The following is a 56,317-nucleotide window of genomic DNA, read 5'->3' as shown; positions in this document are numbered from 1 at the left end:
GGCGCCGCGCCCGGCACTCCAGGAGCTCACCATGCCTCGTGACGTCGCGTTGCTCGACGCCTACATTCCCGCGATCGTGCTGCTCTTCATTCTGGGCGCCGCGATCACCTGGGTGCTCGACTCGCTGCTCGCCCGCACGGGCCTGTACCGCGTGGTGTGGCACCCCTCGCTCTTCCGCGTGAGCCTGCTCGTGATCGTGAGCTGCGCGCTCGGACTCGCTGTTTATCGTTGATATCGCCCGATACCGACGGATACCGCTCGCTATCGTTGAACCGTTGAACCGGATTCGAAGAATCATGACACTCCGAAACATCATTGGCTTCATCGCCACGGCCCTCATCTTCGTCGTCGCCATCGCGGCCGGGCGCGTGCTCTGGGTCCACTACATGGACGAGCCGTGGACGCGCGACGGCCGCGTGCGCGCCGACGTGGTCAACATCGCCCCCGACGTCTCGGGCGCCGTGGTCGAGCTGCCCGTGCAGGACAACCAGTTCGTGCACAAGGGCGACCTGCTCATGCAGATCGATCCGTCGCACTACCAGATCGCCGTGGAGCAGGCACAGGCCGCCGTGGCCGCGCGCAAGGCCGAGCTCACCATGCGCCTCGACGACGCGAAGCGCCGCGCCGACATGGACAGCCTCGTCGTCTCGCAGGAGAGCCGCGAAAACGCCTCGCACACCGCGAACTCGGCCGAGGCGCAGTACGAACAGGCACTCGCCGCGCTCGACGCCGCGAAGCTCAACCTCGAACGCACGCGCGTGATCTCGCCCGTGGACGGCTACGTGACCAACCTGCAGGTGTTCAAGGGCGACTACGCGACCAGCGGCCAGGCGAAGCTCGCCGTGGTGGACAGCCATTCGTTCTGGGTCTACGGCTACTTCGAGGAAACCAGGCTGCCGCGCGTGAAGGTCGGCGACAAGGCCGAGATCAAGCTGATGAGCGGCGGCACGCTGGAGGGCCACGTGGAAAGCATTTCGCGCGGCATCTACGACCGCGACAATCCGCAAAGCCGCGAGCTCCTCGCCGATGTGAACCCCACCTTCAACTGGGTGCGCCTCGCGCAGCGCGTGCCGGTGCGCATCCATATCGACAAGGTGCCCGACGACATGATCCTCTCCGCCGGCACGACCTGCACGGTGGTCGTGAAGCCCGGGGCCTGAGCGGCCCGCACGCCTCCCCGGCAAGACGACGGCGCGCAGCCGTGGCGCAAAGCGCGGCATCATGGAGAACCCGCGTTGTCCGCGTCCATTGCGCTGCACTATGCTGCGGGATCCGGCCCCACGCGGCCGGCTGCCAGGGAGGAACGTCTTCATGAGCCGTTACCGCGACTTTCACCGCGCATCGATCGACCACCCCGAGGACTTCTGGCGCCGCGAGGCCGCACGCATCCACTGGGAAACACCGTTCGACACCGTGCTCTACCGCTCGAACCCGCCGTTCGCGCGCTGGTTCTGCGGCGGTCGCACGAACCTGTGCTTCAACGCGGTGGACCGCCATCTCGCCTCGCGTGCCGCGCAGAACGCGCTCGTCTATGTCTCGACCGAAACCGGCATCGAACGCCGCTACACCTACGCCGACCTCCATGCCGAAGTGAACCGCATGGCCGCCGTGATGCAGTCGCTGGGCGTCACGCGTGGCGCGCGCGTGCTGATCTATCTGCCGATGATTCCCGAGGCCGTGTTCGCGATGCTCGCCTGCGCGCGGCTCGGCGCGATCCATTCGGTGGTGTTCGGCGGCTTCGCGGCGCCATCGCTCGCAGCACGCATCGACGATGCGAAGCCGGCACTGATCGTCGCCGCCGACGCCGGCGCGCGCGGCGGCAAGGTGATCGACTACGCGCCGCTCGTGGACGAAGCGATGGCGCGTGCCCGGCACGCGCCGCCGCACGTGCTGCTGATCGACCGGCAACTCGCGCCCGCCCGCCTGAAAGCGCCCTACATCGTCGATTACGAGCCGCTGCGCGAGCAGCACTACGAAGCGCACGTGCCCTGCGTGTGGCTCGAATCGAACGAGCCCTCGTACATCCTCTACACCTCGGGCACGACCGGCAAGCCCAAGGGCGTGCAGCGCGACGTGGGCGGCTACGCCGTGGCGCTCGCCGCCTCGATGGAATACATCTTCGAAGGCCGCGCGGGCGACACGATGTTTACGGCCTCGGATATCGGCTGGGTGGTGGGCCACAGCTACATCATCTATGCGCCGCTCCTCGCGGGCATGACGACCGTGATGTACGAGGGCACGCCCATCCGGCCCGACGGCGGCATCTGGTGGCGCCTCGTCGAACAGTGGCGCATCAACCTGATGTTCACCGCGCCGACCGCGATCCGCGTGCTCAAGAAGCAGGACCCGGCGCTGCTGCGCTCGGCCGATCTGTCCAGCCTGCGCACGCTGTTCCTCGCGGGCGAGCCGCTCGACGAACCCACGGCCACGTGGATCTCAGAGGCGCTCGCCAAGCCCGTGGTCGACAACTACTGGCAGACCGAAACCGGCTGGCCGATGCTCGCGATCCAGCACGGCGTGGAAGCGCTGCCGCAGAAGCTCGGCTCGCCCGGCGTGCCGGTGTACGGCTACGACCTGAAGCTGCGCAACGAACAGACGGGCGAGCTGTGCGCGGCGGGTGAAAAAGGCGTGATCACGCTCGGCTACCCGCTGCCGCCGGGCTGCATGCAAACCGTGTGGGGCGACGACGCGCGCTTCGTGAAAACCTACTGGGAGAGCGTGCCGGGCCACACGGTGTATTCGACCTTCGACTGGGGCGTGCAGGACGCCGACGGCTACGTGACGATCCTCGGCCGCACCGACGACGTCATCAACGTCGCGGGCCACCGGCTCGGCACGCGCGAGATCGAAGAGGCGATCTCCTCGCATGCGGCGGTCGCGGAAGTGGCCGTGGTGGGCGTCAACGACGCGGTGAAGGGCCAGGCCGCGCTGGCGTTCGTCGTGCTGCGCGACGCGGGGGCCGCCGCCGATCCGCAGGCAGCACAGACGCTCGAAGCGGCGATTGCCGCGACCGTGGACCGCCAGCTCGGCGCAATCGCGCGGCCGGCGCGCGTGCATTTCGTCGGGCTCCTGCCGAAAACGCGCTCGGGCAAGCTGCTGCGGCGCGCGATTGCAGCGCTCGCCGAAGGGCGCGACCCGGGCGATCTGCCGACGATCGAGGATCCGTCGGCGCTCCAGCAAGTGCGCGACGCGGTGGCCGGAGCGGCTTAGCGGACAGCGGCTTAGTGGATTAACGGCTTAACGCGCCGCCGCGGCGTAAGCGGCGAGAAAACGCTTGAGCACGCCGCTCGAATACGTGCCGGCGATATCGGTAAGGAAGGTAGTGAACGACGTGCTTGCGTGTTCGTCGGCGGTATCGGAAATGGTGCGCACCACGGCGCACGGCAAGCCGTATTCGTGACACACCTGGGCGATGGCCGCGCCCTCCATCTCCACGGCCAGGGCGTCCGGCAGCGCGGCGCGCAAGGCACCCACGGCCTGCGCGCTCGCCACGAACTGATCGCCGCTGATCACGAGACCGCGATGCACGCCCGGCAGATGCCCGGTCTGAAAACGCCCGGCCAGCGCCGCGCCTTCTTCCGCGACGAACCGCTCGCAGGCGTCGGCGAGCGCCACGGAAAGCGCCGGGTCGGCGTCGAAGCGCGCGCGGTCGAGCAGAGGAATCTCGAAGCGGGGAAAGAGCGGCTCGGCATTCATATCGTGCTGAAGCAGCGTCTCGCCCACCACGATGTCGCCCACCCGCACCGCCGGCCCGACACCGCCCGCCACGCCGGTGAACACGAGCGCCTTCACGTCGAATGCATGGATCAGCGCGCTCGCCGTGGCGGCCGCCGCTACTTTGCCGATGCGCGCAAGCGTCACGACGCACGGCACGCCGTGCACGGTACCCACGTGATAGTCGCGCTGACCCAAAGTGCGGGTGACGACGCCGGATTCGGCGCGCATCGTCGCGAGCAGGTCGCCCAGTTCCTCAGGCAGCGCGGCGAGCACGCCGAGCGCACGCGTAGGATTCATCGTTCGATTTTTCCGTGAAGGTTGCAGAAGCAGGTTTCAAAGAACACAAAAACTGCGAACGCTGCGAAGGCCGCGCTCACTCCACCGCTTGCAGCTTGGCCACCGCGAGCGCCAGCCACTTTTCGCCGTGGCGCTTGAAGCGCACCTGGGCCTTCGCATCGGCGCCGCTGCCTTCGAGCGCCGTGACCGTGCCCTCGCCGAACTTCGTGTGGAATACCTGCTGCCCCACGCGAAAGCCCGCGTCGGCGGCCCGCTGCTCGTTCGCGAACGACGGCAGCGGCGCCGTGTCGGGAACATAGGCGTCGCGCCCGCCCGAACTCCTGCCGCCCTCGCCGCCCGAGCCCGAGCGCGCGAACCAGTCGCGGCCCCAGCCCGCGTTATCGGAGCGGCCGCCCCAGCGCGCGCCCGCCTCGACCTTCGGCGTGAGCCACTTGAGCGTTTCCTGCGGCAGTTCGTCGAAAAAGCGCGAGCGCACGTTGTAACGCGTCTGGCCATGCAACAGGCGGCTCTGCGCGAACGACAGATAGAGCCGCTCCTTCGCGCGCGTGATCGCCACGTACATCAGACGCCGCTCTTCCTCGAGGCCGTCGGCCTCCATCGCGCTGTTCTCGTGCGGGAACAGGCCCTCTTCGAGCCCGGTGATGAACACCGCCGTGAATTCGAGACCCTTGGCGGCATGCACCGTCATGAGCTGCACGGCGTCCTGACCCGCCTGCGCCTGGTTGTCGCCCGCCTCGAGCGACGCGTGCGAGAGGAAACCCGCCAGCGGCGTCATCACATCGGGATTCTGCGCCGGGTCCGTGATCGCGGGCGCGTCGAGCACCTGCACTTCGCCGTCGTCGGAGACGATCTCCAACGCGGCCGAGGCGCCCCGGCGCAGCGGAATCGAACGTGCGGGCGTGTCGAGGCCATAACCCTCCTCGCTCACGAACGCCGTGGCCGCGTTGACGAGTTCCTGCAAGTTCTCGAGCCGGTCCTGGCCTTCGCGCTCGTTCTGGTAGAAGTCGGCGAGACCGCTCATGCGCACCGTGTACTCCACCGTCTCGGGCAGGCTCAGCTGCGCCGTTTCCGCGCGCATCTTCGCGACCAGGTTCGCGAACGACGCGAGGCTCGAACCGGCCTTGCCCGTCACGTAGGGAATCGCGGCCGCCATCGAGCAGTTGTAAAGACGCGCCGCGTCGGCCAGTTGCTCGATCGAGCGCGCGCCGATGCCGCGCGTCGGGAAGTTCACGACGCGCGCGAGAGCGGTGTCGTCGTTCGGGTTGTCGATGAGGCGCAGATACGCGAGCGCGTGCTTCACTTCCTGGCGCTCGAAGAAGCGCAGGCCGCCATACACCTTGTACGGCACGCCCGCATTCACGAGCGTGTGCTCGATGGTGCGCGACTGCGCGTTGCTGCGATAGAGCACCGCGATCTCGTTGCGCGCGAGGCCCTGATTGATGAGCGCGCGAATCTCCTCGATGATCCAGCCCGCCTCCTGCGAATCGGTGGCGGCTTCGTAGACGCGCACCGGCTCGCCGTGGCCCGCGTCGGTGCGCAGGTTCTTGCCGAGGCGGCGCGAGTTGTGCGCGATCAGATGGTTGGCCGCATCGAGAATATGGCCGTGCGAGCGGTAGTTCTGCTCGAGCTTGATCATGTGCTTCACGCGGAACTCGTTCTCGAAGTCGCGCATGTTGCCCACGTTCGCGCCGCGGAACGCGTAGATCGACTGGTCGTCGTCGCCCACGGCGAAGATCGCGTTGTTCGCGCCCGCCAGCAGCTTGAGCCAGGCGTACTGCAGCTTGTTGGTGTCCTGGAACTCGTCGACGAGGATGTCGCGAAAGCGCGCCTGATAGTGCGCGCGCAGCGGCAGATTGTGCGCGAGCAGCTCATAGCAGCGCAGCAGCAGCTCCGCGAAATCGACCACGCCCTCGCGCTGGCATTGCTGGTCGTAGGCCTCGTAGAGTTCGACGAACTTGCGGTTGAAGTCGTCGGTCACGTCCACGTCCTTCGGCCGCAGGCCCTGCTCCTTCGCGTTGTTGATGAAGTACTGCAGGTTCTTCGGCGGATACTTCTCGTCGTCGACGTTCAGGCCCTTCATCAGCCGCTTGAGCGCCGAAAGCTGGTCGGCCGTGTCGAGAATCTGGAAGGTCTGCGGCAAGCCCGCGTCGCGGTAATGCGCGCGCAGCATGCGGTTGCACAGGCCGTGGAAGGTGCCGATCCACATGCCGCGCGTGTCGATGGGCAGGAGCGCCTGCAGGCGCCCCACCATTTCGCGCGCGGCCTTGTTCGTGAAGGTCACGGCGAGGATCGTCATCGGCGAGGCGAGGCCCTGCTGGATCAGCCACGCGATGCGCGTGATCAGCACGCGCGTCTTGCCGCTGCCGGCCCCGGCCAGAATGAGCGCCGGTTCGTTCGGCAACGTGACGGCGGCGTGTTGTTCGGGGTTCAGGTTCGCGAGCAGGTCGGGCATGGGGTGCGCAGGTATCAGGGAGGCAAGATGCGCGCAGCAAGGCGCGCCGGTGCGGGACCGACCGTCATTATAAGTCGCCCCTCACCGCCCTGCCGCCCGCGGCCGGAGACAATCTGCCGCCGGCCCCAGACGCGAGGCGCCCACGGCTTCGGGCACAACGCGCCTGCGGCGCAGGCGCGAAAATCCGCCGCCCGGCCGGCCCTGCCCCTCTGCTGGCGCGGTGCCATGGGCACTTCCCCTTATAATTGATGGTTTCCGCATCCATTTTTTCGGCAGATTCCACCCATGAGCGACAGCACGCTAGCGAAAAGCTTCGAGCCCCAGACGATCGAGGCCCACTGGGGCCCCGAATGGGAGCGCCGCGGCTACGCCGCGGCGACCTTCACGCCCGGCCGCAACAACTTCTCGATCCAGCTGCCGCCGCCCAACGTCACGGGCACGCTGCACATGGGCCATGCGTTCAACCAGACGATCATGGACGGCCTCGCGCGCTATCACCGCATGCTCGGCGACAACACACTGTGGGTCCCCGGCACTGACCACGCGGGCATCGCCACGCAGATCGTGGTGGAGCGCCAGCTCGACGCCCAGAAGATTTCGCGCCACGACCTCGGCCGCGAGCAGTTCGTCGAGCGCGTCTGGGAGTGGAAGCAGAAATCGGGCTCGACCATCACGAACCAGGTCCGGCGCCTCGGCGCCTCGATCGACTGGTCGCGCGAGTACTTCACGATGGACGACAAGATGTCGGCCGCCGTGCGCGACGTGTTCGTGCGCCTCTACGAACAGGGCCTCATCTACCGCGGCAAGCGCCTCGTGAACTGGGATCCAGTGCTGCTCACCGCCGTCTCGGACCTGGAAGTGGCGAGCGAAGAGGAAGCGGGCCATTTGTGGCACCTGCGCTACCCGCTCGCGGACGGCTCGGGCCATCTGACGGTCGCCACCACGCGCCCGGAAACCATGCTCGGCGACACGGCCGTGATGGTCCACCCCGAAGACGAGCGCTATGCGCACCTGATCGGCAAGAGGGTGAAGCTGCCGCTCACCGACCGCGAAATCCCCGTGATCGCCGACGAATACGTGGACCGCGAGTTCGGCACGGGCGTCGTGAAGGTCACGCCCGCGCACGACTTCAACGACTACCAGGTGGGCCAGCGCCACGGCCTGCCGATGATCGAGATCCTCACGCTCGACGCGAAGATCAACGACAACGCGCCCGAGAAGTATCGCGGCCTCGACCGCTTCGAGGCCCGCAAGCAGGTGGTGGCCGACTTCGAGGCGGCGGGCCTGCTCGAATCGGTGCAACCGCACAAGCTGATGGTGCCGCGCGGCGACCGCACGGGCGTGGTGATCGAGCCGATGCTGACCGACCAGTGGTTCGTCGCGATGAGCAAGCCGGCGCCCGAGGGCACGTTCAACCCGGGCAAGTCGATCGCCGAAACCGCGCTCGACGTGGTGCGCAGCGGCGAGATCAAGTTCGTGCCGGAGAACTGGACCACCACCTACTACCAGTGGCTCGAGAACATCCAGGACTGGTGCATCTCGCGCCAGCTCTGGTGGGGCCACCAGATCCCGGCGTGGTACGGCGAAAACGGCGAGATCTTCGTCGCGAAGAGCGAGGAAGAGGCGCGCGCGAAGGCCGACGCCCAGGGTTATCAAGGCTCGCTCAGGCGCGACGAAGACGTGCTCGACACGTGGTTCTCCTCCGCGATGGTGCCGTTCTCGTCGCTCGGCTGGCCGCAGGAGACGCCCGAGCTGAAGGCGTTCCTGCCCTCCTCCGTGCTGGTGACGGGCTTCGACATCATCTTCTTCTGGGTGGCGCGCATGGTCATGATGACCACGCACTTCACCGGCAAGGTGCCGTTCGGCACCGTGTACGTGCACGGGCTCGTGCGCGACGCCGAAGGCCAGAAGATGTCGAAGAGCAAGGGCAACACGCTCGACCCGATCGACATCGTCGACGGTATCGACCTCGAAGCGCTCGTCGCCAAGCGCACCACGGGCCTCATGAACCCGAAGCAGGCCGCCAGCATCGAGAAGAAGACGCGCAAGGAATTTCCGGACGGCATCGCGTCGTTCGGCACCGATGCGCTGCGCTTCACGATGGCCTCGATGGCCACGCTCGGGCGCAACGTGAACTTCGACCTCGCGCGCTGCGAGGGCTACCGCAACTTCTGCAACAAGCTCTGGAACGCCACGCGCTTCGTGCTGATGAACTGCGAAGGCCACGACTGCGGCTTCGGCAAGCCCGAGCTGTGCGGCGCGGGCGACTGCGGCCCCGGCGGCTATCTCGACTTCTCGCAGGCCGACCGCTGGATCGTCTCGCTCCTGCAGCGCGTGGAAGCCGAAGTCGCGAAGGGTTTCGCCGACTATCGCTTCGACAATGTGGCCAATGCCCTGTACAAGTTCGTTTGGGACGAATACTGTGACTGGTATCTGGAACTCGCGAAGGTGCAGATCCAGACGGGCACGCCCGAGCAGCAGCGCGCCACGCGCCGCACGCTCCTGCGCGTGCTGGAGACGGTGCTGCGCCTCGCGCACCCGGTGATTCCGTTCATCACCGAAGCGCTGTGGCAAAAGGTGGCGCCACTTGCCGACAAGTATCCGCAAGGCGCGGCCGAGGGCGAGGCATCGATCATGATGCAGCCTTACCCGGTGGCCGAGCCGAAGAAGATCGACGAAGCCGCCGAACAGTGGACCGCCGACCTGAAGGCCGTGATCGATGCATGCCGCAACCTGCGCGGCGAGATGAATCTCTCGCCCGCCACGAAGGTGCCGCTGCTCGTGACGGGCAACGGCGAACGCCTCGCGAGCTTCGCGCCGTATGCGCAGGCGCTCGCGCGCCTCTCGGAGGTCCAGATCATCGCCGACGAGGCCGCGCTCGACGCCGCTTCGGCAGGCGCGCCGGTTGCTATCGTTGGAACGGACAAGCTCGTGCTGAAGGTGGAGATCGACGTGGCCGCCGAGCGCGAGCGGCTCGGCAAGGAAATCGCCCGCCTCACGAACGAAGTGACGAAGTGCGATGCCAAGCTGGGAAATGAAAGTTTTGTTGCAAAAGCGCCGCCGGCCGTGGTTGAACAGGAGCAAAAAAGGCTGGCAGAATTCCGGGCCACGCTGGAGAAGCTGACTGCCCAGCTGGCGCGGCTGCCTGCCTGATTCGCAACTGGCTGGCAACCGCGTAAAAGCGAGGGGCAGCCGGAAGCTGAGGGGCGATCCGGCCACAGAACAGGACCAGGACTAAAGACATGCTAAAAGTTACAAAGGCGGTATTTCCGGTAGCGGGCCTCGGCACGCGCTTCCTTCCCGCCACCAAGGCGAGCCCGAAGGAGATGCTGCCGATCGTCGACAAGCCGCTGATCCAGTACGCCGTCGAGGAAGCCGTGGCGGCCGGGATCACCGAGATGATCTTCGTGACCGGGCGCAGCAAGCGCGCGATCGAGGACCATTTCGACAAGTCCTACGAGATCGAGGCGGAGCTCGAGGCGCGCGGCAAGGCCAAGCTGCTGGAACTGGTCCGCAACATCAAGCCGAGCCACGTCGACTGCTTCTACGTGCGCCAGCCCGAAGCGCTGGGTCTCGGCCACGCCGTGCTGTGCGCCGAAAAGCTCGTGGGCGACAACCCGTTCGCCGTGATTCTCGCGGACGATCTGCTCTACGGCACGCCGCCCGTCATGCAGCAGATGGTGGAGGTGTTCGACCACTACCATAGCTCGGTGCTCGGCGTGGAAGAGATTCCGCCTTCGGAAACGCGCTCGTACGGCATCGTCGACGGCAAGGAGTGGGAAGACTCGATCGTCAAGCTTTCCGGCATCGTCGAAAAGCCGGCGCCCGAAGTCGCACCGTCGAACCTCGGCGTGGTGGGCCGCTACGTGCTCAAGCCGCGGATCTTCGACCACCTGCGCTCGATCAAGCCCGGCGCGGGCGGCGAGCTGCAACTGACCGATGCGATCCAGTCGCTCCTCGCCGACGAGCAGGTGCTGGCGTACAAGTACCACGGCACGCGCTTCGACTGCGGCAGCAAGCTGGGCTACCTGAAGGCGACCGTGGAGTTCGCGCTGCGCCACCCCGAGGTGGCCGCCGAATTCGCCGACTATCTGCACACGCGCAAGCCGACGATGGAAGGCTGAGCGCCCCTGGCGCTGCAAGCAAAATGGCCCGCATACGCGGGCCATTTTTCTGTGCCGGCCACCTTTCGCGAAAGCCGCCTGCACCAGACAGCGGCGGCCGGGCGCCGGATTTCAGCGCCGGCGCATCAGAAACACGAACGTCTTGTCCTGTTGCGTGCTCTCGACGATCTCGTTGCCGGTCTGCTTCGCGAACGCGGCAAAATCGCGCTGCGAGCCGGGGTCGGTGGCGAGGACCTTGAGAATCTGGCCGCTTTCCATATCGGCGAGCGCCTTCTTGGCGCGCAGGATCGGCAGCGGGCAGTTCAGCCCGCGCGCATCCACTTCCTTGTGAACCTGAATCTGCATCGGGGTTGGATCCTTCGGGGGAGGCGCCATACGCGGCGCTAGCGACAAGCGCTAATTCTACCGCAGGCGCGCGTGGCGCTCAGAGCGCCGCCCCGAAGGCCCGGCCATGCTCCACGCTCACAGCGTGACGGCCTGCCCCGTCTGCAACGACTGGCGCAGCGCCTGGCCGATGCGCGTGGCCTCCAGCGCGTCTTCCAGCGTCGCACCCTGCGCGGCGGCCGCACTGCGGCCCTGCCCCTCCTTGCGCTCGCGCACCGCCGACACGAACGCGTGCGCCTCCACGAGGAACGCCTCTTCGAAACGATCGAAGAAGGTGGGCGTGCATTCGCTGCGCACGCCGTGCGCGTCGTAGATCTCGACGCGGTTCGTGCGCGGGATATGCCCGATGGCGAGCGCGCCGGCCGTGCCGATCACCTCGCTCGACGTATCGTTGCCGTGCGCCATCGTGCGCGACGCATAAAACATGGCAAGGCCGCCGCCTTCGAACTCGCAGATCGCCACGCCGTTGTCCACGTCGCCCGCCGCGTGCAGGCCCTCGTGCAGCGCGATGGTGCCGCTCGCATAGACGCGCGTGGCGCGCGGCTTGCCGAGGAGCCAGCGCGCCACGTCGATGTCGTGCACCGTGCAGTCGAGGAAAATGCCGCCCGAGGTGGGCGCGAAACGCACGAAGAAGCCTTCGGGATCGTTGAGATCGCAGGTCTGCGAGCGCACGAGGAACGGCCGGCCGATCGCGCCCGCGCGCACCTTCGCCCAGGCGTCCTGATAGCTCGGATCGAAGCGCCGCATGAAGCCGATCGTGACCTGCTGGCCGTCGTAGCGCCGCGCCTCGGCCACCACGCGTTCGCATTCGGCCACGTCGAGCGAGAGCGGTTTCTCGCAGAACACGTGCTTGCCCGCGTGCAGCGCTTCGACGATCTGCTGCGCATGCAGCGCCGAGGGCGTGACGAGCCAGACGGCGTCGAGCGTGTCGTCGGCCAGCATCGCGGCGTAGTCCGCGTAAAGCCGTGCCGCGGGCAAGGCCTCGCGCGCCCACGCGAGATCGTCTTCGAGCGGGCTGCACGCCGCGGCGAGCGTGGCGCCCGGCACGCGAAAGGCCAGGTTCTGCGCGTGCCGCCGCCCCAGCCGCCCAAGTCCCGCCACGCCCACGCGCAACGGCCGAGCGTGCTGCCCGGGGTGTTCTGCTGCCTGCATCCTGCCTCTCCTCCAGTGTCCTGCTTCACGTCCGCTTCACGTCTGCTTCACGTCTGCGTCACGGCTGCCTCACACCTTCCTCACGCCCGAACGGACCGCACGAGCGGTCCTTCACCGGACTGCGCAGGTGCCCGCGCCGCTCTTGACCTCTGCCGCCGTGGCTCGCCTTTGCGGTTAACCGCCCACCTTCACCACACGCCCTTCGCGCCAGGACAGCGCCGCCGCCTCGGCAAGCTCGAGCGCCTTCAGCCCGTCCGCCACCGTCGTGCGCACCGGCGTGCCGTTCGTCACCGCGTCGTGGAAGTGCGCCATCTCGCTCGCATAGGCGGCGCGGTAACGCTCGAGGAAAAACGCCTCGGGCACGTCCTGCGACACCGCCTTCTTCGACCATGCCACTACTTCCGTAGGCTTCATGTTGCCGGCCTGCAGCATGCCCTCGCTGCCGAGAATCTCGAAACGCTGGTCGTAGCCGTAGGCCGCGCGCCGCGCCGTATTGATCTGGCACAGGCGCCCGCGCTTCGTGCGGATCGTCACCGCGGTCGAATCGATATCGCCCGCTTCGGCAATCGCCGGATCGGAGAGGCAACTGCCCGTGGCGTGCACCGTATCGGCTTCGTCGGCGAGTATCCAGCGGAAGATGTCGAAGTCGTGGATCAGCATGTCCTTGAAGATGCCGCCCGAGTGCTTGATGTACTCGACCGGCGGCGCGCCCGGATCGCGGCTCGTCACCACCAGCATCTCCGGCGTGCCGATCTCGCCCGCATCGAGACGCGCCTTGAGCGCCGCGAAGGTGGGATCGTAGCGGCGCTGAAAGCCGATCATCGCCACCACACCCGCGCGCGCTACCGCGTCGGCGCACAGGCGCGCCCGCTCGACGGTGAGATCGACGGGCTTTTCGCAGAAGATGTGCTTGCCCGCCGCCGCCGATTTCAGGATCAGTTCGGAGTGCGTATCGGTACTCGAACAGATCACGGTCGCGCCGATCGATGCATCGCCGAAAGCGCCGTCCACGTCGGCCACCTGCGCGCCGTGCTGCGCGGCCAGCGCCGCGGCGGCTTCGCGGTTCACGTCGATCACGTACTTGAGGCGCACGCCGGGCTGCCGCGCGAGATTCGCCGCGTGTATGCGCCCGATGCGGCCCGCGCCGAATACGGCTACGTCCAGCGTCTTGCCTGCTTGTTCAGTCATCGTATCCTCCAGTGTCGGTCGATTCTTCGACGTTCAGTTCGAGCCGGTACGCAAGCGCGATGAAAAGCGCCTGGCACAGGCAGAAAGTGCTCGTGAGCGAGCGGAACGCGAACGCGCTCCCCTCCTTCACGTAAAGCAGCGCGTTCGCGTGGCGCGCGAGCGGCGAAAGCTGGCTGTCGGTGATGACGAGGGTTTTCGCATGGTGCTGCTGCGCGACGCGCAGGCAGTACTGCGTTTCCTTGCCATACGGCGCGAAGCTGATGGCGATCACCACGTCGCCCTTCTTCACGCTGCGGATCTGCTCGTGATACATGCCGCCGAGACCGGAGACGAGATGCACGCGCTTTCTCGTGTGCTGCAGCGCGTAGACGATGTAACTCGCCACCGGGAACGAGCGCCGCACGCCGATCACATAGATGTTGTCGGCGGCTTCGAGCATCTTCACGGCTTCGTCGAACTGCGCGTCGTCGAGGCCCGCTTCGAGCTCGTCGAGGCCGCTGCGGCACGCGCCGATGAATTCGCGCGCTACCGCCCCGCCCAGATCCGGGCTCGCCTTGCCTTCCTTCTCGTCGATCAGTTGCCGGATGCGCTGCTGATAGCTCGTCGCCGACGCCCCCTGTCCCGCATAGGCCTGGCGGAACACCGCCTGCAGGTCCGAAAAGCCGGAGAAGCCGAAGCGCTGCGCGAAGCGCACCACGGCGGACGGATGCACGCCGCAGCTCGCCGCGATGTCGCTCGTGCGGTCCATCATCACGCTCGCGCGGTTCTGCTCGATGTAGGTGGCGACGCTCTTCAACTGCCGCGGCAGCGCCTCGTAATCGTGCGCGATGCGCTGCATCAATTCCTCGACGCCCGGTGCGGCGTCGGTTGTCTCGTCCGTCATGGTCGTTTTTCCTTGCTCCTTGCCGCAATGCCGCAAAACCCTTGCCGGGCGGGGCTCTCACGACATGTCGACGCTGCCGATTATAGGAAGCCCCGCACACAAATGGAACAGATTTTCCATTTTTATTTGCAATGAAATTTCTGTTGCATCCTGTCTGCCGATCGCCTAATCTTGTCGATGAGCGGGACGGCATGGACTCGCGAAGCCGTCCGGTTCATCCCTAAAAACGAAAGACCGAGAAAGGTGGAGACAATGACTCAACGCAAGGGCAAGGCAAGGTTTGCGCGGCTCGCCGCGGCGCTCGCACTCGCAACAGGCCTCGCCGCCGCAGGCACGCCGGCGGCCCAGGCGGCCGACGCGCACTTCGTGCTGATCAGCCACGCGCCGGATTCGGATTCGTGGTGGAACACGATCAAGAACGCGATCAAACAGGCCGACGAAGACTTCAACGTCGAAACCGACTACCGCAATCCCCCCAACGGCGACATCGCCGACATGGCGCGCCTGATCGAGCAGGCCGCCGCGCGCAACTACGACGGCGTGATCACGACCATCGCCGACTTCGACGTGCTCAAGAGCTCCATCAAGAAGGTCACGGACAAGCACATTCCGCTCGTGACCATCAACTCCGGCACCGAAGAGCAGAGCCAGCAGCTGGGCGCGATCATGCACGTGGGCCAGCCCGAATACGTGGCGGGCCACGCCGCCGGCGAAAAAGCCAAGGCCGCGGGCGTGAAGTCGTTCCTGTGCGTGAACCACATCGCCACCAACACCGTCTCGTTCGAACGCTGCCGCGGCTTTGCCGACGCCATCGGCGTGGACTACAAGACCTCGACGATCGACTCGGGCCAGGACCCGACGGAAATCCAGTCGAAGGTGAGCGCCTATCTGCGCAACCACCCGAACACGGGCGCGATCCTCACGCTCGGTCCGGTGCCGGCGGCAGCGTCGCTCAAGGCCGTCCAGCAGATGGGCCTCGCGGGCAAGATCTACTTCTGCACCTTCGACTTCTCCGACGACATCGCCAAGGCGATCCAGGCCGGCACGATCCAGTTCGCCATCGACCAGCAGCCGTATCTGCAGGGCTATATCCCGGTGGCCGTGCTCGCGATCGTGAAGAAGGAGCACACCACGGACCCCGTGAAGATCCGCCAGATCCTGCAGGCCAATCCGAAGTTCCAGCAGCGCCTCGAAACCTATGGCCTGCAGCCGTCGTACGGTCCGCGTGACATCCGCTCGGGCCCGGGCTTCATCACGAAGGAGAACATCGACAAGGTCATCAAGTACGCGGGTCAGTACCGTTGATCGCTGAGTGATCGCTTAACGATCACTGAGTACTCGCATCGATGTAAAGCAGCACGGTTTTTCGTCAGCCACGCGCGGCGACGGTTCGCCCCTCGCGATATCCGCTTCGCCTTTCGCTCACCGCGCCGCGCGCTCTTTCACCGGTACGCCGCCACTGCGCCCCCTGCCCCGTTGCGACATGCAGCCGGGCGGCGTACCGGGCATCGGACATTGCAAGGGATCCGGGCAAGCGCCAAGGCACTTGCCGGAATCCACCGTTCTACGTGGGACCGGAGTAAGCGCTAAAGCGCCAACTCCGGTCGACAAAGGAGACATCATGGGTGTAGCCGGCAAACACTTCCCCTCGCATTCCCAGGACGGCAGCGCGCAGGACGGCGCGACGCCGCCCCCGGCGGGGACCGGCGCCGCGGACGAACGCGTGCGCCGCGAATCCTGGTTCGGCCATCTGCTCGGCCGGCCCGAATTCGCCGCGATTTCCGGCACCGTGCTCATCTTCGCCGTGTTCGCCATCGGCGCGGGCGGCTCGGGCATGTTCGATCTCGACGGCGTGATGAACTGGTCGCAGGTCGCCGCCTACCTGGGCATCCTCTCGGTCGGCGCGTGCCTGCTCATGATCGCCGGCGAGTTCGACCTCTCCATCGGTTCGATGATCGGCTTCGCCGGGATGATGGTCGCCATTCCGACCATGTACTTCCACTGGCCCATCGCGCTCTCGATCCTGTTCGCGTTCGCGGGCTGCACCGCGCTCGGCGCGCTCAACGGCTATCTCGTGATGCGCACGCGCCTGCCCTCGTTCATCGTGACGCTCGCGTTCATGTTCATCCTGCGCGGCCTCACGCTCGCGCTCTCGATCATGTTCGCCGATCGCACCATCGTCTCCGGCGTGGGCGACGTCGCCAAGGACGACTACCTGACCAACCTGCTCTTTCACGGCACCGCGTTCAAGGGCCTCTTCGTGGCGCTCGCCCACATGGGCATCGGCAAGATGCTCGACAACGGCCAGCCGCTCGTGCCGGGCGTACCGAAAGTGATCCTCTGGTGGTTCGTGCTCACCGCCATCGGCGCCTTCGTGCTCGCCAAGACCCGCTACGGCAACTGGATCCTCGCCGTGGGCGGCGACGCCAACGCCGCCAAGAACGTGGGCGTGCCGGTCAAGCGCATCAAGATCTCGCTCTTCATGCTCACCGCGTTCTGCTCGTGCCTGTTCGCCGTGCTGCAGGTGTGCGACATCGGCTCGGCCGCCGCCGACCGCGGTCTGCAGAAGGAGTTCGAAGCGATCATCGCCGCGGTGATCGGCGGCACGCTGCTCACGGGCGGCTACGGCTCGGTGATCGGCGCTGCATTCGGCGCGCTGATCTTCGGCGTCGTGCAGATCGGCATCACCTACACGAACATCGACTCGGACTGGTTCCGCGTGTTCCTCGGCATGATGCTGCTCATGGCCGTGCTCTTCAATCACTATGTGCGCCGCCGCGTCGCGCAGTCGTAATCCGGAGGCTCCCATGTCCGATACCCCCAACGCAGCGTCCCCCGATACCATCCTCGCGCTCGAAGACGTCAGCAAGTACTTCGGCAAGGTCATCGCGCTCAACGGCGTGACACTACGCCTGAAGCGCGGCGAAGTGCACTGCCTGCTCGGCGACAACGGCGCCGGTAAATCGACGCTCATCAAGACGCTCGCGGGCGTGCACCAGCCCACCTCGGGCCAGTACCTCGTCGACGGCAAGCCGGTGCGGTTCGAGTCGCCCAAGGACGCGCTCGATCTCGGCATCGCCACCGTCTATCAGGATCTCGCGCTCGTGCCGCTGCTCTCGGTGGCGCGCAACTTCTTCATGGGCCGCGAGCCGCAGAAGAAACTCTTCGGGTTCCTCAACGTAATGGATCTCGATTCGAGCGCGCAGATCGCAAAGGACCGGCTTGCCGAAATGGGCATTCACGTGCGCGACCCGCACCAGGCCATCGGCACGATGTCGGGCGGCGAGCGCCAGTGTCTCGCCATCGCCCGCGCGATCCACTTCGGCGCCCGCGTGCTGATCCTCGACGAGCCCACGGCCGCGCTCGGCGTGAAGCAAAGCTTCAACGTGCTCAAGCTGATTCACGCCGCGCGCGCGAAAGGCATCTCGGTGATCTTCATCACCCACAACGTCCACCACGCCTACCCCATCGGCGACTCGTTCACGCTGCTCAATCGCGGCCGCTCGCTCGGCACCTATACGAAAGAGACCATCAGCAAGAACGAAGTGCTCGACATGATGGCGGGCGGCGCGGAGATGCAGAAGATGATCGCGGAACTCGACGGCGCCACCATCTGAGCGCGGCACGACGGCACGAATTCAACAGGAATGCATATGGCAATCACCCGTTCAACCGCCACGCCGGCCGAAAGCGGCCCGGGCCCGGGCCGCTTCGCGCCCGGCAAGACGCGCGACATCATCTGCCTCGGCCGCCTCGGCGTGGATCTCTACGCGCAGCAGGTGGGCGCGCGTCTGGAAGACGTCTCGACCTTCGCGAAGTACCTGGGCGGATCGTCGGCGAACATCGCGTTCGGCTGCGCGCGGCTCGGCCTCAAGTCGGCCATGCTCACGCGCGTGGGCGACGACCACATGGGCCGCTTTCTGCTGGAAACGCTCGCGAAGGAAGGCTGCGACACGAGCCACGTGCGCGTGGACCACGAACGCCTGACCGCGCTCGTGCTGCTCGGCATCAAGGACCGCGACACGTTCCCGCTGATCTTCTATCGCGAGGACTGCGCCGACATGGCCGTCGATGCGCGCGACTTCGACGAGGCATTCATCGCTTCTTCCAGGGCGCTCCTCATCACCGGCACGCACTTTTCGACCGAGCAGGTGAACCGGACAAGCCTCACCGCGCTCGACTACGCGCGCCGCAACAATGTGCGCACCGTGCTCGACATCGATTACCGGCCCGTGCTGTGGGGCCTCACCGGCAAGGCCGACGGCGAGACGCGCTTCGTCGCGAGCGAGGGCGTTTCCGCGCACCTGCAGCGCATCCTGCCGCTCTTCGATCTCGTGATCGGCACGGAAGAGGAGTTCCGCATCGCGGGCGGCAAGGAGTCGCTCATCGACGCGCTCGCACGCGTGCGCGAGGTGACGGATGCCACGCTGCTCGTCAAGCGCGGGCCGCTCGGCTGCCAGATCGTCGAGGGCGCCGTGCCCGCCTCGCTCGAGGCGCTGCCGATGCAGCGCGGCGTGGAGGTGGACGTGCTCAACGTGCTCGGCGCCGGCGACGCGTTTGCCTCGGGCTTTCTCTCGGGCTGGCTGCGCGATGCGCCGCTCGACGACTGCGCGAGCGCCGCGAACGCGTGCGGCGCGCTCGTCGTGTCGCGCCACGGCTGCGCGCCGGCCATGCCGACACCTGCCGAGCTCGACTACTTCCTGCGCGAAGCCGCCGCCGACCCGGTGCGCATGCGCCGCCCCGACCGCGACGCGACGCTTGCGCGCCTGCATCGCGTAACGCCCGCGCGCACGCCGCGCGACGAAGTGCTGGGCTTCGCCTTCGACCATCGCAACCAGTTCTTCGACCTCGCGCAGCAGACCGGCGCAGACGAGGCGCGCATTTCGAAGCTGAAGAATCTTTTCGTCGAAGCGGTCGCGCAGACCGAGCGCGCGCTCGACCTGCAAGGCCGCATCGGCGTGCTGATCGACGACCGCTACGGCCAGGATGCGCTCAATGCCGCGACTGGGCGCGGCTGGTGGATCGGCCGGCCGGTAGAGCTGCCCGGATCGAATCCGCTCGTCTTCGACCACGGCCGCTCGATCGGCACGACGCTCGCCGCCTGGCCCATCGGCCATACGGTGAAATGCCTCGTGCAGTTCCATCCCGACGATCCCGTCGAGCAGCGCATCGAACAGGAGTCCCAACTTCGTGCGCTCTACGACGCCGTGCAGGTAAGCGGCCACGAGTTGCTGCTCGAAGTGATTCCGCCGAAGCGCGACGGCGTACCGAACGCGCCCGACACCCTCTATCGCGCACTCAAGCGCCTCTACAACATCGGCCTCTACCCCGAGTGGTGGAAGCTCGAACCGGTGGATGCCGCGCAGTGGCAAGCCATCGACGCGCTGATCGCCGAACGCGACCCGCACTGTCGCGGCGTGGTGCTGCTCGGTCTTTCCGCGCCGGTGGACCAGCTGGTGGAGGGCTTCCGGCTCGCCGCGCAATCGGCCACGTGCCGTGGCTTTACCGTGGGCCGCACGATCTTCTACGAGCCGAGCCTCGCATGGCTTGCCGGCGAAATCGGCGACGACGCACTGATCGCCCGCGTGCGCGGCACCTTCGAAACGCTGATCGCCGCGTGGCGTTCGAGCCGCGCGGGCGCGCAATCCGGCGCCCCGGCCGCGGCGCTCACGCGCGAGGAGAAAGCAGCATGAACCAGCGCATTGTTCCCGTCGCGCAGGAGAGCCACCCGGAGAGTCACCCGGGCCACGTGGGCGCCCAGCACGCCGCGCCCGGCCCCACCGTGCGCCTGACCGCCGCGCAGGCGCTCGTGCGCTATCTCGCCGCGCAGCGCGTGGCCTGCGAAGACGGCTCGGGCCGCACCGAGCCGCTCTTCGGCGGCGTATTCGCGATCTTCGGCCACGGCAACGTGGCCGGTCTCGGCGAGGCGCTCTATCACTGGCGCCACGAACTGCCGACGCTGCGCGCGCACAACGAGCAGGCGATGGCGCACAGCGCGATCGCCTACGCGAAGGCGCATTTCCGCCGCCGCATGATGGCCGTGACCACTTCGATCGGCCCGGGCGCGACGAACCTCGTCACCGCCGCGGCGCTCGCGCATGTCAACCGGCTGCCGCTCCTGCTGCTCCCCGGCGACATCTTCGTCTCGCGCGAGCCCGACCCGGTGCTGCAACAGATCGAGGACCTGCACGACGGCGGCCTCTCCGCGAACGACGCACTCAAGCCCGTGTCGCGCTATTTCGACCGCATCGTGCATCCCGCGCAACTGCTTACCGCCCTGCCGCGCGCGCTGCGCGTGCTCACCGATGCGGCGCTGTGCGGCCCCGTCACGCTGGCACTGCCGCAGGACGTGCAGGCCACCGCCTGGGACTATCCGGCGAGTTTCTTCACGCCGCGTCTCGTGTCTTTCCATGCGCCCGCCCCGGTGCAAGCCGAGATCGACGCCGCGCTCGCGCAGCTCACGCGCGCGAAGCGGCCCTTGATCGTCGCGGGCGGCGGCGTACTGTATTCGCGCGCCTCGGAAGCCTTGCAGGCGCTCGCTGCGGCCCGCGGCATTCCGGTCGCGGAGACCCAGGCAGGCAAAGGCGCGCTCGCATGGGACGACCCGCTCAACGTGGGCGCGCTTGGCGTGACGGGCTCGCCCGCCGCGAACGCGCTCGCGCACGAAGCCGACTGCATCCTCGCGGTCGGCACGCGGCTGCAGGACTTCACCACCGGCTCGAATTCGCTCTTCCAGCATGCGCACGTGATCGGCGTGAACGCCAACGGCTTCGACGCGCTCAAGCACAACGCCCTCACGGTGCAGGCCGACGCCCGTCTCGCCGTCTCGGCGCTCGGCGAGGAGCTCGCCGACTGGTGCGCCGAGGCCGACTGGACCGCGCGCGCCCTCTTGCAGGCCACCGAATGGCGCGAGCGGGTCCAGCAACTCACGCATTCGCCGCAAGAGCGCAATACCCTGCCCTACGACGCCGATGTGATCGGCGCCGTGCAGCGTTCGTCGAGCCGCTCGCCCACCGACGACATCGTGGTCTGCGCGGCCGGCACGCTGCCCGCCGAACTGCACAAGCTCTGGCGCGCGGGACGGCCAGGCGCATATCACGTCGAGTACGGCTATTCGTGCATGGGCTACGAGATCGCGGGAGGCCTGGGCGCGAAGCTCGCGCGGCCCGAACGCGAAGTGATCGTGATGGTGGGCGACGGCAGCTATCTGATGATGAACAGCGAGATCGCCACGTCGGTGATGCTCGGCGCGAAGCTCATCATCGTCGTGCTCGACAACCGCGGCTATGGCTGCATCAACCGCTTGCAGCAGGCCTGCGGCGGCGCCCCGTTCAACAACCTCTTCGACGACTGCGCGCAGGGGCCGCTGGGCGCCCCGCGCATCGACTTCGCCTCGCATGCGCGCTCGCTCGGCGCGCAGGCGGAGCATGTCGCGAACGTCGCCGAACTCGAAGCGGCCATGCAGCGCGCGCGGGCCGCCACGCGCACCTACCTCATCAGCATCGACACCGACCCCGCCCGCACGACCGAAGACGGCGGCTGGTGGTGGGAAGTGGCGGTGCCCGAGGTGTCCGCCCGCACGGCCGTGCGCGAAGCGCGCGAACACTACGACGAGCGTCTCGCGCAGCGCATCCGCCGCGAAGAACCGACAACGAACGCGGACGACGACGCGCAGGACGGCGGCCAGTGAAGATGGCAACCGCAATGGCACATGCAATGGCAACAGCAAAACCGGTCAAGCTTGAGGAGCGCATATGAGCGCATTTGACGTACGCATCGGCATCAATCCGCTTTCGTGGATGAACGACGACCTGCCTTCGCTCGGCGGCGAAACCCCGCTCGAAGTCGCGCTGACCGAGGGCCGCGAGATCGGCTACGAAGGCTTCGAGCTCGGCAACAAGTTCCCGCGCGAGCCGCAGGCGCTCAAGGCCCTGCTCGCGCAATACGATCTCTCGCTCGTCTCCGGCTGGTACTCGGGCATGCTCGCGCAGCGCAGCGTCGAAGCAGAGATGGCCGCCGTGGACAAGCACCTCGATCTGCTCGCGCAGAACGGCGCAACGGTGATGGTCTACGGCGAAGTCGCCGATTCGATCCAGGGCGCGCCGCGCCCGCTGTACCAGCGTCCGCGCTTTTTCAGCGAGGCACAGTGGGACGCCTACTCGGCGCGCGTGGACGCGTTCGCGAAGCACACGCTCTCGCGCGGCGTGCGGCTCGCCTATCATCATCACATGGGCGCCTATGTCGAAACGCCGGCCGACGTGGACAAGCTGATGGCGCGCACGAGCGACGCGGTGGGCCTCCTGTTCGACGCGGGCCACATCACCTTCGCAGGCGGCGACCCCGCCGTCGAACTCGACAAGCACATCGCCCGCGTGTGCCACGTGCACTGCAAGGACGTGCGCCCTGCCGTCATCAAGCTCGCGCGCAATCGCAACTGGAGCTTCCTCGACGCGGTGCTCGCCGGCGCGTTCACGGTGCCCGGCGACGGCGCCGTCGATTTCCCGGCCATCATCGAGCGCCTCAAGCGGCACGGCTATCGCGGCTGGCTCGTGGTGGAAGCCGAACAGGATCCCGTGGTCGCGCCTTCGTATGCGTATGCACAGAAGGGCTATCGCACGCTGCGCGCGCTCGTCGACGCGCCGCTGCAGACCGCGGAAAAGGCAACGAAGGAGGCAGCATGACTCTGCTCGTGAAAGCCGCGCGCGAAGGCCAGACCATCGCGCGCGTCACGCCCGCCACGGCGGGCTGGCGTTACGTGGGCTTCGCCGCCTACCGGCTCGCCGAGGGCGACGTTGTTTACGTGCACGAAATAGGCCGCGAAAGCTGCATCGTCGTGCTGTCGGGCGCCGTGGATATCGAAGCCGGCGGCGAGCGGTGGTCGAGCCTCGGCTCGCGCGACAGCGTGTTCGAGGATGCCGCGCCTTACGCGCTCTACCTGCCGCCGGGCGTGCGAGCCACGGTACGCGCGACGCGTGCCGCCGAGGTGGGCGTCGCGACGGCGCCGGCCACGGGCACGCTGCCCGTGCGCCTGATCGAACCGGCGCAGATGAAGCGTTCGACGCGCGGCAAGAACCAGAATACACGCTACGTCTGCGACATTCTTCCGCAAACCGAGCCCGCCGAATCGCTGCTCGTGGTGGAGGTGCGCACGCCCTCAGGGCATTCGTCGAGCTATCCGCCGCACAAGCACGATGCCGACCGGCTGCCGCAGGAAAGCGCGCTGGAAGAGACCTACTATCACCGGCTGAGCCCGCCGCAGGGCTTCGCGTTCCAGCGCGTCTACACCGACGCGCGCGACCTCGACGAAACCCTGGCCGTGGAGGACCACGACGTGGTGAAGGTGCCGCGCGGCTACCACCCGGTGGTGGTGCCCTACGGTTACGACTCGTACTACCTGAACGTGATGGCCGGGCCGCGCCGCGAGTGGCACTTCCATAATGATCCCGCGCACGAGTGGATCATCGAGCGCGACGCGAAGTGAGCGTCCGGTCTTGCGTCCAATGAGAAACGCCGCCCGAAAGGCGGCGTTTGTCGTTCAAGGCGAGTTCATCGCAACATGCAGGCTCAAGCCAGCCGGAACTTCCCGACGAGGCGCTTGAGCGCCTTCGCCTGATCGTCGAGCGACTGCGCCGCGGCCGTCGCCTCTTCCACGAGCGCCGCATTCTGCTGCGTGCCCGCGTCCATCTGCGAGACCGCGCGGCTGATTTCCTCGATGCCCGCGCGCTGCTCGTGCGAGGCCGCCGAAATCTCGCCGATGATGTCGTTCACGCGCTTGACCGCCTTCACCACCTCGTCCATCGTGCGGCCGGCATCCTGCGCGAGCGTCGAACCGTTCGCCACGCGCTCCACCGAAGCGCTGATGAGCGTCTTGATCTCCTTGGCCGCCGTGGCGCTGCGCTGCGCGAGGTTGCGCACTTCGCCCGCCACCACCGAGAAGCCGCGCCCCTCTTCGCCCGCGCGCGCCGCCTCGACGGCCGCGTTGAGCGCGAGAATATTGGTCTGGAACGCAATGCCCTCGATCACGCCGATGATGTCGGCAATGCTCTTCGCGCTGTCGTTGATCTCGTTCATGGTGAGGACCACGCGGCTCACCACGGTGCCGCCCTTCTCCGCGATCTCCGATGCGTTGCCCGCCAGCGTGCTCGCCTGCGCCGCGTTTTCGGCATTCAGGCGCACCGTGGACGTGAGCTGCTCCATGCTGCTCGCCGTGCGCTCGAGCGCCACGGCCTGCTCTTCGGTGCGCTGCGAGAGGTCGAGGTTGCCCGTGGAGATCTCGCCCGATGCGGACGCAATCGCTTCCGCGCTCGCGGCGATTTCGGCCACCGTCGTGGAAAGCCCCTGCTGCATGTCGCGCAGCGCGCCCAGCATGCTCGTGGTGGCGCGCGCATCGACCTTCACCGGCTGCGCGAGGTCGCCCGATGCGATGCGGCTCGCGATCGCCTTGGCGAGCGCCGGCTCGCCGCCCAGTTGCCGCGCGATGCGCCGCACGACCCACTCGCTCACCACGAACGCGAGCACGAAGAGCGCGACCGTTGCCGCGGCGATCATCACGAACGACGACTTGAAGATGAACGACGCCGCCTCGATGGTGGCTTTCGCGGCGGTGCCGCGCTGTTCGACGAGCTGATCGACGAGCGTTTCGAGCTTTTCCGTTTCGACCAGCAGCGACACGTCCTGGGTGCCGACCTGCCAGCTCATCTGCGAGAGATCGAGCGGCTGCGCCTTCACGAGCGTCACGAAATCGCGCAGATGACCGCTCCACGTCGCGGTGGCGGCCGCCAGCTTCTTTTGCAGCGCAAGGCCGTCGGCGCCCGACTGCCCGGCGTATTGCTGAAGCTGATCCATCTCGCGGCCGAGCGCCTGCAGATCGTGGTCGACGTCGTCGCCCAGTTCGTCGCGCTCCCTGGCCGTGGTGGCGGTGAGCAGCATCTTCTGGGCGCGGCTCGCGCGCAGCACGTGGCCGCGCGCCTCTTCGGCCGCGCGGCTCGCCACGTAGCCCTGTTCGTAGATCGATTGCGTCGAGCCGTTCAGGCGGCTGATCTGCGTGAGCGAAAACACGCCCATCGCGAGCGTGCCGATCAGCAAGACCGCGAACGCGACGCGCAGCGTCGCCTTGACCGAAAACGGCTTGCCCGCGCGGCCGCGCGCGGTCTTCTTCGAGGAGGCCCGGGCCGCGCCTGCGGCGCCCGTGTCCTGCGGCATGAAACCGGCTTGCCGGTTGCCCTGCGATACTGCTTTCATGTTTTGACGGTCTCCTGTCGACCCGGGCTGGCGCGTAGGCACCGCCCCGGATCCCACACATTGCTGCTGTCGTTCGACGGACCGGCAGGCATGCCGGTCCGCTACAACCCGGTCAACGGCAGATCCGCCTCCGATCTTTAGCGGCGCTCTGGTGGCGCTGCCGCGTTCCGGCCCCGTAACACCGCGCTTTTTGGGCGCATGCACCGCCGGGTTATACCCGACCAAAATCCGGGGCCAAAAATCCGCAACCCTGAAACGCCCCGTCCTGGCGTGCGTCACCGTGTCCGATTCTCGACAAAAGATGTCCGCACGACTCGCTCAAGACACATTACACTGCGCTCATAACTCCTATACATGTCCATTTCGTGCCGTCGCCGCGCCTTTCCGTGCGGTGCCCGCGCGAACTCTCCTGTGATCGACAATATGGAAACGAGCCTCAACAAAGGTGCCCTGGCGGGCACCGCGCCCGCGGCGTCCGCAACGTCCGGCGCGCAACGCACGGTGTACTCCGTTCTCGGTGCGATCAGCTTTTCGCATCTGCTCAACGACATGATCCAGTCGTTGATTCTCGCGATCTACCCCATGCTCAAGGACAACTTCTCGCTGTCCTTCACGCAGATCGGCCTCATCACGCTCACCTACCAGATCACGGCTTCCCTGCTGCAACCGCTCGTGGGCATCTATACGGACAAAAAGCCCATGCCGTATTCGCTGCCCGTCGGCATGGGTTTCACGCTGTGCGGCCTGCTGCTGATGTCGGTGGCGCCGACCTTCGGCGTGCTGCTCGTCGCGGCCGCGCTGGTGGGCTGCGGCTCGTCGGTGTTTCACCCCGAGTCCTCGCGCGTCGCGCGCATGGCCTCCGGCGGCCGCCACGGCCTCGCCCAGTCGCTCTTCCAGGTGGGCGGCAACGCGGGCTCGTCGCTCGGGCCGCTGCTCGCCGCCGCGATCATCATCCCGCACGGCCAGCGCAGCATCGCCTGGTTCTCGGTCGCGGCGCTCGTCGCCATCGTCGTGCTCACGCAGATCGGCCGCTGGTACAAGGCCCATCCCGGCATGAAGAAAAAGCGCGCCGAGGCGCCGCACGTCACGCTCTCGCGCGCTCGCGTCGCCACGGCGATCAGCATTCTCGTGCTGCTCGTGTTCTCGAAGTACTTCTACCTCGCGAGCATCAACAGCTACTTCACGTTCTATCTGATCGACCGCTTCCATCTGCCCGTGCAGGCCGCCCAGGTGCATCTGTTCGTGTTCCTCGCGGCGGTCGCGGCGGGCACGATCATCGGCGGCCCGGTGGGCGACCGCATCGGCCGCAAGTATGTGATCTGGGGTTCGATCCTGGGCGTGGCGCCGTTCACGCTGCTGCTGCCCTACGCGAACCTGTTCTGGACCGGCGTGCTCACGGTGATCATCGGCGTGGTGCTGGCCTCGGCGTTCTCGGCCATCCTCGTGTATGCCCAGGAACTGATTCCGGGCAAGGTGGGCATGGTCGCGGGGCTTTTCTTCGGTTTCGCGTTCGGCCTGGGCGGCATCGGCGCGGCCGTGCTCGGCCAGCTCGCGGATGCGACGAGCATCGGCTTCGTGTACAAGGTGTGCTCGTTCCTGCCGCTCATCGGCATCCTCACCGTGTTGCTGCCGGACATCGAGGGCAAGCGGGCGAAGAAGGCGGCGGCCTGAGGTTCGCGCAACACACCCGACGCGTCTGACACCTCTGACACGCCTGAACGGCACGACGGCTGGACGCCCGCGAGGGGTCCGGCCGTTTTTCCTTCTGGACATTCGCGCTTTGCCCCGCCGCGACTTCGTACTAGTCTTGATGAGGGACCGCGCAGCACGCCGTGCGGACCTTCTTCGAGACGTCCCGCGCGAGGTCCGCCATGCAATTGTCCACGGTAGCCATCGACAAACCGGAAGCCACCAATTTCATTCTCGGCCAGTCGCATTTCATCAAAACGGTCGAGGACCTGCACGAGGCCATGGTCGGCGCGGTGCCCGGCATCACGTTCGGCCTTGCGTTCTGCGAGGCCTCGGGCAAACGGCTCGTGCGCCGCTCGGGCACCGACGAAGTGCTCGTGAAGATGGCGAGCGACAACGCGCTGCGGATCGCCGCGGGCCACAGCTTCATCGTTTTCCTGGGCGACGGCTTTTTCCCCATCAACATACTCAACACCATCAAGGCGGTGCCCGAGGTCTGCCGCATTTTCTGCGCGACCGCGAACCCCACCCAGGTGCTGATCGCGGAAACGGACCAGGGGCGCGGCATCGTCGGCGTGGTGGACGGTTTTGCCCCGCTTGGCATGGAGACGGAAGACGACGTGCGCTGGCGCCGCGATCTGCTGCGCGCCATCGGCTACAAGGCCTGAGCGCCGATGACTGCGTCCGTCGCAATCGGGGAGCTGCGCGCGGCGCTCGAACGGCAAACCGTGCTCGCGCTCGAACGCGGTGCGCTCCTGCCCATCGAAACCGCGCTTACACATATCGAAGACGGCGGCGTGCGCTTTTCCGTCCGCGTGGCGGAGAATCTCGTGCGCAAGGACGCGGCCACGCGCCCGCGCGATGCACAGCCGCCGCGCGATCCGTTTCTGCCCTACGAAGCCGATCTCTTCGTCGCCGATCTCTCGCCCACGCACGTTGCGCTGCTCAACAAGTTCAACGTGATCGACCGGCACCTCCTGATCGTGACCCGCCGCTTCGAACCGCAGGAGGCCTTGCTCGACGTTGCCGATTTCGCGGCGTTGGTGACGGCGTTGCGAGACATCGACGGACTCGGCTTCTACAACGGCGGAGCGGTAGCGGGCGCGAGCCAACCGCACAAACATCTGCAGATGGTGCCGCTGCCGCTCGACGAGAGCTGGCCGCCGGTGCCGATGGAAGCGCTGCTTGACCATGCGCGGGCGGTGGATGGCACGCGAGCCCTCGCGGTGGTGCCGGGTCTGAAGTTCCGGCATGCCTTTGCACGCCTCGACCTCCGTGCCGCTAGTGTGATTGAGGCCGCTCGCACCGCGACGGCGTGCTACCGCACACTGCTCGATGCCGCCGGCGTGAACGCCATCGAAGTGGAAGGCATCGCGCATCAGGGCTCGCCATACAACCTGCTCGTCACGCGCCGATGGATGTTGCTGGTGCCGCGTTCGAAGGAACGCATCGAAGGAATTTCGGTGAATACGCTGGGTTTTGCGGGCTCGTTCTTCGTGCGCGACACGGCGCAACTGCAGACGCTCGCGCAACTCGGCCCGATGAAGGCGCTGGAACACGTTGGCGTGATATCCGGCACATAGTCAGGATAACTTGCCTTTTAGCCGATCCCGAGCCACTCGCGAACGATGCTCTCGTTCTGCGCCAGCGCATCCGGTGGGCCGTCGAACACGATGCGCCCATGCCCCATCACCGCCACACGATCGGCCAGCGCAGGCGCGAGTGTGAGGCGCTGCTCGATCAGCAATACCGCCACGCCACGCTCGCGCAGTGCCGTGAGACAGTCGCCCACGCGGGCAGCCATTTCTGCGGAAAGGCCCTCGGTCGGTTCATCGACGATCAGCAGCTTCGGGCCGTTCATCAATGCGCGTGCGAGCGCGAGCATCTGCTGCTCGCCGCCCGAGAGCACCCCGGCGCGTACCGTGCGACGCTCGGCAAGAACCGGAAACAACGAGCGCACTTCCTCGTGCGATAAACCGTCGCGCTTCGAACGAGACCCCATGCCGAGCCGCAGGTTCTCTTCGACGCTCAATGTGGGAAACGCATCGCGTTGCTCCGCGACATAACCCAGGCCGAGCCGCGCGATCTCGAAGGTGCGCAGCCCCGCGAGACTCGCGCCGGCGAAGCGCCGCTCGCCTTGCGTGCGCACCATCGACATCAGCGCTTTCGCGAAGGTCGATCGCCCCGACCCGTTGCGCCCCGCGAGCGCGACGATCTCACCCTCGCCGACGCGCAGGTCCACGCCGTGCAGCACCTGGCTCGCGCCGTACCACGCGCGCAGGCCGCTCACTTCAAGCAGCCCGCTCATGGCGCGAACCCGCCGAGATACGCCTCGCGCACCGCGCCATCGGCACGAATCTCGGCCGGCGTGCCCGTGGCGATCACGCGGCCCTGAACGAGCACGGAGACGCGGTCGGCCAGACCGAATACGGCGTCCATGTCGTGTTCGATCAGCAGCAGCGTCTTGTCCGCCGTAGTGGCCCGAATCAGCTCGACGGCGCGCGCGGCTTCGGCGCGATTCATGCCCGCCGTGGGCTCGTCGAGCAACAGCGTATGCGCGCCGCCTGCGAGCGCGAGGCCCAGATCGAGCGCGCGCTGGGCCGCATAGCCGAGCGTGACGGCCTCGCACTGCGCCACCGCTTCGAGGCCGATCGCTTCGAGCACCTCGGCCGCGCGTGCCTCGACGCGTCGCGAACGCATCCAGCGCGCCGCGAAACCCGCGCCGCCGCGCTGCGAGGCCAGCACGGCGCAACGCAGATTCTCGATCACGGTGAGGCGTGCGAACACACGCGTTGTCTGGAAGCTGCGCGCGAGGCCGCGCCGGCTCAGCGCGGGCGGAGAAAGACGTGTCGTATCGGCGCCGTCCAGTTCGATGCGGCCTGCGCTCGGCCGGCGTTCGCCCGCGATCAGACTGAAGAGCGTCGATTTACCCGCGCCGTTCGGGCCGATCAGCGCATGGCGTTCGCAGGCCCGCACGGCAAGATCGACACCGCGCAGGATGGGCGTGTCGCCGAAGCGTTTTTCGATCCCGGTCAGGCGCAGTGCGATGCGGTTCATTGCACCTCCTGGCCCGCTTCGTCGAGCGCACGCGCGGCGACGCACGCATGCCGGCCCGCGACCCACGCGAACAACGCCAGCACGACGATGACAGCGGCAAGACACCACGAATAGAAAGGTGTGAGTGCAACGAACCCGGTGCCTGTATCGCCCTCATCAGAAAAGCGCCACGCATAGGCCCATTGAACGGCCAACACGAGTGCAAGCACCGCGCCTGCCGCGGCTCCTGTCCCCGTCAGCCAGACCAGGCGACAGCGCCGCCAGCCGTGCCGCACGAAACGCGTGCGCTGACGCGCAACGAAACCCGCGAGTCCATCGGGCGCCCCCAGCACGACGGCGATAAAAAACAGGCCCACGTACAGCATCCACGCACGCGTGACGCTCGCCACACCCACGCTGAACGCGACCCACACGAGCGCACCGAGCACCGGCCCGAAGAACGACGCCGCGCCGCCCGTCACGGTGGCAATCAGCACGGCGGCCGAGCGCGTCATGCCCACGCTCTCGGCCGCGGCGAGTTCGACGTTGATGAGCGTGAGCGTACCCGCCACGCCCGCGAATGCAGCACTCCAGACGATCATCGCGGCCCGCACGCGCGCGGGCGTTGCACCCATCGACGCGGCGCGCACCGCGTTGTCGCGCACTGCATTCGCCAGGCGTGCAAACGGTGTACGCGAAAGCGCGAAGATCGCGGCCGACGCGAGCACACACCATGCGGCAATCACGCAGTACGCCTCACGATCGGGACCGAAGGTCCAGCCCGCGATGGCCGGACCACTCGCGCGATCGATCGCCACGCCGGCTTCGCCGCCGAACCAGCCCGGCAGCGCCCAGGCGGCCGCGGCCACGAGCTCGCCGAGCCCGAGCGTGATCATCGCGAAGGCCGTGCCCGAACGGCGCGCGGCGACGAGCGCCGTGAGCGCGCCGAAGGCTGCACCGCCCAGACCGCCCGCCAGCGGCAGGAGCGGCAAAGGCAAAACGTGGCGGGTGAAAAGCTGCGCGGCGGCAAGCGCCCCAAGGCCAGCCGGCACGGCGTGGCCAAACGAGAGCAAGCCGGTTTCGCCCAGCAACAGGTTGTACGAGAGCGCGAGGACGATCATCGCCGCAGCCTGGGCGAGACAGGCGAGCAGCCAGCCCTGCGGCACGCCCGTTGCCGATACCGCTGCGCTCACGAGCGGGGGCACGACGAAGAGCGCGACGAGCGCGAGCCACGGCGCGAGTGCAAACAACCGCCGTCGCGGCAGACGGATTGTGTGTGCAGACGGCACGACGCGAGGACGTTTATCGAAGTTCATGCGCGCAAGCGGCCTTCCATCAATCGTCCTCGCCGCGCTGGCCGAAGAGGCCCTGCGGACGCACGGCAAGCATGGCGACGAGCAGCAGATACGGCAGCAGCGGCGCGAACTGCGCGAGCGTCAGCGCGCGCCAGGCGTCGGGCAGCGGCACACCCCAGAGCTCGACGAAGTTGCCCAACGAAACCTCGCTCGAAACAGCGAAGGTCTGCAGCAGCCCCACCACGAGCGACGCCACGAACGCGCCACCCAGCGACCCGAGGCCGCCGATCACGACCACGACGAAGACGATCGAGCCGACCGACTCGGCCATCGCCGGTTCGACGACGAAAAGCGGTGCAGCCACGGCACCCGCCAGCGCGGCGAGCGCCGTGCCGAACGCGAATACCATCGTCTGAACACGGGGCACGTCGTGGCCGAGCGCCTCGACGGCGCGCGCATGCGTGAGCGCGGCGCGCACCACGAGCCCTGTCTGCGAAATGCGCAGCACGGCGTACAGCAGCCCGAGCATGCACGCGGCCACGACGAGCACGAACGCGCGATAACGCGGGAACGCCGCGCCGCCGAGGGTGAAGAGCGGGCCGTCGAGGCGTGCGGGCAGCGGCGCGGCGAGCGGCTGCAAACCCCAGACGAGCTTCACGAGTTCGCCGATCGCCCACGCCGCGCCAAACGTGAGCAGCAAGGCATTGAGCGGTCCGGCCGGCCGCACACGCCGCAGCAGCGCCCATTCGAATACCGCGCCGGCCAGTCCCGCCACGAGCGGCGCGAGCACGAGCGCCCAGCCGAAGCCCAGCCAGATCGCGAAGCTCACGCCCAGGTAGGCGCCGAGCATGTAGAAGCTCGCGTGCGCGAAATTGAGCACGCCGAGCATGCTGAAGATCAGCGTGAGCCCCGCGGACAGCATGAAAAGCAGGAGCCCGTAGCTGAGGCCGTTGAGCACGTCGATGGCGAAGGCCTGCACGCGGGGGTCCCGGTTCTCGATGCGCGAGTCGGTCTGGCGCGGCGGTTCAGCCGCGCGCAGAATCGACCGCGGCGGCCGCTGCGCCCGTCACGACGAGCGGCTCAAGCGCGGCGCGCAGCGCGTCAGGCAGCGCGCTCACGGGGCGGCGCGTGGCACGATCGACGTACACGTGCACGAAATGGCCCTGCGCCGCGGGCGTCTCCTCGCCTTCGCGAAAGAGCCCCACCTCGTAGCGCACGCTCGACGAACCGAGGCGCGCGACGCGCAGCCCGGCATCCACGCGCTCCGGAAACACGAGCGGCGCGAAATAGTTGCACTGCGTCTCGACCACGAGCCCGATCGTCGCGCCCTGCTCGATGTCGAGCGCGCCCGCGCGGATCAGGTACTCGTTCACCACCGTGTCGAAGTAGCTGTAGTAGACGACGTTGTTCACGTGGCCATAGACATCGTTGTCCATCCAGCGCGTGCCGATCGGCAAGAAGTGGCGATAAGCGGCGCGGACGACGGTGACGGGTCGGTTCATCGGCAAGATCCTGGACAGGTGGGGCGAAAGATCGGCGGTTGCGGCGCGGACATTACTGCCCGGGCCGCTCGACGAATTCGAACGGCAGGCCGCGCCGGCGCATCCACTCGCCGAGCGCCTGGCCCGTGCCCGCGCGCCACGGCCGCAACTTCGCGGGCTCGACAAGCCGGTATTCGAGCAGCTCCGGCGAAAGCGCGACCGTGCCCGTGGCCTTGACGTGATACGCGATGATGAGCTCGTTCTTGCGGATGAACTCGTAGACCCCGATGAGCTCGACGCTCTCGGCGCGCAGCGCGGTCTCTTCGAAGACTTCGCGCGCGATGCCTTCTTCCGGCGTTTCGCCGTTTTCGAGAAAGCCGGTGATGAGCGCGAACATGCCCTCGGGCCAGGCGGCGTTGCGCGCGAGCAGCACGCGGCCTTCGTATTCGACGATCGCCGCGACGACCGGCAGCGGATTGTTCCAGTGGACGTAGCCGCACCCGGAATCGGGACAGGCCTGGCGCACGCGGCCGCCTTCGTGGGCGGGATCGGCGCGTTCGGTGAGAGGCGAGGCACAGCGGGGGCAGAACTGGTAATCGCTCATGATGGCGAGGGCGCGCACGGGATAAGAAGCGCGGCCGCGCGGCCCGGCGGGCACGCTCGCGGCGGACGCGAAGCGCTTATTTTAGTGTGCTATCCCGCCGCGCGTGCGGGGCCGCAGAAGGCCGCCGTTCAGGCCACGACTGCTACCTGCGCGCCCTCTCACACCCGCGTGCGCCAGACGAGCCCCAGCGCGCCGGCGACGAGCGTTCCCGCCGCGAGCCACAGCGACGGCGAGAACGAGCCCGTCGCGGCCGCCAGCGGCGCGGCCACGAGCGGCCCGGCAATCTGGCCGATGCCGTAGGCGGCCGTCGCATAACCCATCAGCGCGGCGGCATGCTCGCCGCGCAGCAGACGCGCCTCGCGCATCGCGAACAGCGTGATCGCCGTGAACGGCAAACCGATCAGCACGCTGCCAAACGAGAAGCCCGCCGCATTCGGCCAGACGATCCCAAGAGCGATACCCACCGCCTGGAGCACGTAGCAGCCCGCCAGCATCAGGCGGTTGTCCCAGTGAAACGGCAGCCGCGCCCCGACGAGCGCGCCCACCACCAGCGCCGCGCCGAACATCGGCCAGAACAGGTCGGGCCACGCCGAGCCGGGCAGCGCATGACGCGCGATCACGGGCAGGAAGGTCGCGGTGATGATGTAGCCGAAGCCGGGCACGCCATAGAGCAGAACGAGCCAGAAGGCATCGACGTGGCGCGCGCCGGGTTCGGCGGCAGGCGTGGCAGGCGTATTAGCGTTCGCGGCCCCGCTGGTGGGTGGAGATGCCGGCGCACGCACATCCTCACCGAAGGTTTTCCATACGAGCACGGCCAGCACTGCGCTGACAAGGCCGAAGCCGATCCACCCGGCCCGCGCCCCAAGCCCGCCCGCGGCGCTCACGAGCAGCCCGGTCGCCACGATGCCGAAACCCGGGCCCGTATAGATCACGCCGCCCCATTCGTTCGCGTCCAGTTGCGCGAGGCGCCGCAAGCCCCACTGGGAGGCGAACACGAAGGTCCACGCGCTCACCGCGCCAGCCACGAAACGCACGATGGCCCAGATCCAGAACTGTTGCGTGAGCCCCATCGCGAGGGTCAGCAGCACGGTCGCGGCGAGTCCCGCGCGCACGATCTTCGCGTGCGGGATGCGCAGCGCCACGCAGCTGAGCGCGCCGGCGAAATAACCCGCGTAGTTGAGCGAGGCGAGCCAGCCGCCGTGCCGCAGATCGAGGCCGCCGCCATGCAGCATCAGCGGCAGGAGCGGCGTGAATGCAAAGCGCCCCACGCCCAGCGCCACCGCGAGCGTGACCATGCAGGCCAGCGCGGCGCGGCGGGCGGCGTCGGGGCGGTGCGCGTCCCCGTCCACAGCGGCCGTCATGGCGGCATGCGGTTCGACGCGGGCAACGGCGGGACGGCGGGCGAGATCGTTCATGGCGGCAAACGGGGCAAAAACTGGGGCAAAAGACGGCGCAATGGCAAAGCGGCTCCATTGCATCTTAGGCCGGCGAACCGTTCACGAAAAATGAATTATCATGAATTAATCCATCCCAAGGAGAGAATCATGGATCTGGCGGCGCTCGCGATTTTCCGGGCCGTGGTCCGCGAAAACGGCGTCACGCGCGCGGCGGCGAAGCTCAACCGCGTGCAGTCGAACGTCACGACCCGCATCAAGCAGCTGGAGGAGCAACTGGGCGCCGAGCTTTTCACGCGCGACGGTCGCCGGCTCGTCCTCACGCCCGCGGGCGAGACGCTCCTGCCCTACGCCGAGCGCCTGCTCGCCCTCGCCGACGAAGCGCGCCACGCGGTCAAGGCCGGGCGGCCCACGGGACGGCTGCGTCTCGGCACGATGGAGAGCACGGCGGCGAGCCGCCTGCCCAGCGTACTCGCGCGTTATCACCAAAACTGGCCCGACGTGACGCTCGAACTGGAGACGGGCACCACGGGCCGCCTGATCGAGCGCCTGCGCGAATTCGAGGTGGACGCGGCGCTCATCTCCACGCCGCTCTCGGGAGCACCGGACACCGAAGTCTTCGAATACGTGCCGGTCTATCGCGAAGAACTCGTGATGCTGACCCCGCGCGGGCACCGGCCCATCCGCCAGCCCGGCGACGTCGCGCTTTCGACCCTCGTGGCGTTCGAGCGCGGCTGCGCGTACCGCAGCTATGTCGAGCGCTGGTATCTCGAACATGGCATCCGGCCGACGCGCGTGCTCGAACTGGGCTCGTACCACGCGATCGTCGCGTGCGTGGCCGCGGGTGCGGGCGTGGCCGTCGCGCCGCGCTCGGTGCTGGAACTGCAACGCAACGTCGATGAAATCGCGATGCACTCGCTCGGCGCGCAGGGACTCATCGACACGTTGCTGGTCTGGCGGCGCGGGCACTATTCGCCGGCGCTCGACGCGCTCAAGCATGCGTTGCTGGAGAGCGCCGCGTCTGTCGCGGGCCGCCATACGGCAAGCGGCGCAGCGGCCACCTCAGCCGAAGGCGTGCAGGCAACGGCCTGAACGATACCGGCCGCCCCAAACGAAAAGGGCCGCCCTCGAGGAGCAGCCCTTCGATCGCGGCGCGTGCGGCATGAACACCGCACTGCCGGAACGCGTTGCTTTACAGCTTCGCTTCGACCCAGCCCTTCACGCCCGCGAGCGCGGCCGGCAGGTTGGCCGGCTCCGTGCCGCCCGCCTGCGCCATGTCGGGACGGCCACCGCCCTTGCCGCCCACCTGCTGCGCGACGAAGTTCACGAGCTCGCCGGCCTTGACCTTCTTGCTCGCCTCGGCGGTCACGCCCGCGATCAGGCTGACCTTGCCGCCTTCCACCGCCGCCAGCACGATCGCTGCGCTCTTGAGCTTGTCCTTGAGCTTGTCCACGGTTTCGCGCAGCGTCTTCGCGTCGGCGCCTTCGAGCGTCGCGGCGAGCACCTGCACGCCGTTCACCTCGACCGCCTGGCCCACGAGTTCGTCGCCCTGGCTCGACGCCAGCTTCGACTTGAGCGCGCCCAGTTCCTTCTCGAGCGACTTCACCTGGTCCTGCACCTGCGCGATACGCTGCGTGAGCTCCGAAGGCTGCGCCTTGAGCGCCGCCGCGGCCGCGTTGATGCGCGCATCGAGGTCCTGCACGAAACGCACGGCATTGTCGCCCGTGATCGCTTCCACACGACGGATGCCGGCCGCGACGCCGCCTTCCATCACGATCTTGAAGAGGCCGATGTCGCCGCTGCGCGTGACGTGCGTGCCGCCGCACAGCTCGCGCGAGAAGCCGAGATCGAGCACGCGCACTTCGTCGCCGTACTTCTCGCCGAAGAGCGCCATCGCGCCGCCCTTCACCGCTTCGTCGTAGGACATCACGCGCACGATGCCGGGTGCGTTCGCGAGCACTTCCGCGTTGACGATGGCTTCCACGCGGCGGATTTCGTCGTCGGTCATCGGCGCGTTATGGGCGAAGTCGAAGCGGGTCTTGTCCGCATCGACGAGCGAGCCCTTCTGCTGCACGTGCGCGCCCAGCACTTCGCGCAGCGCCTTGTGCATCAGGTGCGTCGCCGAGTGGTTGCGCGCCGTGCGGGCGCGGCGGATGGCGTCGATTTCCGCCTTCACGACGTCGCCCACCTTGAGCGTGCCCTGCTCGAGCGTACCGTGATGGCCCGCCACGTCGGCCTGAACCTTCAGCGTATCGGCGACGGCAAAGCGCACGCTCGCGTTCGAGATCACGCCCTGGTCGCCCACCTGGCCGCCCGACTCCGCATAAAACGGCGTGTGGTCGAGCACCACCACGGCATCCTGGCCCGTCTGCACTTCGTTGACCGAAACGCCGTCCACGTAGAGCGCGATGACCTTCGCGTCGTCGAACACGATCTCTTCGTAGCCGTGGAACGTGGTCTTCGCGCCCGAGTATTCGAGGCCTTGCGCCATCTTGAACTTGCCCGCCGCGCGAGCCTGCTCGCGCTGACGCGCCATGGCGTCGTCGAAGGCCGGCTCGTCCACCGTCACGTTGCGCTCGCGGCACACGTCGGCCGTCAGGTCGAGCGGAAAGCCGTAGGTGTCGTGCAGCTTGAACGCGAGTTCGCCGTCGAGCGTCTTGCCGCCCTTCGCTTCGAGATCCGCCAGCGCGGCGTCGAGAATCGACATGCCGTGCTCGATGGTTTCGAAGAAGCGCTCTTCTTCCTGGCGCAGCACGTCGGTCACGCGCTGCTCGGCTTCCTTGAGTTCCGGGTAGGCCGCGCCCATTTCGGCCACGAGGTCCGCCACGAGCTTGTGGAAGAACGCCTGACGCTGGCCGAGCTTGTAGCCGTGGCGGATCGCGCGACGCACGATCCGGCGCAGCACGTAGCCGCGGCCTTCGTTGCCGGGAATCACGCCATCGACGATCAGGAACGAGCACGCGCGGATGTGGTCGGCAATGACCTTCAGCGAGTTGTTCGTGAGGTCGGCCGTATGCGTTTCGCGGCCGGCGGCCTGGATGAGCGTCTGGAACAGATCGATCTCGTAGTTGCTGTGCACATGCTGCAGCACGGCGGCGAGACGTTCGAGGCCCATGCCCGTATCCACGCACTGCTTGGGCAGCGGCGTCATGTTGCCCTGGGCGTCGCGGTTGAACTGCATGAACACGAGATTCCAGATCTCGATGAAGCGGTCGCCGTCTTCTTCGGGAGACCCCGGAGGGCCGCCCCACACTTCGGGACCGTGGTCGTAGAACACTTCCGAGCACGGGCCGCAGGGGCCGGTGTCGGCCATCTGCCAGAAGTTGTCCGACGCGTAGCGCGCGCCCTTGTTGTCGCCGATGCGGATGATGCGCTCGGGCGGCACGCCGATTTCCTTAGCCCAGATATCGTAGGCTTCGTCGTCTTCCTGGTAGACCGTGACCGTGAGCTTTTCCGCCGGCAGGTTGTAGACCTTCGTCAGCAGTTCCCAGCAGTAGTGGATCGCGTCGCGCTTGAAGTAGTCGCCGAACGAGAAGTTGCCGAGCATCTCGAAGAACGTGTGGTGACGCGCGGTGTAGCCGACGTTCTCCAGGTCGTTGTGCTTGCCGCCGGCGCGCACGCTGCGCTGCGCGGTGGTCGCGCGCGAATACGGGCGCTTGTCGGTGCCGAGGAACACGTCCTTGAACTGCACCATGCCGGAGTTGGTGAACAGCAGCGTCGGGTCGTTGCCCGGCACGAGGCTCGACGAGCGCACGATCGTGTGGCCCTTCGATTCAAAGAACTTGAGGAATTTCTCGCGGATTTCGGCGGCTTTCATGGCGTGCTTGCGGGCGTCCTGTGCGTGGATCCCGGTTCTCGGGCCGCGTGGCCGGCACGCCGCGCGCGAGGCGCCGGCCTGACGGCCCGGCAGCATCCGGCCGGGTTCGTACTGGTTCGTAGCGGTTTCGATCAGCGACGCGCCGGCCACCGAACGGCCCTTCCGGGCCCGTTCGCGTTGCCGTTGCACGCTGGGGGAATCGGTCGATTATACGGGATCGACGCGGGCTCGCGGCAGCGCGCCCCAAGCAGCGTGCGAAGGCGCGACATCGGGTGCGGTCGGGCGCGGTCGAGCGGAATCACGCGGCGTTTCGCGATGTTCCGCCATGCGAAACATCGTACCGAAAATTCCACTATCGGGCGCGAATCGCTTACCATGCCGGAACGGACCGCGCTCGCGGACCGCCTGATAACGACATGGGACGACACTGTATGGGCGCTCTGAGCCATATCCGCGTACTCGACCTCACCCGCGTGCTCGCAGGGCCGTGGTGCGCGCAGACCCTCGCCGACTTCGGCGCCGACGTGATCAAGGTGGAGCGCCCCGGCGCCGGCGACGACACGCGCCACTGGGGGCCGCCCTACCTGAAGACGCCGGACGGCGCGGATACGGCCGAAGCCGCCTACTACCTCGCGGCCAATCGCAACAAGCGCTCCGTGACCGTGGACATCGCCACGCCCGAGGGGCAGCGCATCGTGCGCGAGCTGGCCGCGCAAAGCGACGTGGTGCTCGAAAACTACAAGGCCGGCCAGTTGAAGAAGTACGGGCTCGACTACGCGTCGCTGCGCGAGGTGAAGCCCGATATCGTCTACTGCTCGGTCACGGGCTTCGGCCAGACCGGGCCGTACGCCTCGCGCGCGGGCTACGACTTCATCGTGCAGGGCATGGGCGGCTTCATGAGCATCACCGGGGAGCGCGACAGCCTGCCGGGCGGCGGTCCGCAGAAAGCGGGCGTCGCCATCGCCGACCTGATGACGGGCATGTACGCGAGCGTCGCCGTGCTCACCGCACTCGCGCACCGCGACCGCACGGGCGTGGGCCAGTACATCGACATGGCGCTCCTCGACGTGCAGGTGGCCATGCTCGCGAACATGAACTCGAACTTCCTCGCGAGCGGCAAGGCGCCTGCGCGCTGGGGCAACGCGCATCCGAACATCGTCCCTTACCAGGCGTTCCAGACGAGCGACAGCTGGATCATCATCGCCGTCGGCAACGACGGGCAATTCCGCAAGTTCGTCGACATGGGCGGCCGGCCCGAGCTGGCCGACGACGTACGCTTCGCGACCAACCCCGAACGCGTGCGCCACCGCGACACGCTCGTGCCGATCCTCGCGGAGATGGTCCGCACGCGCAGCAAGGCCGACTGGATCGCGGCGCTCGAAACGGCAGGCGTGCCGTGCGGGCCCATCAACGATCTGGGCGAGGTGTTCGAGAACGAGCAGGTGCTCGCGCGGGGCTTGCAGGTGGATCTGCCGCACCCTTCGGGCGGCACCGTGAAGCTCGTGCGCAACCCCGTGCGCATGAGCGAGACGCCGCCGCGCGTGGCCAGCCATCCGCCGATGCTGGGCGAGCACACCGAAGCGGTACTGCGCGAGGTGCTGGGTTACGACACGGATCGGGTCGCCGCGTTGCGCGACAAGGGCGTGGTCTAGCGCGGGCTCACGTGCCCGGCTAACCCGCCTGTCACACGATGGCGGCCCTCAAGCCGCCATCAAGCCGCCATCGACTCGAGCCATTCGCGTCCCTCTTCCCAGTCGCCGAGGCCGCTTTCTGCATTGATGTGCCCGCGCGCGCCGATGCCGATCCAGCGGCTGCCCCACGCCCGCGCGCAACGCTCGGAGAACGGCACGCTGCCATAGGGATCGTCGCTGCTCGCCACGACGATGCTCGCAAACGGCAGCGGCACGAGCGGCACCGGGCCGAAGCCGCGCGCTTTGGCGGGAAACTCCGGGCCGTGCGGATCGGGCGGCGCGACGAGCAGCGCCCCGGCCACCTGCGCGAGCCGCTCGGCGCTGGCGTAGCGCGCCACCCAATGCGCCACCGTCAGACAGCCGAGGCTATGCGCCGCCAGCAGCACGCGCGCCCCGCCCGCCGCCGCGGCCTTCGCTACCGCCGATTCGAGCGCCTCGCACCAGGCGTCGCAATCGGCGTGGATCCAGTCCGGCATCTGCACGCGCGTGAAGCGCGCATGCTGTTCTTCCCAGCGCGTCTGCCAGTGCCCCGGCCCGGAATTCAGATAACCCGGCAGCACCAGCACCCGTTGTTCGCTCATCGTCGCCTCTCTCGTGATTCCCTGCGCGGGACCCGTTGTGATTCCCTGCGCGGGACCCGTTGGCCCGCTCCCGCAGCGGCCCTTGCGGCGCGCGAGACGGTCCCTGCATGACGCGCGGCCCCGCCCGCCAGGCGCAAGGGCTGCCGCCCCCCTTTTCGTCAGGTAGAATGATTGTTACCAGTTGGCGCGCGCCGGCGAGATTCCGACCCGATCCCGGCGAAATTCCGATAAAAGCGCGCGCTCTCCAACGATCTTCCCCTTTTCGCATGAATACCGAACGTAAAGACGCCGACCGCACGGACGCGCCTGCGGCATCCAATTTCATCCGCAACATCATCGACGACGACAACCGCTCGGGCAAGTGGGGCCAGCGCGTGGAAACGCGTTTCCCGCCGGAGCCGAACGGCTATCTGCACATCGGCCACGCGAAGAGCATCTGCCTGAACTTCGGCGTCGCGCAGAGCTACGGCGGCGTGTGCCACCTGCGCTTCGACGACACGAACCCGGAGAAGGAAGACGTCGAATACGTCAACTCGATCATCGACGCCGTCACGTGGCTCGGCTTCGAGTGGAAGAAAGACGACAAGGACTACCTCTTCTACGCGAGCGACTACTACGACAAGCTCTACGAGTTCGCCGAGCTTCTGATCCAGCGCGGCCGCGCCTACGTGGACAGCCAGTCGCCCGACGAAATGCGCGCGAACCGCGGCTCGGCCACCGAGCCCGGCAAGAACTCGCCGTTCCGCGACCGCCCGGTGGAGGAAAACCTCGACCTGTTCCGCCGCATGAAGGCCGGCGAATTCGAGGAAGGCGCGCACGTGCTGCGCGCGAAGATCGACATGGCGTCGCCGAACTTCAACATGCGCGATCCGGTGATCTACCGCATCCGCTTCGCGCATCACTACCGCACCGGCGACACATGGTGCGTGTATCCGATGTACGACTACACGCACTGCATTTCGGACGCGCTCGAAAACATCACGCATTCGCTGTGCACGCTCGAGTTCGAAGACCACCGCCCGCTCTACGACTGGGTGCTGGCCGAACTCGCCGACGCCGGCGTGTTCTCGCGCCCGCTGCCGCAACAGATCGAATTCTCGCGCCTGAACCTCACCTATGCGATCACGAGCAAGCGCAAGCTACTGCAGCTCGTGACCGAAAACCACGTGGACGGCTGGGACGATCCGCGCATGCCCACCATCGTCGGCGTGCGCCGCCGCGGCTTCACGCCCGAAGCGATCCAGCTCTTCTGCGAGCGCATCGGCGTGACCAAGGTCGATTCGTGGATCGACATGAGCGTGTTCGAAGGCGCGCTGCGCGACGACCTCGACGCCAAGGCCCCGCGCACGGTCGCCGTGCTCGACCCGGTGAAGCTCATCATCGACAACTATCCGGAAGGCCAGACCGAAGACTGCACGGCGCCCGTGCATCCGCATCATCCGGAGCGCGGCGTGCGCACGTTTCCGATCTCGCGCGAACTGTGGATCGAGCGCGAGGACTTCAACGAAACGCCGCCGAAGGGCTATTTCCGCCTGTTCCCGGGCAACAAGGTGCGCCTGCGCTACGGCTACGTGATCGAGTGCACGGGCGCGGACAAGGACGAGAACGGCAACGTGATCGCCGTGCACTGCAACTACTTCCCGGACAGCAAATCGGGCACCGAAGGCGCGAACAACTACAAGGTGAAGGGCAACATTCACTGGGTGAGCGCCGCGCAGGCCTACCCCGCCGAAGTGCGCCTCTACGACCGCCTCTTCCGCGAAGAGCAGCCCGATGCCGGCGGCCGCGACTTCCTCGAGGCGCTCAACCCGGATTCGAAGCGCGTGGTGCAGGCGTATCTCGAACCGGGCGCGCGCGACGCGGCAGCGGAAGACCGCTATCAGTTCGAACGCCACGGCTACTTTGTGGCCGACCGCTACGATTCGAAGCCGGGCAAGCCGGTGTTCAACCGTATCGTCGGACTGCGCGACAGCTGGGGCAAGTAACCCGGCATGCGCCAGTGCGCTGTCGGCGTTCGGTCGGCGCCGGATGCAAAAAGCCCGTACTTCGCAGTACGGGCTTTTTTTCGCGCTTTTTTCTCGCTTTTTCGCGCCTGCACCGGCCTCAAAGCCTGCGATGCAGTTCCGCCAGCGAAAGCGTGGTATCGAAGAGCCTCGTGAGGCTCCGGCTCGCGTAGCGCGCAACGTCGCCGGGCGCGACCCATAGCCAGGCATCCATTTCGGGAATCATCACGCCGTCTTCGCGGCGCGGAAAGAGCGACGTGCAGCGGCAACGCGAGAGATCGAGCTCGTCGGGCAACGCCCGTGCCGCGAACAGATGCAGATCCTTGTCCCGCCGATAGGCGAAGCGCCCGAGATCCATGAGCCGCGATGCGTCGATGACGATGGCTGTCTCCTCCACCATCTCGCGCAGCGCGCTTTCGCTCTCGGTCTCGCCGGGCTCGCCCTGCCCCTTCGGGATGTCCCAGTGGTTCGTGCCTGTCGCATGCGCGAGCAGCACGCGTCCGTCCGGATCGAGCAGGACGGTGCCGCACGACACGATCTTGCCACTCACGCTGTCGCGCTCAGTGCTTCTTCTGGTAGACCCAGGCGCCCGAGCCCTGGCGGCAGAAGACCGGCAGCAAGCTCATGGTCTGCTGCTTCGCGGTGACCACCACCTGCATCGTACGGCAGGTATTGTCGCCGTCCTTGTCCGTTTTGGTCGGCGTGATCGTCGCTTCGATCTGCACGCTGTTGCGCAGGCCCTCGTTGGTCCAGGTCGTGCTCTGGCCGTCCTGCTTCTGGTCTACGGCTTCGCGCACGGCCTTGGTCAGCGAGTCGTAGTCGGCCTGCTTCATGTAGGAAGCCGGCGTGTCGTGCAGAAAACCGAGATTGGCCGCATGAGCGGCATTCGTACCCACGGTCAGCAGCAGCGCCGCACCGAGGCCGGAAAGCATACGGGTGATCTTCGACATCGCACTTCTCCTTGGCGGTCTGACGTTGCCCGGGAGGATAGCATGTACCCCATTTTTCCCACGCGACACTGAGCAAACGACCATACCGTTTCAGACAAACGCGCACGTCATTTCGGACAAGTCCTGTACCCGCGCGCGGCCACGCTCTCTATTCTGGAGGCACTCGATATCCACGCTGTTTCTCATCCTTTTCCGACATGACCTACTCCATCGCCCTACAGGCGTTCGCCTTCGTACTCGCCCTCATCTGCATTGGTCTCATGGCCGTCGTCGCCCACTACCTCCCCGCTCCGAGCGGCGTCGTGCGAGTGCCCCGCGCCGTGCGCATCCGCGTGCCCAGCTCGCGCTGGCCCGAACGGCTGCTGCACGGGGGCGTGGTCTGCCTGCTCGTATCGTTCGTCGCCCTCGCCATCACCTGCTTCATGATCGCAAACGCCTGACGCATGCCGTCGCATGCCGTCAATGAGCCGGGGGCTGCCAGCCGTCGGTCAGCGTATCCAGAAACGCCAGCACATCCTTGATCTCCGCCTCGCTGAACACCGGCGCATCGCCGGGCTTGCGGTCGAACGGCGGATCCGTGTTCAGGTTCGCCCAGTAGCGGCGCGGCAAGTCGTCGAACTTGCGCACCTTGCCGTTCACCACGGGATAAAACTCTTCGGGATTCGTATCGCGGCGCGCGTAGAAGCGCAGCACGTCCGTGAGCGAGCGATACACGCCATTGTGGAAAAACGCCTTCTTCAATGCGACGTTGCGTAGCGTCGGCGTGCGGAAGAGTCCGCAGAATTCGTCGCGATGGTTCAGATCGGTCCGCTCGGGACCGCACGCACCCAGATCGTAAAAACGCGGATCGCGATTAATGGCAAGCGCCCGGTTGCGCGGCACGCCAACCGCAATCAGGCCGAAGTCCGAGAACTGCGGCGGCGAACCATCTCGCGCGCGCTGGCTGATGTGACAGCTCGCGCAATTGCCCCTCTTCTCGTCGTTGAAGAGCTGCAGGCCGCGCAATTCCGCCTGCGTGAGCGTAGCTTTGCCCGCGAGATACGCGTCGTATTTGCTCGTGTAGGGATAGAACACTTCGGGCGACTGCTCGAATGCCTCCAGCGATTGCAGCACCGCGTCGAAGGTCGCGGCATCGTCGTCCAGCACGCGCGCGCCGAATGCCTCGCGAAACGCGCCGGCATACGGCGCCGCGCGCACCGCGGCGGCAACCCGCTCCTGCGAACTCGCCATCTCGAACGCCGACGTGAGCGGAATGCGCGCCTGGTCCGAACCGTGGTCGACGCGGCCGTCCCAGGTGAGACCGCCGGTGGGGCCCGCATCGACGCTCTCGTCGCCCTCGTCGTCCGAGTCGTGATAATGCTCGCTGAACGCGGGCACCGATTGCAGGTACTTGAGCGTCGGCACGGCGCGCATGCCCGGGCGGCGCATGTCGGTCCCGCCGATCTGCACCGCCAGCGCGTTGGCGGGCGTAAACGCGCGCCTGGGATCGTGGCACGACGCGCACGCGAGCTTGCCCGAGCCCGAGAGCGACGGATCGAAAAACAGCTGCTTGCCCAGCGCCGTCATCTGGCGAACGTGTGCATAGACTTCGGCACGCGTCTGGCCCCCGGGCGCCGCCTGCGCCGAGATCTTCATGAGCTTTGCACCTTTGGGGGCGACGGCGTTGCCGTCCGCGCTCGTCGGCGCGGGCTCGCCGGCTGCCCCTGCCTGCGAAGGCGCCGCACCGTCGCAGGCGGCCAGCGTAAGCGCGAACCCGGCGGTCAGCGCGAACCCACCCGCACGCGCCACCGCGCGCCATGAAAAAGGCCGAGAGGCCCACGACTTCGTCGAACGACACAGCATGAACAGATCCCTGAATAACGATTGCGGTAGCCGGTGCCCATGGGCATCCCGGCAGCCGCGAAAGCGTATGTCATGTTCATTACCATTAAATTACAAAAGTCAGATGATCACAGGGGTATAAAAAGCTAAATGTAATTATTTACATCTTGCTGTCAAAATCCATTGAGACACTGCGCCTCGCCCAACGGCCGGCGCCCTCTCGCGCCGGCCGGGCCCCCAACGCGAGAGAGATAGAAAAAATGATGAACAGGAAATGGATCCGTGGGACGCCGCGCCTCGTGCCCGTGGCAACGGCCGCAGCGGCGGCAGCCGCATTCGCCATCGCCGGCTGCGGCGGCGAGAAGACGAAACCCGACCTCTCGTCGGTCAAGAACATCGTCGTGATCTACGCCGAAAACCGCAGCTTCGACAACCTGTACGGCAACTTCCCGGGCGCCAACGGCCTGCAGAACGTGAGCGCGGCGAGCGCCCAGCAGCTCGACCGCGACGGCTCCGCGCTGCCCACGCTGCCGAAGGTCTGGAACGGCCTGACGCAGACGGGCGTGACGCCGGCCATTACCGAAGCGATGACGGCCAACCTGCCGAACAGCCCCTTCGCCATCGACGATCCGAACGGCTTCAACACGCCGCTCTCGGTCACGACGCGCGACCTGTATCACCGCTTCTACGAGAATCAAATGCAGATCCACGGCGGCAAGAACGACATGTTCGCCGCCTATGCGGACTCGGGCGGCCTCGTGATGGGCCACTACACGCCGAATGCCGACAAGCTCCCGCTCTGGAAGCTCGCGCAGCAATACACGCTCGCCGACAACTTCTTCATGGGCGCATTCGGCGGCTCCTTCCTGAATCACCAGTGGCTCGTCTGCGCCTGCACGCCGTACTACGCGAGCGCCGACAAGAGCCCGGCGTCGGGCTCGATTTCGGCTGTGAATGCCGATGGAGTGTCGCTCACGCTCGCCTCGAACTCGCCCGCTTCGGCGCTCGCGGGGGCGCCGAAGTTCGTGAAGTCGGGCAACCTCACGCCGGACTTCTACGCCGTCAACACGATGCAGCCGCCGTATCAGCCGAGCGGCAATGCCGCCGCATCGGGCGGCGACGCAAACTACGCCGACCCGACCCAGGCCACGACGATGCCGGCGCAGACGCAGCAGAACATCGGCGACCTGCTCTCGGGCGCGGGGGTGAGCTGGGCGTGGTATGGCGGCGCCTGGGGTGCGGCCCTGACGGCCGCGCAGAACAGCACGTCCGGCGTGATCTACGGCGCCAATATGAGCGCGCCGAACTTCCAGCCGCACCATCAGCCGTTCAATTACTTCGCGAACTACGCACCGGGCACCGACGCGCGCGCAAAGCATCTGCTCGACGGCGGCATGAACGGCGCGGAGTTCATCAAGGCCATCGATGCCGGCACGTTGCCGCAAGTCTCGTTCTACAAGCCGCAGGGCAACCTGAACGAACACGCGGGCTACACCGACGTGAGCTCGGGCGACCAGCACATCGCCGACCTGATCGCGCATCTGCAGAAGAGCCCGCAGTGGAACAACATGGTCGTGGTGGTCACGTACGACGAGAACGGCGGCTTCTGGGATCACGTCGCGCCGCCGAAGGGCGACCGCTGGGGGCCGGGCTCGCGCATTCCGGCACTGGTCGTCTCGCCGCTCGCGAAGAAGGGTTACGTGGATCACACGCAGTACGACACCACGTCGATCCTGCGCCTCATCACGCGCCGCTTCGCTCTGCCGACGCTGCCGGGTCTCGCGGCCCGCGACGCCGCGCTCAAGAGCAACGGCGCACCGGCGATGGGTGATCTGACCAACGCGCTCGATATTCAGCTTTGAATCACGTGGGTGGGTAAGACGCGCCTGAAGGCCTGAATGGTTTCGGGGTGTTTTTGGGGGCGGCCTTGGGGTCGCCCCGTTTTTTTGCAGACAGACTCAGGACGGAAGATCGAGCAACAGACGGATATCCAGCGAGTGATGTTCGAACGAAAACACCCGCTCAACCACCTTGAAGGCCATCGTTTCGGAGTTGACCTCCGTTTCGATGAGGTCACCGGGTTGAGGAAAAGGAACGCCCGTCGAATACGAGAACCGGCGGGACGGCAACTGGCCGGCAGCGGCGATGGCTCTCTCGGTGTACTTGATATGGATGTCGATGTTCATCGTGTCTCCGTCCTTGTTGTTAAGGAACCTACAAATTAGCACGCGACGAAGCGGGATGCTGATGTTGCACTGCGGTTGTTCTTGATATGGCCCAGGGAAGCGGCCTGTGCGAAAGCCACGAAGCAAAAAAGCCACGCCAAGTACCTGAAAGCATCGATGCGACATCGATAGCGGAGTGTCGCCTGCCTTTGAGCGCTATTTGTCGTTTGCAGGTCGATCGGCACTAAGCGCCGGAACAATGGAAAAGGCTTCCGAAATAAAGTCCATGAAGGCAACCGCCCGCTTCGACAACAGACGGTTTGCTACGTAAAGAATCTGGATCGGCACCAGCGGCGGAACATATTCACTCAGCAGCAACCGCAAACTGCCGTCCGTCAAACCCGCTTCGAATAGCCAGCGTGGTCCATGGGCAATACCGACGCCCGATCTGACGGCCTCCTGCACGGCTTGCGGAGAATTGACGCGCAATCGCCCGGATACGGCAACTTCCTGATCGCTCAAACGCCAGGTGCTGCCCGAGGACAGCAACGTGTAGACGATACAGTCGTGATGCTGCAGATCGTCAGGGGTAAGGGGCGTACCTCGCCTGGCAAGATATTCGCGGCTTGCGACGCAGACTCGTTCGAACATGCCGATGCGTCGTGCCCGCAAAGCGCTGTCTTCGAGATGCCCGATCCGGATGGCAAGTTCGGCGCCTTCGTCGACGAGATTCACATACCGGTCGCCAATCTGCAGATCCAGCTCTATGCCCGGATATCGATCGAGAAAAGTTGGCACCCATGGGAGCACGAATGCATGCGCCAGCGCAGTGGGACAGGCGACTCGCAAAAGTCCCGATGGCGCTACGGTGTCCCGAAGCGAAGACTCCGCATCGTCGACGGCATCGAGAATCCGTCGGACCTCGGCGTAATAACGCTCGCCTTCCGGCGTCAGCGCCAGACGCCGCGTAGACCGGTGAAGCAGCCGGGTCTGCACGTGCGCCTCGAGCGCCGCCACGTATCGGCTCACATTGGGCTGACCCAGCCCCAGATCGCGTCCTGCCGCCGAGAAACTTCCCGTCTCCACGGCTCGAGCAAAGCAGGTCATCAACAGGAAGCGGTCCATACCCTGCTCCATTCATGCAGTTTGAGCATGAAATATATACAAACTGACCATCTTATCCAATTATCGGCATGAGTCCATTCTTCGGTCATGGCGGATGGGAACACCACCCGCCTTGCTCCCTTCATTCTCAGGAGAATGACCATGTCCCGCCTGCAAGGAAAACGCACGCTGATCACCGGCGGCACCAGCGGTATCGGCCTCGAAACCGCCAAACACTTTCTGGCCGAAGGCGCCCGCGTCGTCGTGACCGGCAACAACCCCGGGAACATCGCCCGCGCCCAGGCCGAACTCGGCAACGAGGTGCTCGTCTTGCGCGCCGATTCGGCCAACGTCGCCGAGCAGCAGCACCTGGCGCGTGTCATCGCCGATCACTACGGCCAGCTCGACGTGGTGTTCCTCAACGCGGGCGTATCGGTCTGGGTGCCCGTCGAACAATGGACGGAAGAGATGTTCGACCGCTCATTCGACATCAACGTAAAGGGGCCGTACTTCCTGATTCAGGCGCTGCTCCCCGTGTTCGCGAACCCGGCTTCCGTGGTGCTCAATACCTCGATCAACGCACACGTCGGTGCAGCACGTTCGTCGGTCTACGCGGCCACCAAGGCTGCTTTCCTGAATCTGTCGAAGACGCTGTCGAGCGAGTTGCTGGAACGCGGCATCCGGGTCAACGCGGTCAGTCCCGGTCCGGTCGAAACGCCGCTTTACGACAAGCTCGGCATTCCCGATGCGTACCGCGAACAAGTCAACAAGGACATTGCGGCGACGATTCCGGCCGGTCGCTTCGGCGCCCCGGAGGAAATCGCCAAGGCAGTGCTGTACCTGGCCTCTGATGAATCGAGGTGGACCATTGGCTCCGAGATCATCGTCGACGGCGGTCGTACGCTGAACGGTTAGTCGATCTCGAAGCTTGTCGATCGATTTTGGCTACACGGGGCCTACATGGATCCCAGAAAGCAAAAAGCCCGATCGCAATGACCGGGCCAAGTGCCTGAAAACATTGGCGCGACAGGAGGGGCTCGAACCCCCGACCCTCGGCTTAGAAGGCCGATGCTCTATCCAGCTGAGCTACTGTCGCGTAAAAGCGCGTTTAGCGCGCTACCCGCCTCGCTCTTGTGTCGAGCACGGCAAGACGGGCGTGGATTATACCGCGTCCGAACCTTACAGACTGCATCCGTCCCGCACCGCGTCAAACCGGTTGCGGATGCATCACGAACCAGCCAAGGCAGATCGCTCCGGCGATCACGCAGTACACCCCGAACGACGCGAGGCGCCCACGGCCCTCGAAATAGCGCATCAGAAAACGCACGCTCAGCCACGCGGCGATGCCCGTCAGCACGCCGCCCACCAGCGCCGTCGTCAGCTGATCGCGCGCATGAAAAAGCTTCGGCAGTTCGAGCAGGCCCGCGGCGAAAATGATCGGCGTGCCGAGCAGGAACGAAAACTCGGCGGCCTTTTCGGTCGTCAGCCCCGCGGCATTGCCCGCGATCATCGTGAGGCCACTGCGCGAAAAACCCGGAATCAGCGCGCCGATCTGCGCGAGGCCCACCAGAAACGCCTGGCCAAACGTGAGGCGCTCGGGCGCCAGATGCATGCGGCTGCGTTGCAGGCGGTCGCCGAACCATAGCAGTACGCCGTTGATCATCAACGCCGCGGCCACGATGCGCAGGTCGTGAAAAATCGCCTCGATGCGCTTTTCCAGCACGAGGCCCACCAGCCCCGCCGGAATCGTGCCGATGATGAGCGCCCACATCATGTGGCCGTCGTCGCTGCGGCGGCCGGCGAGCGAGCCGAAGAAGCCGCGGATCAGCGCAACCCAGCGCTTGCGGAAATACCACAGCAGCGCGACCGCCGTGCCCAGGTGCAGCGCGACGAGGAACGGGAGCAACTGGGGAGCATGCTTGTCGATGTGCATGCCGAACAGCGCGGGCACGAGCAGCGTATGGCCGAGACTGCTCACGGGGAAGAGCTCGGTGACACCCTGCAGCACGCTCAGAAATAGTAGAAACCAGAGACTCACGCGCGGATCCTCGAAGTGGGTGGAAGGGAGCCGGACCGAGGCAGTGCCGGCGCGGCGAAGCGCACCGATTATGCCGGGGCTACCAGAGAGCGCCAAGCTTCGAGGCCAAATTGTCGGTAAATTTACGGCGCCGCAACAATTTCGCGGACTGACGCACGGAACCAAGCCGTGCTATAGCGAGGGAGCGAATCGCGCTATTGAGGGCCGCCTGCAGCGGCGCGCGACGTCAAGGTAGAAGAGCGAAAGGCGGTGTTACGCGGGCGCCCTAGCGCGCCATTTTGTAGAAAAAGTAGGCGCTGCTGCCGACGAACAGCCCGAACAACGCGGTACTCATGGCCATGGCGATATCCATGGAAACCTCCTGCATCAGTCCGTGCCCCATCGCACGATGTAGCGCGATTATCGGTCCCCACCTTCGCGCGCCATACCCGCGCTTTCCCGACGAAGGGTTTTCACGCATCCGAAAGCAGCGCACAATCCGCGAGCACGGCGCGCGCGGGCGACGCCGACTTCCCACTCCCTTTCTCACGTGAGCTTATGGAATCCAGTCCCCAGCACGACATCCTCGATCTCGCGAGCGGCGCTTCGACGCTGAGCTTCGCCCCCTCGGCGGGCGGACGTCTGCTCTCCTGGCATATCGACGGCCAGCCGGTGATCTTCTGGCCCGAGCACGCGAACTGGGCCGAACCCGCACGCGTGCGTGGCGGCAACCCGCTGCTGTTCCCCTTCCTCGGCCGCCATCGCGTCGATGGACAGATCGGCCGCTGGCGCGACGCGCAAGGCGTCGTCCGCGATCTGCCCATGCACGGCTTCGCCCGCGATCTGCCGTTTGCCGCACAGGTCGACGAAGACGGACGCGGCATCCGCATGACGCTCGTCGATTCGGAGGCGACCCGCACGGGCTATCCGTTTGCGTTCCGTTTCGAAGCGGCCTACCGGCTCGCCGACGACCACACGCTCGACGTCTCGCTGAGCGCAACCAACACCGGCGCCGACCCGCTGCCCTGGTACGCGGGCCACCACTTCTACTTCGCCCTGCCCCATGCGCAGCGCGGGCAAACCACGCTCGAATTGCCGCCCACCGTGCGCCGCCATCAGCAGCCGGACGGTTCGATCAGCGCGGCCGAAATCGGCGAAGCCCAGTACCGTTTCGACGATCCCGACATCGTGGACCGCTTCCATGTACTCGAGCCGACGCCACCCTCCGCCCCGGTAAAGATGATCGCGCCGGGACTCGACCGGACCGTGACGATCGAGCTCGACCGCCCTGGCTCGCTGCCGTGGTACGCGGTGACGACCTGGACCGAAGCCGCCGATTCCGACTTCTACTGCATCGAGCCGTGGCTCGGTCTGCCCGATGCGATCCACAACGGACTCGGGTTGCGCTGGCTCGCGCCCGGCGCCTCCGAACGTGCCGATCTGCGGATCCGTGTGGGCACGCTTGCCTGACATCGTGCGCGGCGAGCGGCTGCTGAAATGCCCTCGCGCTGCGCCCTCCGCGCGGACGAAAACGCGTCTGCCACGTCAAACCCGCTAAAATCAGACGTTTTGCCGGCGCGGCTGCCCCGCCCGGCAGCGTCTTGCGAGGTTCAATGTTGGCAACAGGAATCAGACGTTTCGCCTGTGCGACGCTAGTCGCGCTACTCGCCGCCTGCGGATCGGCCCCGGTCGGCCCTGGCTATTACCGCGTGGAGCGCGGCGATACGGTGGGCAAAATCGCGCGCAGCAACCGGCAATCGGTACAGAACATCGTGCGCTGGAACAATCTGTCCAATCCGGACACCATCGAAGTCGGCCAGGTCCTGCGCGTGGCGCCACCCGCGGGCTCCGTCGGCGCAGCGGGCACAACCGCGTCCTCGTCCGGCAGCACGCCGCGCGCGACACGCCCGGCGCCGGCACCCGCCGACGATTCTCCGGCACCGGCAGCGGCGCCCGCCTCGTCGATCTCGCTCGTCTGGCCCGCCAACGGCACCGTGATCCGCAACTTCGACGGACGCAACTCCAAGGGCATCGATATCGCCAACAGCGCGGGCACGCCCGTGGTGGCAGCCGCAGCCGGCACCGTCGTCTACGCCGGCAATGGGCTGCGCGGCTACGGCAACCTGTTGATCATCAAACACGGCGGCGACTATCTCACCGCTTACGCGCACAACCAGGCACTGCTCGTGAAGGAAGGCCAGACGGTGACCCAGGGGCAGCAGATCGCGCAGATGGGCAGCACCGACAACGACCGCGTGATGCTGCATTTCGAGCTGCGTTATCAGGGCCGCTCGATCGACCCGGCGCGCGATCTGCCGTCGCGCTGAGCATCGCGAAATCCATCAGCACGACGAAAAAAAAGCCCGGCGTGGCGCCGGGCTAACGGGGGTTTGGCGCATATCGGCAAAGGACCGGTTTACCATGCGCCGAGTGCAATCTATCAACCGGCATGGACCGGCGCAATCACTTAATTCGATGAAAAATGTGTCGCGGCGCACGGATTAAGGGTCTCGTTACTTTTGACCACTGAACGCAATCGCCGGAAACCGTGCCGCAGTGCATAATACGCGCCTGGTGATTTGACATTACAAAATCAATACATTATCGGTCAACACCTTGGCTGATGGGGCTTTCGGGCTAGCCTTCCGATATGGACGATGCTCATTCGCACCACGATTTCGGCAAGAATCTGGACTGCCGATTTGATCGTTTGGTGGTCCCAGGCATTTAGTGGGCAAACGCACGCATGAAATGATTTAGCCGCAGAACCGGTGCGAGCCCGAAACACTTTTATTGATGCCGGTTTTGTCTGCGCTTTGCCTTATCAGGGAGAAAATCACTTCTGTATTAATAATAAGGTTGAGGGTAAAACGGCCGTCGAGTCAGGGCGCCGCCCCCAGCGCAGGATCGTTTATAGTATCGGCCGAAAACTCTTTCCCGACGATCATGACCACCGACGCCACACCCAGTCCGCTCTACGCCAGATTGCTGGGCGAAACCGCAAAAATCGACTGGCAAGATCTCGAACGTTTCTTTGCGCAAGGCAAACTGCTTTCCGTGGCACGCGATTTCGACCTCGTCAGCGTCGCCGAGGCGATTGCCAGCGACGACACCGAGCGCGTGACCCAGTGGCTCTCCGCGGGACACGTGGAGCGGATGCAGGCCGCCACCGCCGCCGATTACGCCGATCGCAAGCCGGAGCTCTGGGCCGTGGTCGTTTCGCCCTGGGTTTGCGTGCAGGAACGCGGTTGAGCGAGAGTCTCCCCCTCCCTGCGGAGCGCGGCTGGCATCGGCGGGTTCTGACGCTCGCCTTTCCTATCGTCCTCGCCAATCTCACCCAGCCGATACTCGGCGCCGTCGATACGGCGGTTGCGGGCCACCTGGGCAGCGCAGCCGATCTGGGCGGTGTGGCTTTGGGCGGCCTGTTCTTCAACTTCGTGTTCTGGGGATTCGGCTTCTTGCGCATGGGCACGACCGGGCTCGTCGCTCAGGCGTTCGGCGCGGGCGATCAGGCCGCGCTGCGAGCCAACGTGGTGCGCGCGTTGATGCTGGCGTTCGTGATCGGCGCCGCGGTCCTGGCGATCCAGCTGCCCTTGATCCGGTATGCACTTGCCTTGATCGGCGGCAGCGCCGAGGTGCAGCACAACGCCCGTCTCTACTGCGAGGCCCGCATCGGCTCCGCCCCCTTCGCTCTCGCGAACTACGTCGTGCTCGGGTATCTGCTGGGCACTCAGCGCGTGCGCGTCGCGCTCGCGGCGCAGGTATTCATTAACCTGGCCAACGTCGCCGCCGTGCTGCTTTACGTCTATGGGTTGGGCTGGGGCATCGCGGGTATCGGTGCGGCCACCGCTACAGCGGATGCGCTCGGGTTCGTCTTCGGCGCCGGCGTGCTCTGGCACATCCGGCCGCGCGGCCTCGCGCCGCTTCGATGGAGCAGTATTCTTGAACCCACGGCGCTCAAGCGTCTTGTCGCGATCAATCGCGATATTTTCCTGCGGACGATGTGTCTCGTAGGGTCGTTCGGCTGGTTTGCACACCTCGGGGCGAAGCAAGGCGACGCCATACTCGCTGCCAATGCCCTGCTGCTGAATTTCCAGACTTTCATGGCTTATGGCCTGGACGGCTTCGCGCACGCCGCCGAGGCGCTGGTGGGAGCCGCTATTGGCGCGCGAGACCGACATGCCTTCCGCCAGGCGGTCAAGGTGAACCTGCTCTGGGCGGCGTTGGGGGCGCTCGGATTTTCGTTGATCTACTGGGCCGCAGGTGGCTGGATCATCGAAAAGCTGACGGATCAGGCCGCCGTTCGCGCCGCCGCTGAGGCTTTCTTGCCCTGGGCGGCGCTCTCCCCCCTCATTTCGGTGTGGGGCTTTCTGCTGGACGGCGTTTTTATCGGCGCCACGCGCACGCACGACCTCATGCGTGCGATGGCGATATCGCTGCTGGCCTTTCTGGCGGCCTCGTGGGGTCTGGTTGGCCCTTTCGGCAATCACGGCCTTTGGGTCGCGCTGCTGATTTTCATGGCCGCACGCGGGCTGACGCTCTCGCCGTTGCTGCCTCGTATCGCCGATGCGATCGGCCCGGGCGCCTCTCTGGCGAAGTAGCTCGCCGGCTTAGGCCGTTATTGAGCTGGAGGCGGGTTGTCGATCATCGTCGGCGGCCGGGTATCGGTCGGCACGCCGTGATAGTCGGGCGGATCCTGCGGGGGATTATGGTGCTTGATCGTCATGTCGTCGGCGCACGCCGAGAGGAATACGGTCATCGCAACGGCCACAAAGATACGATGCATCGGCTCAAATCCTTTCAAATTTATTTCGAAGACCTGCGGAGAACGGCTTGGGCCATTTGACCAGGCATCCTCACCATTTTTTCCTGCGCGCCGCTGTCCTAAGATAGTCACATGGCTGCAACCCAAGGAGGCTGCCATGGATGCCGAAACTATTGCGGGCCTGAGTGGCCTGGCGGTCGGTCTGCTCGTGCTGCTCGGACTATCGATCTTCGAGTCGCGAGCCTACCGTAAGGAGCATGACGGTGAAAGCATGATGCATCACTGGCTGGCCGCGCATCACGTGCTCGACCGGGTGCGCCGCAGGCACTGAATTCAGTGCGCGTGGCTCCGCCCGCTCACGCACGTCGTGCCAATCCGCAAACGACGGCCTGACTTTCAGGCCGTGGGATGATTTTAGCCGAGCGATCGAACAGGCATTACGAGCGCTGCTCGCCCGACATGCGAC

General features: G+C 66.4%; 51 protein-coding genes and 1 tRNA gene (1 of these 52 cut by a window edge). 27 read left to right on the top strand and 25 right to left on the bottom strand.

Going from position 1 to position 56,317, the window contains the following annotated elements; translation table 11 throughout:
• The 4 genes from U5760_RS29565 to U5760_RS29550 all read left to right on the top strand — a co-directional run.
• Positions 1 to 42: the 3' portion of an FUSC family protein gene (locus tag U5760_RS29565; protein WP_322015860.1), read on the top strand. 2,205 nt of this gene lie to the left of the window's left edge; the window shows 42 of its 2,247 coding nt (coding positions 2,206-2,247); the start codon falls outside the window, past its left edge; it ends in the stop codon at positions 40 to 42.
• Positions 32 to 232: a DUF1656 domain-containing protein gene (locus U5760_RS29560; protein WP_322015859.1), complete on the top strand. Its 201-nt coding sequence runs from the start codon at positions 32 to 34 to the stop codon at positions 230 to 232. Before U5760_RS29565 ends, U5760_RS29560 begins: the two co-directional genes overlap by 11 nt.
• Positions 233 to 296: 64 nt before the next feature.
• The gene (locus tag U5760_RS29555; RefSeq protein ID WP_322015858.1) at positions 297 to 1,160 is read left to right on the top strand and encodes an HlyD family secretion protein; all 864 of its coding nucleotides are present in this window, start codon (positions 297 to 299) and stop codon (positions 1,158 to 1,160) included.
• A 151-nt stretch (positions 1,161 to 1,311) separates the two neighbouring features.
• Positions 1,312 to 3,210: a propionate--CoA ligase gene (locus U5760_RS29550; RefSeq protein WP_322015857.1), complete on the top strand. Its 1,899-nt coding sequence runs from the start codon at positions 1,312 to 1,314 to the stop codon at positions 3,208 to 3,210.
• A gap of 27 nt (positions 3,211 to 3,237) precedes the next feature.
• On the opposite strand, the gene U5760_RS29545 is transcribed toward U5760_RS29550, so the two are convergent.
• Complete coding sequence (locus tag U5760_RS29545; RefSeq protein ID WP_322015856.1) at positions 3,238 to 4,014, bottom strand: 5'-methylthioadenosine/adenosylhomocysteine nucleosidase; 777 nt, start codon at positions 4,012 to 4,014, stop codon at positions 3,238 to 3,240.
• A gap of 76 nt (positions 4,015 to 4,090) precedes the next feature.
• Positions 4,091 to 6,466, bottom strand: coding sequence for a UvrD-helicase domain-containing protein (locus U5760_RS29540; protein ID WP_322015855.1), 2,376 nt, complete (start codon positions 6,464 to 6,466; stop codon positions 4,091 to 4,093).
• 285 nt (positions 6,467 to 6,751) lie between these two features.
• On the opposite strand from U5760_RS29540, the gene U5760_RS29535 reads away from it, so the two are divergent.
• Both U5760_RS29535 and galU read left to right on the top strand, forming a co-directional pair.
• Positions 6,752 to 9,619 (top strand): valine--tRNA ligase, encoded by a 2,868-nt coding sequence (locus U5760_RS29535; RefSeq protein ID WP_322015854.1) that lies wholly within the window; start codon positions 6,752 to 6,754, stop codon positions 9,617 to 9,619.
• A gap of 89 nt (positions 9,620 to 9,708) precedes the next feature.
• Positions 9,709 to 10,590, top strand: coding sequence for a UTP--glucose-1-phosphate uridylyltransferase GalU (galU, locus tag U5760_RS29530; protein ID WP_322015853.1), 882 nt, complete (start codon positions 9,709 to 9,711; stop codon positions 10,588 to 10,590).
• A 111-nt stretch (positions 10,591 to 10,701) separates the two neighbouring features.
• On the opposite strand, the gene U5760_RS29525 is transcribed toward galU, so the two are convergent.
• From U5760_RS29525 to U5760_RS29510, 4 genes are all read right to left on the bottom strand, one after another.
• Positions 10,702 to 10,929, bottom strand: coding sequence for a sulfurtransferase TusA family protein (locus U5760_RS29525; RefSeq protein WP_027815106.1), 228 nt, complete (start codon positions 10,927 to 10,929; stop codon positions 10,702 to 10,704).
• A gap of 123 nt (positions 10,930 to 11,052) precedes the next feature.
• The gene (locus U5760_RS29520; RefSeq protein WP_322015852.1) at positions 11,053 to 12,126 is read right to left on the bottom strand and encodes a Gfo/Idh/MocA family oxidoreductase; all 1,074 of its coding nucleotides are present in this window, start codon (positions 12,124 to 12,126) and stop codon (positions 11,053 to 11,055) included.
• A gap of 174 nt (positions 12,127 to 12,300) precedes the next feature.
• Positions 12,301 to 13,314, bottom strand: a complete 1,014-nt coding sequence (gene iolG / locus U5760_RS29515; protein WP_322015851.1) for an inositol 2-dehydrogenase — start codon at positions 13,312 to 13,314, stop codon at positions 12,301 to 12,303.
• Complete coding sequence (locus U5760_RS29510) at positions 13,307 to 14,197, bottom strand: MurR/RpiR family transcriptional regulator (RefSeq protein ID WP_322015850.1); 891 nt, start codon at positions 14,195 to 14,197, stop codon at positions 13,307 to 13,309. The genes iolG and U5760_RS29510 overlap by 8 nt, the downstream gene beginning before the upstream one ends.
• 252 nt (positions 14,198 to 14,449) lie before the next feature.
• Between U5760_RS29510 and U5760_RS29505 the strand changes: the two genes are divergently transcribed.
• From U5760_RS29505 to iolB, 7 genes are all read left to right on the top strand, one after another.
• On the top strand, positions 14,450 to 15,502 hold the full coding sequence (locus U5760_RS29505) for a sugar ABC transporter substrate-binding protein (protein ID WP_322015849.1): 1,053 nt from the start codon (positions 14,450 to 14,452) through the stop codon (positions 15,500 to 15,502).
• 316 nt (positions 15,503 to 15,818) lie between these two features.
• A complete protein-coding gene (locus tag U5760_RS29500) occupies positions 15,819 to 16,991 on the top strand; it encodes an ABC transporter permease (protein WP_322015848.1) in 1,173 nt (390 codons plus the stop codon).
• Positions 16,992 to 17,004: 13 nt separating this feature from the next.
• On the top strand, positions 17,005 to 17,814 hold the full coding sequence (locus tag U5760_RS29495) for an ATP-binding cassette domain-containing protein (protein ID WP_322015847.1): 810 nt from the start codon (positions 17,005 to 17,007) through the stop codon (positions 17,812 to 17,814).
• 30 nt (positions 17,815 to 17,844) lie between these two features.
• Positions 17,845 to 19,890 carry a bifunctional 5-dehydro-2-deoxygluconokinase/5-dehydro-2-deoxyphosphogluconate aldolase gene (locus U5760_RS29490; RefSeq protein ID WP_415914201.1) on the top strand — a complete coding sequence of 682 codons (2,046 nt, stop codon included), beginning with the start codon at positions 17,845 to 17,847 and terminating at the stop codon, positions 19,888 to 19,890.
• The gene (gene iolD, locus U5760_RS29485; RefSeq protein WP_322015845.1) at positions 19,887 to 21,887 is read left to right on the top strand and encodes a 3D-(3,5/4)-trihydroxycyclohexane-1,2-dione acylhydrolase (decyclizing); all 2,001 of its coding nucleotides are present in this window, start codon (positions 19,887 to 19,889) and stop codon (positions 21,885 to 21,887) included. Before U5760_RS29490 ends, iolD begins: the two co-directional genes overlap by 4 nt.
• A 64-nt stretch (positions 21,888 to 21,951) precedes the next feature.
• A complete protein-coding gene (gene iolE / locus U5760_RS29480; RefSeq protein ID WP_322015844.1) occupies positions 21,952 to 22,878 on the top strand; it encodes a myo-inosose-2 dehydratase in 927 nt (308 codons plus the stop codon).
• On the top strand, positions 22,875 to 23,678 hold the full coding sequence (gene iolB / locus U5760_RS29475; protein ID WP_322015843.1) for a 5-deoxy-glucuronate isomerase: 804 nt from the start codon (positions 22,875 to 22,877) through the stop codon (positions 23,676 to 23,678). Before iolE ends, iolB begins: the two co-directional genes overlap by 4 nt.
• A gap of 83 nt (positions 23,679 to 23,761) precedes the next feature.
• Here the strand turns inward: iolB and U5760_RS29470 are convergent, their stop codons facing one another.
• Positions 23,762 to 25,438 (bottom strand): methyl-accepting chemotaxis protein, encoded by a 1,677-nt coding sequence (locus tag U5760_RS29470; protein ID WP_322015842.1) that lies wholly within the window; start codon positions 25,436 to 25,438, stop codon positions 23,762 to 23,764.
• 423 nt (positions 25,439 to 25,861) lie between these two features.
• Between U5760_RS29470 and U5760_RS29465 the strand changes: the two genes are divergently transcribed.
• The 3 genes from U5760_RS29465 (at position 25,862) to U5760_RS29455 (ending at position 28,710) form a co-directional block, all read left to right on the top strand.
• Complete coding sequence (locus U5760_RS29465) at positions 25,862 to 27,109, top strand: MFS transporter (RefSeq protein WP_322015878.1); 1,248 nt, start codon at positions 25,862 to 25,864, stop codon at positions 27,107 to 27,109.
• Between the two features lie 200 nt (positions 27,110 to 27,309).
• Positions 27,310 to 27,795 (top strand): adenosine-specific kinase, encoded by a 486-nt coding sequence (locus tag U5760_RS29460; protein ID WP_322015841.1) that lies wholly within the window; start codon positions 27,310 to 27,312, stop codon positions 27,793 to 27,795.
• Between the two features lie 6 nt (positions 27,796 to 27,801).
• A complete protein-coding gene (locus U5760_RS29455; protein WP_322015840.1) occupies positions 27,802 to 28,710 on the top strand; it encodes an ATP adenylyltransferase family protein in 909 nt (302 codons plus the stop codon).
• A 17-nt stretch (positions 28,711 to 28,727) separates the two neighbouring features.
• On the opposite strand, the gene U5760_RS29450 is transcribed toward U5760_RS29455, so the two are convergent.
• The 7 genes from U5760_RS29450 to U5760_RS29420 all read right to left on the bottom strand — a co-directional run bounded on the left by U5760_RS29450 (position 28,728) and on the right by U5760_RS29420 (position 34,958).
• Positions 28,728 to 29,435, bottom strand: coding sequence for an ABC transporter ATP-binding protein (locus U5760_RS29450; protein WP_322015839.1), 708 nt, complete (start codon positions 29,433 to 29,435; stop codon positions 28,728 to 28,730).
• Positions 29,432 to 30,184: an ABC transporter ATP-binding protein gene (locus U5760_RS29445; RefSeq protein ID WP_322015838.1), complete on the bottom strand. Its 753-nt coding sequence runs from the start codon at positions 30,182 to 30,184 to the stop codon at positions 29,432 to 29,434. Before U5760_RS29445 ends, U5760_RS29450 begins: the two co-directional genes overlap by 4 nt.
• Positions 30,181 to 31,479 (bottom strand): branched-chain amino acid ABC transporter permease, encoded by a 1,299-nt coding sequence (locus tag U5760_RS29440; protein ID WP_322015837.1) that lies wholly within the window; start codon positions 31,477 to 31,479, stop codon positions 30,181 to 30,183. The genes U5760_RS29445 and U5760_RS29440 overlap by 4 nt, the downstream gene beginning before the upstream one ends.
• A 19-nt stretch (positions 31,480 to 31,498) precedes the next feature.
• Complete coding sequence (locus U5760_RS29435; protein WP_322015836.1) at positions 31,499 to 32,437, bottom strand: branched-chain amino acid ABC transporter permease; 939 nt, start codon at positions 32,435 to 32,437, stop codon at positions 31,499 to 31,501.
• Positions 32,438 to 32,483: 46 nt separating this feature from the next.
• Positions 32,484 to 32,960 (bottom strand): thioesterase family protein, encoded by a 477-nt coding sequence (locus U5760_RS29430; protein WP_322015835.1) that lies wholly within the window; start codon positions 32,958 to 32,960, stop codon positions 32,484 to 32,486.
• Between the two features lie 52 nt (positions 32,961 to 33,012).
• Positions 33,013 to 33,543, bottom strand: coding sequence for an NUDIX domain-containing protein (locus tag U5760_RS29425; RefSeq protein ID WP_322015834.1), 531 nt, complete (start codon positions 33,541 to 33,543; stop codon positions 33,013 to 33,015).
• A gap of 158 nt (positions 33,544 to 33,701) precedes the next feature.
• Positions 33,702 to 34,958, bottom strand: coding sequence for a YbfB/YjiJ family MFS transporter (locus U5760_RS29420; RefSeq protein WP_415914200.1), 1,257 nt, complete (start codon positions 34,956 to 34,958; stop codon positions 33,702 to 33,704).
• A 129-nt stretch (positions 34,959 to 35,087) separates the two neighbouring features.
• Here U5760_RS29420 and U5760_RS29415 point away from each other — a divergent pair, with 129 nt between their 5' ends.
• Complete coding sequence (locus U5760_RS29415; protein WP_322015833.1) at positions 35,088 to 36,029, top strand: LysR substrate-binding domain-containing protein; 942 nt, start codon at positions 35,088 to 35,090, stop codon at positions 36,027 to 36,029.
• Positions 36,030 to 36,129: 100 nt separating this feature from the next.
• Here the strand turns inward: U5760_RS29415 and alaS are convergent, their stop codons facing one another.
• Positions 36,130 to 38,754, bottom strand: coding sequence for an alanine--tRNA ligase (gene alaS, locus U5760_RS29410; RefSeq protein ID WP_322015876.1), 2,625 nt, complete (start codon positions 38,752 to 38,754; stop codon positions 36,130 to 36,132).
• A gap of 431 nt (positions 38,755 to 39,185) precedes the next feature.
• Here alaS and U5760_RS29405 point away from each other — a divergent pair, with 431 nt between their 5' ends.
• The gene (locus U5760_RS29405; protein WP_322015832.1) at positions 39,186 to 40,406 is read left to right on the top strand and encodes a CaiB/BaiF CoA-transferase family protein; all 1,221 of its coding nucleotides are present in this window, start codon (positions 39,186 to 39,188) and stop codon (positions 40,404 to 40,406) included.
• 59 nt (positions 40,407 to 40,465) lie between these two features.
• On the opposite strand, the gene U5760_RS29400 is transcribed toward U5760_RS29405, so the two are convergent.
• A complete protein-coding gene (locus U5760_RS29400; RefSeq protein ID WP_322015831.1) occupies positions 40,466 to 41,026 on the bottom strand; it encodes an RBBP9/YdeN family alpha/beta hydrolase in 561 nt (186 codons plus the stop codon).
• Between the two features lie 266 nt (positions 41,027 to 41,292).
• Between U5760_RS29400 and U5760_RS29395 the strand changes: the two genes are divergently transcribed.
• A complete protein-coding gene (locus tag U5760_RS29395; protein ID WP_322015830.1) occupies positions 41,293 to 43,011 on the top strand; it encodes a glutamine--tRNA ligase/YqeY domain fusion protein in 1,719 nt (572 codons plus the stop codon).
• A gap of 118 nt (positions 43,012 to 43,129) precedes the next feature.
• Here the strand turns inward: U5760_RS29395 and U5760_RS29390 are convergent, their stop codons facing one another.
• Positions 43,130 to 43,579: an NUDIX hydrolase gene (locus U5760_RS29390; protein WP_322015829.1), complete on the bottom strand. Its 450-nt coding sequence runs from the start codon at positions 43,577 to 43,579 to the stop codon at positions 43,130 to 43,132.
• Positions 43,580 to 43,589: 10 nt separating this feature from the next.
• Complete coding sequence (locus U5760_RS29385; RefSeq protein WP_322015828.1) at positions 43,590 to 43,979, bottom strand: hypothetical protein; 390 nt, start codon at positions 43,977 to 43,979, stop codon at positions 43,590 to 43,592.
• 197 nt (positions 43,980 to 44,176) lie between these two features.
• Here U5760_RS29385 and U5760_RS29380 point away from each other — a divergent pair, with 197 nt between their 5' ends.
• The gene (locus U5760_RS29380; RefSeq protein ID WP_322015827.1) at positions 44,177 to 44,419 is read left to right on the top strand and encodes a hypothetical protein; all 243 of its coding nucleotides are present in this window, start codon (positions 44,177 to 44,179) and stop codon (positions 44,417 to 44,419) included.
• 19 nt (positions 44,420 to 44,438) lie between these two features.
• Here U5760_RS29380 and U5760_RS29375 read toward each other — a convergent pair whose 3' ends face one another.
• Entirely contained in the window at positions 44,439 to 45,821 is a 1,383-nt protein-coding gene (locus tag U5760_RS29375; RefSeq protein ID WP_322015826.1) for a cytochrome-c peroxidase, read from the bottom strand.
• Between the two features lie 242 nt (positions 45,822 to 46,063).
• Between U5760_RS29375 and U5760_RS29370 the strand changes: the two genes are divergently transcribed.
• Positions 46,064 to 47,662, top strand: coding sequence for an acid phosphatase (locus U5760_RS29370; RefSeq protein ID WP_415914202.1), 1,599 nt, complete (start codon positions 46,064 to 46,066; stop codon positions 47,660 to 47,662).
• 96 nt (positions 47,663 to 47,758) lie between these two features.
• Here the strand turns inward: U5760_RS29370 and U5760_RS29365 are convergent, their stop codons facing one another.
• Together U5760_RS29365 and U5760_RS29360 are read right to left on the bottom strand one after the other, a co-directional pair.
• Positions 47,759 to 47,986: a hypothetical protein gene (locus U5760_RS29365; protein ID WP_322015824.1), complete on the bottom strand. Its 228-nt coding sequence runs from the start codon at positions 47,984 to 47,986 to the stop codon at positions 47,759 to 47,761.
• 195 nt (positions 47,987 to 48,181) lie between these two features.
• Complete coding sequence (locus U5760_RS29360) at positions 48,182 to 49,090, bottom strand: LysR family transcriptional regulator (RefSeq protein ID WP_322015823.1); 909 nt, start codon at positions 49,088 to 49,090, stop codon at positions 48,182 to 48,184.
• A 141-nt stretch (positions 49,091 to 49,231) separates the two neighbouring features.
• Here U5760_RS29360 and U5760_RS29355 point away from each other — a divergent pair, with 141 nt between their 5' ends.
• Complete coding sequence (locus U5760_RS29355) at positions 49,232 to 49,984, top strand: SDR family oxidoreductase (RefSeq protein ID WP_322015875.1); 753 nt, start codon at positions 49,232 to 49,234, stop codon at positions 49,982 to 49,984.
• 104 nt (positions 49,985 to 50,088) lie between these two features.
• Here the strand turns inward: U5760_RS29355 and U5760_RS29350 are convergent.
• The 3 genes from U5760_RS29350 to U5760_RS29340 form a co-directional block, all read right to left on the bottom strand.
• Positions 50,089 to 50,165, bottom strand: a tRNA-Arg gene (locus tag U5760_RS29350).
• A gap of 111 nt (positions 50,166 to 50,276) precedes the next feature.
• Positions 50,277 to 51,107, bottom strand: a complete 831-nt coding sequence (locus U5760_RS29345) for an undecaprenyl-diphosphate phosphatase (protein ID WP_322015822.1) — start codon at positions 51,105 to 51,107, stop codon at positions 50,277 to 50,279.
• A gap of 265 nt (positions 51,108 to 51,372) precedes the next feature.
• Positions 51,373 to 51,474: a UDP pyrophosphate phosphatase gene (locus tag U5760_RS29340; protein ID WP_322015821.1), complete on the bottom strand. Its 102-nt coding sequence runs from the start codon at positions 51,472 to 51,474 to the stop codon at positions 51,373 to 51,375.
• A gap of 170 nt (positions 51,475 to 51,644) precedes the next feature.
• On the opposite strand from U5760_RS29340, the gene U5760_RS29335 reads away from it, so the two are divergent.
• The 4 genes from U5760_RS29335 (at position 51,645) to U5760_RS29320 (ending at position 55,687) form a co-directional block, all read left to right on the top strand.
• On the top strand, positions 51,645 to 52,556 hold the full coding sequence (locus tag U5760_RS29335) for an aldose epimerase (protein WP_322015820.1): 912 nt from the start codon (positions 51,645 to 51,647) through the stop codon (positions 52,554 to 52,556).
• 143 nt (positions 52,557 to 52,699) lie between these two features.
• The gene (locus U5760_RS29330; RefSeq protein ID WP_322015819.1) at positions 52,700 to 53,413 is read left to right on the top strand and encodes a peptidoglycan DD-metalloendopeptidase family protein; all 714 of its coding nucleotides are present in this window, start codon (positions 52,700 to 52,702) and stop codon (positions 53,411 to 53,413) included.
• A gap of 619 nt (positions 53,414 to 54,032) precedes the next feature.
• Positions 54,033 to 54,338 carry a DUF2288 domain-containing protein gene (locus U5760_RS29325; protein ID WP_322015818.1) on the top strand — a complete coding sequence of 102 codons (306 nt, stop codon included), beginning with the start codon at positions 54,033 to 54,035 and terminating at the stop codon, positions 54,336 to 54,338.
• Complete coding sequence (locus U5760_RS29320) at positions 54,335 to 55,687, top strand: MATE family efflux transporter (protein ID WP_322015817.1); 1,353 nt, start codon at positions 54,335 to 54,337, stop codon at positions 55,685 to 55,687. Before U5760_RS29325 ends, U5760_RS29320 begins: the two co-directional genes overlap by 4 nt.
• A 17-nt stretch (positions 55,688 to 55,704) precedes the next feature.
• On the opposite strand, the gene U5760_RS29315 is transcribed toward U5760_RS29320, so the two are convergent.
• Positions 55,705 to 55,872 carry a hypothetical protein gene (locus tag U5760_RS29315; protein ID WP_322015816.1) on the bottom strand — a complete coding sequence of 56 codons (168 nt, stop codon included), beginning with the start codon at positions 55,870 to 55,872 and terminating at the stop codon, positions 55,705 to 55,707.
• Positions 55,873 to 56,008: 136 nt separating this feature from the next.
• On the opposite strand from U5760_RS29315, the gene U5760_RS29310 reads away from it, so the two are divergent.
• Positions 56,009 to 56,182 carry a hypothetical protein gene (locus U5760_RS29310; RefSeq protein ID WP_322015815.1) on the top strand — a complete coding sequence of 58 codons (174 nt, stop codon included), beginning with the start codon at positions 56,009 to 56,011 and terminating at the stop codon, positions 56,180 to 56,182.
• Positions 56,183 to 56,317: the final 135 nt, after the last annotated feature.

The organism is Paraburkholderia sp. J12, from assembly GCF_905220215.1.
Lineage (GTDB): Bacteria > Pseudomonadota > Gammaproteobacteria > Burkholderiales > Burkholderiaceae > Paraburkholderia.
This window is presented reverse-complemented; position numbering and strand designations above follow the sequence as displayed.

Excerpts from the sequence above, each read along its gene's own strand:
- U5760_RS29560 (WP_322015859.1), top strand. The coding sequence starts at position 32 with ATGCCTCGTGACGTCGCGTTGCTCGACGCCTACATTCCCGCGATCGTG.
- U5760_RS29555 (WP_322015858.1), top strand. The coding sequence starts at position 297 with ATGACACTCCGAAACATCATTGGCTTCATCGCCACGGCCCTCATCTTC.
- U5760_RS29550 (WP_322015857.1), top strand. The coding sequence starts at position 1,312 with ATGAGCCGTTACCGCGACTTTCACCGCGCATCGATCGACCACCCCGAG.
- U5760_RS29545 (WP_322015856.1), bottom strand. The coding sequence starts at position 4,014 with ATGAATCCTACGCGTGCGCTCGGCGTGCTCGCCGCGCTGCCTGAGGAA.
- U5760_RS29540 (WP_322015855.1), bottom strand. The coding sequence starts at position 6,466 with ATGCCCGACCTGCTCGCGAACCTGAACCCCGAACAACACGCCGCCGTC.
- U5760_RS29535 (WP_322015854.1), top strand. The coding sequence starts at position 6,752 with ATGAGCGACAGCACGCTAGCGAAAAGCTTCGAGCCCCAGACGATCGAG.
- galU (WP_322015853.1), top strand. The coding sequence starts at position 9,709 with ATGCTAAAAGTTACAAAGGCGGTATTTCCGGTAGCGGGCCTCGGCACG.
- U5760_RS29520 (WP_322015852.1), bottom strand. The coding sequence starts at position 12,126 with ATGCAGGCAGCAGAACACCCCGGGCAGCACGCTCGGCCGTTGCGCGTG.
- iolG (WP_322015851.1), bottom strand. The coding sequence starts at position 13,314 with ATGACTGAACAAGCAGGCAAGACGCTGGACGTAGCCGTATTCGGCGCG.
- U5760_RS29510 (WP_322015850.1), bottom strand. The coding sequence starts at position 14,197 with ATGACGGACGAGACAACCGACGCCGCACCGGGCGTCGAGGAATTGATG.
- U5760_RS29505 (WP_322015849.1), top strand. The coding sequence starts at position 14,450 with ATGACTCAACGCAAGGGCAAGGCAAGGTTTGCGCGGCTCGCCGCGGCG.
- U5760_RS29500 (WP_322015848.1), top strand. The coding sequence starts at position 15,819 with ATGGGTGTAGCCGGCAAACACTTCCCCTCGCATTCCCAGGACGGCAGC.
- U5760_RS29495 (WP_322015847.1), top strand. The coding sequence starts at position 17,005 with ATGTCCGATACCCCCAACGCAGCGTCCCCCGATACCATCCTCGCGCTC.
- U5760_RS29490 (WP_415914201.1), top strand. The coding sequence starts at position 17,845 with ATGCATATGGCAATCACCCGTTCAACCGCCACGCCGGCCGAAAGCGGC.
- iolD (WP_322015845.1), top strand. The coding sequence starts at position 19,887 with ATGAACCAGCGCATTGTTCCCGTCGCGCAGGAGAGCCACCCGGAGAGT.
- iolE (WP_322015844.1), top strand. The coding sequence starts at position 21,952 with ATGAGCGCATTTGACGTACGCATCGGCATCAATCCGCTTTCGTGGATG.
- iolB (WP_322015843.1), top strand. The coding sequence starts at position 22,875 with ATGACTCTGCTCGTGAAAGCCGCGCGCGAAGGCCAGACCATCGCGCGC.
- U5760_RS29470 (WP_322015842.1), bottom strand. The coding sequence starts at position 25,438 with ATGAAAGCAGTATCGCAGGGCAACCGGCAAGCCGGTTTCATGCCGCAG.
- U5760_RS29465 (WP_322015878.1), top strand. The coding sequence starts at position 25,862 with ATGGAAACGAGCCTCAACAAAGGTGCCCTGGCGGGCACCGCGCCCGCG.
- U5760_RS29460 (WP_322015841.1), top strand. The coding sequence starts at position 27,310 with ATGCAATTGTCCACGGTAGCCATCGACAAACCGGAAGCCACCAATTTC.
- U5760_RS29455 (WP_322015840.1), top strand. The coding sequence starts at position 27,802 with ATGACTGCGTCCGTCGCAATCGGGGAGCTGCGCGCGGCGCTCGAACGG.
- U5760_RS29450 (WP_322015839.1), bottom strand. The coding sequence starts at position 29,435 with ATGAGCGGGCTGCTTGAAGTGAGCGGCCTGCGCGCGTGGTACGGCGCG.
- U5760_RS29445 (WP_322015838.1), bottom strand. The coding sequence starts at position 30,184 with ATGAACCGCATCGCACTGCGCCTGACCGGGATCGAAAAACGCTTCGGC.
- U5760_RS29440 (WP_322015837.1), bottom strand. The coding sequence starts at position 31,479 with ATGAACTTCGATAAACGTCCTCGCGTCGTGCCGTCTGCACACACAATC.
- U5760_RS29430 (WP_322015835.1), bottom strand. The coding sequence starts at position 32,960 with ATGAACCGACCCGTCACCGTCGTCCGCGCCGCTTATCGCCACTTCTTG.
- U5760_RS29425 (WP_322015834.1), bottom strand. The coding sequence starts at position 33,543 with ATGAGCGATTACCAGTTCTGCCCCCGCTGTGCCTCGCCTCTCACCGAA.
- U5760_RS29420 (WP_415914200.1), bottom strand. The coding sequence starts at position 34,958 with ATGAACGATCTCGCCCGCCGTCCCGCCGTTGCCCGCGTCGAACCGCAT.
- U5760_RS29415 (WP_322015833.1), top strand. The coding sequence starts at position 35,088 with ATGGATCTGGCGGCGCTCGCGATTTTCCGGGCCGTGGTCCGCGAAAAC.
- alaS (WP_322015876.1), bottom strand. The coding sequence starts at position 38,754 with ATGAAAGCCGCCGAAATCCGCGAGAAATTCCTCAAGTTCTTTGAATCG.
- U5760_RS29405 (WP_322015832.1), top strand. The coding sequence starts at position 39,186 with ATGGGCGCTCTGAGCCATATCCGCGTACTCGACCTCACCCGCGTGCTC.
- U5760_RS29400 (WP_322015831.1), bottom strand. The coding sequence starts at position 41,026 with ATGAGCGAACAACGGGTGCTGGTGCTGCCGGGTTATCTGAATTCCGGG.
- U5760_RS29395 (WP_322015830.1), top strand. The coding sequence starts at position 41,293 with ATGAATACCGAACGTAAAGACGCCGACCGCACGGACGCGCCTGCGGCA.
- U5760_RS29385 (WP_322015828.1), bottom strand. The coding sequence starts at position 43,979 with ATGTCGAAGATCACCCGTATGCTTTCCGGCCTCGGTGCGGCGCTGCTG.
- U5760_RS29380 (WP_322015827.1), top strand. The coding sequence starts at position 44,177 with ATGACCTACTCCATCGCCCTACAGGCGTTCGCCTTCGTACTCGCCCTC.
- U5760_RS29375 (WP_322015826.1), bottom strand. The coding sequence starts at position 45,821 with ATGCTGTGTCGTTCGACGAAGTCGTGGGCCTCTCGGCCTTTTTCATGG.
- U5760_RS29370 (WP_415914202.1), top strand. The coding sequence starts at position 46,064 with ATGAACAGGAAATGGATCCGTGGGACGCCGCGCCTCGTGCCCGTGGCA.
- U5760_RS29365 (WP_322015824.1), bottom strand. The coding sequence starts at position 47,986 with ATGAACATCGACATCCATATCAAGTACACCGAGAGAGCCATCGCCGCT.
- U5760_RS29360 (WP_322015823.1), bottom strand. The coding sequence starts at position 49,090 with ATGGACCGCTTCCTGTTGATGACCTGCTTTGCTCGAGCCGTGGAGACG.
- U5760_RS29355 (WP_322015875.1), top strand. The coding sequence starts at position 49,232 with ATGTCCCGCCTGCAAGGAAAACGCACGCTGATCACCGGCGGCACCAGC.
- U5760_RS29340 (WP_322015821.1), bottom strand. The coding sequence starts at position 51,474 with ATGCAGGAGGTTTCCATGGATATCGCCATGGCCATGAGTACCGCGTTG.
- U5760_RS29335 (WP_322015820.1), top strand. The coding sequence starts at position 51,645 with ATGGAATCCAGTCCCCAGCACGACATCCTCGATCTCGCGAGCGGCGCT.
- U5760_RS29330 (WP_322015819.1), top strand. The coding sequence starts at position 52,700 with ATGTTGGCAACAGGAATCAGACGTTTCGCCTGTGCGACGCTAGTCGCG.
- U5760_RS29325 (WP_322015818.1), top strand. The coding sequence starts at position 54,033 with ATGACCACCGACGCCACACCCAGTCCGCTCTACGCCAGATTGCTGGGC.
- U5760_RS29315 (WP_322015816.1), bottom strand. The coding sequence starts at position 55,872 with ATGCATCGTATCTTTGTGGCCGTTGCGATGACCGTATTCCTCTCGGCG.
- U5760_RS29310 (WP_322015815.1), top strand. The coding sequence starts at position 56,009 with ATGGATGCCGAAACTATTGCGGGCCTGAGTGGCCTGGCGGTCGGTCTG.